The 56127-nt window shown below is 68.6% G+C and carries 55 protein-coding genes and 1 pseudogene (2 of these 56 cut by a window edge); 44 read left to right on the top strand and 12 right to left on the bottom strand.

Annotation, left to right across the window (positions count from 1 at the left end; genetic code table 11):
- Positions 1–637, bottom strand: partial view of a TlpA disulfide reductase family protein gene (locus tag DER72_RS06550; RefSeq protein WP_110069202.1) — the 5' portion only. 185 nt of this gene lie to the left of the window's left edge; only the first 637 of its 822 coding nucleotides appear in the window; it begins with the start codon at positions 635–637; its stop codon lies beyond the left edge, outside the window.
- 202 nt (positions 638–839) lie between these two features.
- Between DER72_RS06550 and DER72_RS06555 the strand changes: the two genes are divergently transcribed.
- From DER72_RS06555 to lon, 10 genes are all read left to right on the top strand, one after another.
- Positions 840–1346 (top strand): copper chaperone PCu(A)C, encoded by a 507-nt coding sequence (locus tag DER72_RS06555; RefSeq protein WP_110069203.1) that lies wholly within the window; start codon positions 840–842, stop codon positions 1344–1346.
- Positions 1347–1422: 76 nt separating this feature from the next.
- The gene (gene nrdR, locus DER72_RS06560; protein WP_110069204.1) at positions 1423–1905 is read left to right on the top strand and encodes a transcriptional regulator NrdR; all 483 of its coding nucleotides are present in this window, start codon (positions 1423–1425) and stop codon (positions 1903–1905) included.
- A 26-nt stretch (positions 1906–1931) separates the two neighbouring features.
- The gene (ribD, locus tag DER72_RS06565; RefSeq protein WP_110069205.1) at positions 1932–3077 is read left to right on the top strand and encodes a bifunctional diaminohydroxyphosphoribosylaminopyrimidine deaminase/5-amino-6-(5-phosphoribosylamino)uracil reductase RibD; all 1146 of its coding nucleotides are present in this window, start codon (positions 1932–1934) and stop codon (positions 3075–3077) included.
- Between the two features lie 113 nt (positions 3078–3190).
- The gene (ribBA, locus tag DER72_RS06570) at positions 3191–4378 is read left to right on the top strand and encodes a bifunctional 3,4-dihydroxy-2-butanone-4-phosphate synthase/GTP cyclohydrolase II (protein WP_110069206.1); all 1188 of its coding nucleotides are present in this window, start codon (positions 3191–3193) and stop codon (positions 4376–4378) included.
- Positions 4379–4450: 72 nt separating this feature from the next.
- The gene (ribE, locus tag DER72_RS06575; RefSeq protein ID WP_110069207.1) at positions 4451–4945 is read left to right on the top strand and encodes a 6,7-dimethyl-8-ribityllumazine synthase; all 495 of its coding nucleotides are present in this window, start codon (positions 4451–4453) and stop codon (positions 4943–4945) included.
- Complete coding sequence (gene nusB / locus DER72_RS06580) at positions 4942–5445, top strand: transcription antitermination factor NusB (RefSeq protein WP_110069208.1); 504 nt, start codon at positions 4942–4944, stop codon at positions 5443–5445. The genes ribE and nusB overlap by 4 nt, the downstream gene beginning before the upstream one ends.
- Before the next feature lie 13 nt (positions 5446–5458).
- Positions 5459–6448 carry a thiamine-phosphate kinase gene (thiL, locus tag DER72_RS06585; RefSeq protein WP_110069209.1) on the top strand — a complete coding sequence of 330 codons (990 nt, stop codon included), beginning with the start codon at positions 5459–5461 and terminating at the stop codon, positions 6446–6448.
- Positions 6445–6918, top strand: a complete 474-nt coding sequence (locus DER72_RS06590; RefSeq protein ID WP_110069210.1) for a phosphatidylglycerophosphatase A — start codon at positions 6445–6447, stop codon at positions 6916–6918. The genes thiL and DER72_RS06590 overlap by 4 nt, the downstream gene beginning before the upstream one ends.
- Before the next feature lie 55 nt (positions 6919–6973).
- The gene (locus DER72_RS06595; protein ID WP_110069211.1) at positions 6974–8209 is read left to right on the top strand and encodes a DUF945 family protein; all 1236 of its coding nucleotides are present in this window, start codon (positions 6974–6976) and stop codon (positions 8207–8209) included.
- Between the two features lie 102 nt (positions 8210–8311).
- On the top strand, positions 8312–10759 hold the full coding sequence (gene lon, locus DER72_RS06600) for an endopeptidase La (protein WP_110069212.1): 2448 nt from the start codon (positions 8312–8314) through the stop codon (positions 10757–10759).
- Between the two features lie 14 nt (positions 10760–10773).
- Here lon and DER72_RS06605 read toward each other — a convergent pair whose 3' ends face one another.
- Positions 10774–11202 (bottom strand): DUF86 domain-containing protein, encoded by a 429-nt coding sequence (locus tag DER72_RS06605; protein WP_110069213.1) that lies wholly within the window; start codon positions 11200–11202, stop codon positions 10774–10776.
- On the bottom strand, positions 11195–11638 hold the full coding sequence (locus DER72_RS06610; RefSeq protein WP_110069214.1) for a nucleotidyltransferase domain-containing protein: 444 nt from the start codon (positions 11636–11638) through the stop codon (positions 11195–11197). Before DER72_RS06610 ends, DER72_RS06605 begins: the two co-directional genes overlap by 8 nt.
- Before the next feature lie 165 nt (positions 11639–11803).
- Between DER72_RS06610 and ilvD the strand changes: the two genes are divergently transcribed.
- Positions 11804–13648 carry a dihydroxy-acid dehydratase gene (gene ilvD, locus DER72_RS06615; protein ID WP_110069215.1) on the top strand — a complete coding sequence of 615 codons (1845 nt, stop codon included), beginning with the start codon at positions 11804–11806 and terminating at the stop codon, positions 13646–13648.
- An 86-nt stretch (positions 13649–13734) separates the two neighbouring features.
- On the opposite strand, the gene nudE is transcribed toward ilvD, so the two are convergent.
- Positions 13735–14364, bottom strand: coding sequence for an ADP compounds hydrolase NudE (gene nudE, locus DER72_RS06620; protein ID WP_110069216.1), 630 nt, complete (start codon positions 14362–14364; stop codon positions 13735–13737).
- A gap of 74 nt (positions 14365–14438) precedes the next feature.
- On the opposite strand from nudE, the gene yrfG reads away from it, so the two are divergent.
- The 8 genes from yrfG (at position 14439) to rsd (ending at position 23705) form a co-directional block, all read left to right on the top strand.
- Positions 14439–15158, top strand: a complete 720-nt coding sequence (gene yrfG / locus DER72_RS06625) for a GMP/IMP nucleotidase (RefSeq protein ID WP_110069217.1) — start codon at positions 14439–14441, stop codon at positions 15156–15158.
- Positions 15155–15541, top strand: coding sequence for a ribosome-associated heat shock protein Hsp15 (hslR, locus tag DER72_RS06630; protein WP_110069218.1), 387 nt, complete (start codon positions 15155–15157; stop codon positions 15539–15541). The genes yrfG and hslR overlap by 4 nt, the downstream gene beginning before the upstream one ends.
- 69 nt (positions 15542–15610) lie before the next feature.
- Entirely contained in the window at positions 15611–16486 is an 876-nt protein-coding gene (gene hslO, locus DER72_RS06635; RefSeq protein WP_110069219.1) for an Hsp33 family molecular chaperone HslO, read from the top strand.
- 252 nt (positions 16487–16738) lie between these two features.
- Positions 16739–18292, top strand: coding sequence for a phosphoenolpyruvate carboxykinase (locus tag DER72_RS06640; protein WP_110069220.1), 1554 nt, complete (start codon positions 16739–16741; stop codon positions 18290–18292).
- Positions 18293–18447: 155 nt separating this feature from the next.
- On the top strand, positions 18448–20811 hold the full coding sequence (locus tag DER72_RS06645; protein ID WP_110069221.1) for a Tex family protein: 2364 nt from the start codon (positions 18448–18450) through the stop codon (positions 20809–20811).
- Between the two features lie 121 nt (positions 20812–20932).
- Positions 20933–22543, top strand: a complete 1611-nt coding sequence (gene gshA, locus DER72_RS06650; protein ID WP_375153265.1) for a glutamate--cysteine ligase — start codon at positions 20933–20935, stop codon at positions 22541–22543.
- Positions 22540–23058, top strand: a complete 519-nt coding sequence (locus tag DER72_RS06655; RefSeq protein ID WP_110069223.1) for a disulfide bond formation protein B — start codon at positions 22540–22542, stop codon at positions 23056–23058. Before gshA ends, DER72_RS06655 begins: the two co-directional genes overlap by 4 nt.
- Positions 23059–23198: 140 nt before the next feature.
- Positions 23199–23705 (top strand): sigma D regulator, encoded by a 507-nt coding sequence (gene rsd / locus DER72_RS06660; protein ID WP_110069224.1) that lies wholly within the window; start codon positions 23199–23201, stop codon positions 23703–23705.
- A gap of 30 nt (positions 23706–23735) precedes the next feature.
- On the opposite strand, the gene DER72_RS06665 is transcribed toward rsd, so the two are convergent.
- A complete protein-coding gene (locus tag DER72_RS06665; protein ID WP_110069225.1) occupies positions 23736–26807 on the bottom strand; it encodes an efflux RND transporter permease subunit in 3072 nt (1023 codons plus the stop codon).
- Position 26808: 1 nt separating this feature from the next.
- The gene (locus DER72_RS06670) at positions 26809–27900 is read right to left on the bottom strand and encodes an efflux RND transporter periplasmic adaptor subunit (RefSeq protein ID WP_110069226.1); all 1092 of its coding nucleotides are present in this window, start codon (positions 27898–27900) and stop codon (positions 26809–26811) included.
- 180 nt (positions 27901–28080) lie between these two features.
- On the opposite strand from DER72_RS06670, the gene DER72_RS06675 reads away from it, so the two are divergent.
- Positions 28081–29058 (top strand): malate dehydrogenase, encoded by a 978-nt coding sequence (locus tag DER72_RS06675; protein WP_110069227.1) that lies wholly within the window; start codon positions 28081–28083, stop codon positions 29056–29058.
- 178 nt (positions 29059–29236) lie between these two features.
- Here DER72_RS06675 and DER72_RS06680 read toward each other — a convergent pair whose 3' ends face one another.
- Positions 29237–29893 (bottom strand): HAD family phosphatase, encoded by a 657-nt coding sequence (locus DER72_RS06680; RefSeq protein ID WP_110069228.1) that lies wholly within the window; start codon positions 29891–29893, stop codon positions 29237–29239.
- 196 nt (positions 29894–30089) lie between these two features.
- Between DER72_RS06680 and DER72_RS06685 the strand changes: the two genes are divergently transcribed.
- Together DER72_RS06685 and ptsP are read left to right on the top strand one after the other, a co-directional pair.
- Complete coding sequence (locus DER72_RS06685) at positions 30090–30581, top strand: RNA pyrophosphohydrolase (protein ID WP_110069295.1); 492 nt, start codon at positions 30090–30092, stop codon at positions 30579–30581.
- 118 nt (positions 30582–30699) lie between these two features.
- Complete coding sequence (ptsP, locus tag DER72_RS06690; RefSeq protein ID WP_110069229.1) at positions 30700–32958, top strand: phosphoenolpyruvate--protein phosphotransferase; 2259 nt, start codon at positions 30700–30702, stop codon at positions 32956–32958.
- Between the two features lie 126 nt (positions 32959–33084).
- Here ptsP and DER72_RS06695 read toward each other — a convergent pair whose 3' ends face one another.
- A complete protein-coding gene (locus DER72_RS06695) occupies positions 33085–33861 on the bottom strand; it encodes an NRDE family protein (RefSeq protein WP_110069230.1) in 777 nt (258 codons plus the stop codon).
- Positions 33862–33988: 127 nt separating this feature from the next.
- On the opposite strand from DER72_RS06695, the gene DER72_RS06700 reads away from it, so the two are divergent.
- The 9 genes from DER72_RS06700 (at position 33989) to DER72_RS06740 (ending at position 43064) form a co-directional block, all read left to right on the top strand.
- Positions 33989–34999 carry a response regulator gene (locus tag DER72_RS06700; protein WP_146209037.1) on the top strand — a complete coding sequence of 337 codons (1011 nt, stop codon included), beginning with the start codon at positions 33989–33991 and terminating at the stop codon, positions 34997–34999.
- 25 nt (positions 35000–35024) lie between these two features.
- The gene (gene lgt, locus DER72_RS06705; RefSeq protein ID WP_110069232.1) at positions 35025–35813 is read left to right on the top strand and encodes a prolipoprotein diacylglyceryl transferase; all 789 of its coding nucleotides are present in this window, start codon (positions 35025–35027) and stop codon (positions 35811–35813) included.
- Between the two features lie 67 nt (positions 35814–35880).
- Entirely contained in the window at positions 35881–36180 is a 300-nt protein-coding gene (locus tag DER72_RS06710) for a nucleotidyltransferase domain-containing protein (RefSeq protein ID WP_110069233.1), read from the top strand.
- Positions 36177–36719 (top strand): hypothetical protein, encoded by a 543-nt coding sequence (locus DER72_RS06715; RefSeq protein WP_110069234.1) that lies wholly within the window; start codon positions 36177–36179, stop codon positions 36717–36719. The genes DER72_RS06710 and DER72_RS06715 overlap by 4 nt, the downstream gene beginning before the upstream one ends.
- 44 nt (positions 36720–36763) lie before the next feature.
- Positions 36764–37585 carry a thymidylate synthase gene (locus tag DER72_RS06720; protein ID WP_110069235.1) on the top strand — a complete coding sequence of 274 codons (822 nt, stop codon included), beginning with the start codon at positions 36764–36766 and terminating at the stop codon, positions 37583–37585.
- A 29-nt stretch (positions 37586–37614) separates the two neighbouring features.
- Positions 37615–38145, top strand: coding sequence for a dihydrofolate reductase (locus tag DER72_RS06725; RefSeq protein WP_110069236.1), 531 nt, complete (start codon positions 37615–37617; stop codon positions 38143–38145).
- 81 nt (positions 38146–38226) lie between these two features.
- On the top strand, positions 38227–39357 hold the full coding sequence (locus DER72_RS06730) for a ProQ/FinO family protein (protein WP_258306227.1): 1131 nt from the start codon (positions 38227–38229) through the stop codon (positions 39355–39357).
- A 357-nt stretch (positions 39358–39714) separates the two neighbouring features.
- Complete coding sequence (locus tag DER72_RS06735) at positions 39715–40815, top strand: porin (RefSeq protein WP_181395613.1); 1101 nt, start codon at positions 39715–39717, stop codon at positions 40813–40815.
- Positions 40816–41090: 275 nt separating this feature from the next.
- Positions 41091–43064, top strand: a complete 1974-nt coding sequence (locus tag DER72_RS06740; protein ID WP_110069238.1) for a diguanylate cyclase domain-containing protein — start codon at positions 41091–41093, stop codon at positions 43062–43064.
- A 17-nt stretch (positions 43065–43081) separates the two neighbouring features.
- Here the strand turns inward: DER72_RS06740 and DER72_RS16245 are convergent, their stop codons facing one another.
- Positions 43082–43252 carry a tripartite tricarboxylate transporter permease gene (locus DER72_RS16245; protein ID WP_258306231.1) on the bottom strand — a complete coding sequence of 57 codons (171 nt, stop codon included), beginning with the start codon at positions 43250–43252 and terminating at the stop codon, positions 43082–43084.
- Positions 43253–43401: 149 nt separating this feature from the next.
- Between DER72_RS16245 and DER72_RS16650 the strand changes: the two are divergent.
- The 3 genes and pseudogenes from DER72_RS16650 to DER72_RS06760 all read left to right on the top strand — a co-directional run.
- Positions 43402–43722, top strand: a pseudogene (locus DER72_RS16650) (HDOD domain-containing protein); the annotation flags it as partial.
- 17 nt (positions 43723–43739) lie between these two features.
- Complete coding sequence (locus DER72_RS06755; RefSeq protein ID WP_110069240.1) at positions 43740–43922, top strand: diguanylate cyclase domain-containing protein; 183 nt, start codon at positions 43740–43742, stop codon at positions 43920–43922.
- Positions 43923–44088: 166 nt separating this feature from the next.
- On the top strand, positions 44089–45789 hold the full coding sequence (locus tag DER72_RS06760) for an EAL domain-containing protein (RefSeq protein WP_181395615.1): 1701 nt from the start codon (positions 44089–44091) through the stop codon (positions 45787–45789).
- Positions 45790–45826: 37 nt separating this feature from the next.
- On the opposite strand, the gene DER72_RS06765 is transcribed toward DER72_RS06760, so the two are convergent.
- The 3 genes from DER72_RS06765 to flgA all read right to left on the bottom strand — a co-directional run bounded on the left by DER72_RS06765 (position 45827) and on the right by flgA (position 47387).
- Positions 45827–46276, bottom strand: a complete 450-nt coding sequence (locus tag DER72_RS06765; RefSeq protein WP_110069242.1) for a flagella synthesis protein FlgN — start codon at positions 46274–46276, stop codon at positions 45827–45829.
- Entirely contained in the window at positions 46273–46563 is a 291-nt protein-coding gene (gene flgM, locus DER72_RS06770; protein ID WP_110069243.1) for a flagellar biosynthesis anti-sigma factor FlgM, read from the bottom strand. The genes DER72_RS06765 and flgM overlap by 4 nt, the downstream gene beginning before the upstream one ends.
- A gap of 137 nt (positions 46564–46700) precedes the next feature.
- A complete protein-coding gene (gene flgA, locus DER72_RS06775) occupies positions 46701–47387 on the bottom strand; it encodes a flagellar basal body P-ring formation chaperone FlgA (RefSeq protein WP_110069244.1) in 687 nt (228 codons plus the stop codon).
- Positions 47388–47554: 167 nt separating this feature from the next.
- Between flgA and flgB the strand changes: the two genes are divergently transcribed.
- The 10 genes from flgB to flgK form a co-directional block, all read left to right on the top strand.
- Positions 47555–47968: a flagellar basal body rod protein FlgB gene (gene flgB / locus DER72_RS06780; protein WP_110069245.1), complete on the top strand. Its 414-nt coding sequence runs from the start codon at positions 47555–47557 to the stop codon at positions 47966–47968.
- A 29-nt stretch (positions 47969–47997) separates the two neighbouring features.
- On the top strand, positions 47998–48405 hold the full coding sequence (gene flgC / locus DER72_RS06785; protein ID WP_110069246.1) for a flagellar basal body rod protein FlgC: 408 nt from the start codon (positions 47998–48000) through the stop codon (positions 48403–48405).
- Between the two features lie 4 nt (positions 48406–48409).
- On the top strand, positions 48410–49102 hold the full coding sequence (locus tag DER72_RS06790) for a flagellar hook assembly protein FlgD (protein WP_110069247.1): 693 nt from the start codon (positions 48410–48412) through the stop codon (positions 49100–49102).
- Positions 49103–49187: 85 nt separating this feature from the next.
- Positions 49188–50762: a flagellar hook protein FlgE gene (locus tag DER72_RS06795; RefSeq protein WP_110069248.1), complete on the top strand. Its 1575-nt coding sequence runs from the start codon at positions 49188–49190 to the stop codon at positions 50760–50762.
- A gap of 20 nt (positions 50763–50782) precedes the next feature.
- Positions 50783–51541: a flagellar basal body rod protein FlgF gene (locus DER72_RS06800; protein WP_110069249.1), complete on the top strand. Its 759-nt coding sequence runs from the start codon at positions 50783–50785 to the stop codon at positions 51539–51541.
- A gap of 59 nt (positions 51542–51600) precedes the next feature.
- A complete protein-coding gene (gene flgG / locus DER72_RS06805; protein ID WP_110069250.1) occupies positions 51601–52383 on the top strand; it encodes a flagellar basal-body rod protein FlgG in 783 nt (260 codons plus the stop codon).
- Between the two features lie 32 nt (positions 52384–52415).
- A complete protein-coding gene (locus DER72_RS06810) occupies positions 52416–53108 on the top strand; it encodes a flagellar basal body L-ring protein FlgH (protein WP_375153266.1) in 693 nt (230 codons plus the stop codon).
- 8 nt (positions 53109–53116) lie between these two features.
- Positions 53117–54262 (top strand): flagellar basal body P-ring protein FlgI, encoded by a 1146-nt coding sequence (locus tag DER72_RS06815; RefSeq protein ID WP_110069252.1) that lies wholly within the window; start codon positions 53117–53119, stop codon positions 54260–54262.
- Entirely contained in the window at positions 54262–55485 is a 1224-nt protein-coding gene (gene flgJ / locus DER72_RS06820) for a flagellar assembly peptidoglycan hydrolase FlgJ (RefSeq protein ID WP_110069253.1), read from the top strand. Before DER72_RS06815 ends, flgJ begins: the two co-directional genes overlap by 1 nt.
- A gap of 86 nt (positions 55486–55571) precedes the next feature.
- Positions 55572–56127, top strand: partial view of a flagellar hook-associated protein FlgK gene (gene flgK, locus DER72_RS06825; protein ID WP_110069254.1) — the beginning only. It continues 1058 nt past the right edge of the window; 556 of the gene's 1614 nt are visible here — the first part of the coding sequence; its start codon is at positions 55572–55574; its stop codon lies beyond the right edge, outside the window.

The raw sequence follows: 56127 nt of genomic DNA on the forward strand, positions 1-56127 counted from the left end.
GGAAACGGTTCACCAGGCTTGCGTCCTCGCCCTGGTTGACGAACACGAAGGTGATGTCGCGCTCCTCCTGCTGGGCCTGCTGGAAGACCGGCATCTCGCGCCGGCACGGCGGGCACCAGGTGGCCCACAGGTTGACCACCATGGGTCGGGCCTCCTGTTCGGCCAGGGCCGGCAGGTCGATGGGGTCTCCCGCCAGGGTGGCCAGCGGGGTGTCCGGCATGGGCCGGCTCTGGCTCTCGAGCAGCAGCAGGGGGCCGGCGGTGAGCCCCCAGGTGAAGGCGCCGGCCAGAAGGGCGCCGGAGAGCGCCGCACGCTGCCGGGGGGCCTTCCACAGCCGCCAGGCGGCGTAGCCCAGGCCCGCCACCAGGCCGCCCAGCGGGTCGAAGCCGCCATCGCGGATATCCAGCATTGCCAGCGGGCCGTCGTAGCTGCCCCAGTAGCGGGCCACGAACAGCAGCCGGGCGCCCACCAGGGCCACCAGCAGCAGGGTAAAGAGGGTGTCGGCGGTGGGCGTGCGGTGGCGTCGCCCGATCAGCGCACCGGCGAGCAGGGCGATGCCGAAGGCCAGCACGATCAGCAGCTGGCCGATGGAGAGCCCCAGCGGGCCGATGGCGATGCTCTGGTTCAGTCCGTGCATGTGAAAGCTCCCTGTGGGTCGGGGGTCGGGGGTCGGGCACTGTACAGCCCGTGGCGAGAGTGGCAGCCGTGGATTAGCAGAGTATTATCCTGGCAGCCGGGGCGGCGGCGTGGGGCGTTATGTCGCAAGGTCGTGTCGCCCGCTCGACAGTAGGATATCGGAATACGCCTGTTCGCCACACTCGCCCAAGGAACCTCTTGCCATGCTCTATCCCGCCCTGCCTTTCCTGCGCACCGCCCTTGCCGGCCTGGCCCTGGCGCTGGCCAGCCAGACCGTCCTGGCCCAGTCCCTGGCGGTCGAGAACGCCCAGGTGCGTGCCGTGCCGCCGGTCTCCACCACCACCGCGGCCTTCATGGTGCTGACTAACCCCGGCGATGGCGACCTGGCGGTGGTCGAGGCCCATTCGCCGGCCGCCGGGACCACCGAGCTGCATAACCATGTGGACGTGGACGGCGTCATGCAGATGCGCCGCGTCGACGAGATCGGCGTGTCCGCCGGGGCCAGCACCGAGCTGGCCCCGGGCGGCCTGCACCTGATGCTGATCGACCTGGTGGCGCCGCTCCACGAGGGGGACGAGGTCGAGATCACCCTGGTGCTCGACAGCGGCGAGAGCCTTGAGCTGACCGCCCCGGTGCGGCGCATCGAGGTGATGGGCGGCGGCATGCACGGGCAGGATGGCGGCCACGGTGGCGGCCACCACGGGCACTGAGAGCCACGCTGGGCGGGGGCGGCCGCAGTCGTTACAATATGACCACGTCCCCGTCTCCCCAGCCCGGAACCCAGCGATGCACTGCCCCTTCTGCGGTACCCATGACACCAAGGTCACCGACTCGCGGCTGGTCGCCGAGGGTGACCAGGTGCGTCGCCGCCGCCAGTGCGTGGCCTGCGGCGAGCGCTTCACCACCTACGAGACCGCCGAGCTGGTGATGCCCCGGGTGATCAAGGGCGACGGCTCCCGCGAATCCTTCGACGAGCAGAAGCTGCGCGCCGGCATGCTGCGGGCCCTCGAGAAGCGGCCGGTCAGCGCCGAGTCCATCGAAGCGGCGGTGCAGCGCATCCGTCAGACCCTGCGCGCCCGCGGCGAGCGGGAGATCCATGCGCGCGATATCGGCGAGCAGGTGATGCTCGCCCTCAAGCGCCTCGACCAGGTTGCCTACATTCGCTTCGCCTCGGTCTACCGGCGCTTCCAGGACATCGACGAATTTCGCGCCGAGATCGATCGCCTGGCCCAGGAGCCCTCCTTCGGCCCCGACGAACCGCGCGGCTGACTGCCTTCCCCGCCCCGAGGAATCCCATGGTCGAACAGCCCCATGAAGCCTGGATGGCCCGGGCCCTGGAACTGGCCCGCTGCGGCCTCTATACCACCGATCCCAACCCCCGGGTGGGCTGCGTGCTGGTCAAGCACGAACGCCGGGTGGGCGAGGGCTTCCATCTGCGTGCCGGCGAGCCCCATGCCGAGGTCAACGCCCTGCGCCAGGCCGGCGCGGCCGCCCGCGGCGCTACCGCCTATGTCACCCTGGAGCCCTGCTCCCACCAGGGGCGCACCGGCCCCTGCGCGGTGGCGCTGGTCGAGGCCGGCGTGGCGCGGGTGGTGGTGGCCATGGCCGACCCCAACCCGGCCGTGGCCGGGCGCGGCATCGCGCGGCTGCGCGAGGCGGGCATCGACGTGGCGGTCGGCGTGCTGGAGGAGCAGGCCCGCGCGCTCAATCCTGGCTTCATCATGCGCATGGACCACGGCCGACCCTTCGTGCGCCTCAAGATGGCGACGAGCCTCGATGGCCGCACCGCCATGCGCTCCGGCGAGTCCCAGTGGATCACCGGCCCCCAGGCCCGCCGCGAGGTGCAGCGCCTGCGCGCGCGCTCGAGCGCCGTGCTGACCGGGGTGGAGTCGGTGATCTTCGACAACTCGCGGCTCACCGTGCGCCCCGAGCAGGCCGAGCTCGACGGCGTGGAGCTGATCGCCGGCCGCCAGCCCCTGCGGGTGGTGGTGGACAGCCGCCTGCGCCTGCCCGAGGCCGCGGCCTGCCTCACTGAGCCCGGCCGTACCCTGGTCGCCACGGTCGAGGGCCACGAGGCGGAGCGGCGTGAACGGCTCGAGGCTGCCGGCGCCGAAGTGGTGGCGCTCCCGGCCGACGCCGCTGGGCGGGTCGACCTCCACGCCCTGCTGCGCTACCTGGCCGATGTGGAGCAGGCCAACGAGGTGCTGCTGGAGACCGGCGCCACTCTGGCCGGCGCCATGCTCGACGCGGGCCTGGTGGACGAGATGCAGCTCTTCGTGGCGCCCACCCTGCTGGGCGGTGAGGCGCGACCGCTCTTCCAGCTCGCCGGCATCGAGACCATGGCCCAGCAGCGCGGGCTCGAGATCCTGGATATTCGCGCCGTGGGCCGCGACTGGCGCATCACCGCCCGGCCCGAGCGCCGCACGAAAGCGGAAAAGTAGCGTGCAGGGGCTTGCCACGGTAACCTGACGCCGTTTCGAGGCGGGGTGCTGCCTGCGGACGACGCCAGCGTCGCCGTCAGCCGACACCGCCAAGCTGAATTTCTGGAGATCTCATGGTGAACTCAACTGCCGGCGGGCTGGCCCCCATCGAGGAGCTGATCGAGGACATCCGCCAGGGCAAGATGGTGATCCTCATGGACGATGAGGATCGCGAGAACGAAGGCGATATCATCATGGCCGCCGAGAAGGTGCAGGCCGAGCATATCAACTTCATGGCCCGCTTCGGCCGTGGGCTGATCTGCCTGCCGATGACCCGCGAGCGCTGCGAGCGCCTCAGGCTGCCGCTGATGGTCACCGACAACGGCTCGGGCTTCGCCACCAAGTTTACCGTCTCCATCGAGGCCGCCGAGGGCGTGACCACCGGCATCTCCGCCGCCGACCGGGCGCGCACCGTGCAGGCCGCGGTGGCCCGTGACGCCCGTGCCGAGGACATCGTCCAGCCGGGGCATATCTTCCCGCTGATGGCCGAGCCCGGCGGCGTGCTGCGCCGCGCCGGCCACACCGAAGCGGCCTGCGATCTCTCCGCCCTGGCCGGCCTCGACCCCAGCGGCGTGATCTGCGAGATCATGAACGACGACGGCAGCATGGCGCGTCGCCCGGAGCTCGAGCGTTTCGCCGCCGAGCATGGCCTGAAGATGGGCACCATCGCCGACCTGATCCACTACCGCATCCACAACGAGCAGACCGTGGAGCACGTGGAGGCCACGCCGGTACAGACCGCCTACGGCGAGCTGACCCTGCACGTCTTCCGCGACAGCATCCAGGGCGCCCACCACCTGGCGCTGGTCAAGGGGCGCCCCAGCCCCGATACCCCGACCACGGTGCGCGTGCACCTGGCCGATGCCATGCGCGACCTGCTCGCCCTGCAGAAGGGCGACAGCGCCCTGTGGAACTCCCAGCGGGCCATCGCCGAGGTGGCGCGCAGCGAGCGAGGGGTCTTCGTGCTGCTCGACGACGGCCGCCCCCGCCAGGACCTGCGCGACTACCTGGACACCTTCCTGGAGCGCCGGCGTGCGCCGCGCAACAGCGCCTCCGACGGTGCTGGCAACTACCTGACCATCGGCACCGGCTCGCAGATCCTGCGCCATCTCAACGTCGGCAAGATGCGCCTGCTCAGCTCCCCCTGGAAGTTCTCGGCGCTCTCCGGCTTCGACCTGGAAGTGGTCGAGCGCCTTAGCCCCGAGGACATCGCCGCGGCAGACGCTGCCGAGGCCGAGCGTGCCGAGAACCGCGGCGACTGACGCCGACCCCGATCCCGACCATCCAGCGGGCGCGGCCCCGGGCCGCGCCCCAGCATCATCAGGAAGACAGACATGCAACCCATTTCTCAAGTGGAAGGCAGCTTCATCGACGTGGACGGCCGCTACGTCATCGTGGTGGGGCGCTTCAACCATCACGTGGTGGACAGCCTGGTGGAAGGCGCCGTGGACAGCCTGGTGCGCCACGGCGTGGCCGGCGAGAACATCGACATCGTCCACGTGCCGGGCGCCTGGGAACTGCCGCTGGCGGTCAAACAGGTGCTCAAGGTGGCCCGCCCCGATGCGGTGATCGCGCTGGGCGCGGTGATTCGCGGCGGCACCCCCCACTTCGAGTACGTGGCCGGCGGCTGCAACTCGGCCCTGAGCAGCCTGCAGCTCGAGTTCGATACCCCCATCGCCAATGGCGTGCTCACCGTCAACTCCATCGAGCAGGCCATCGAGCGCTCCGGCACCAAGGCCGGCAACAAGGGCGCCGAGGCGGCCATGGCGGCCATGGAGATGGTCTCGCTGCTGCGCTGCTTCGGCGACGACGAGGAGGAAGAGGCATGAGTCGCGAGCGCGCTCGCGGTCCCTCCAAGGCGCAGCTCTCTCGGCGTGCCGCGCGGGAGCTGGCCGTTCAGGGCCTCTACCAGTGGCAGATGACCGGCAAGTCGATCTCCGCGGTGGAGGCCGAGTTTCGCAGCCAGCGTGCCGACGACGACCTCGAGGACCACGAGAACTGGCTCAAGGTCATGGAGATCGCCGACCTGGCGCTCTTCCATGAGCTGCTGCACAACGTGGCGCGCTTCAAGGCCGACCTCGACGCGTCCATCGCGCCGCTGCTTGACCGCAAGCTCGAGGAGCTCGACCTCATCGAGCTCTCCATCCTGCGCCTGGGGGCCTATGAGCTCTCCCGGCGCCTCGATGTGCCCTACCGGGTGGTGATCAACGAGGGCGTGGAGCTGGCCAAGTCCTTCGGCGCCACCGATGGCCACAAGTACGTCAACGGCATCCTCGACAAGCTCGCCGGGCGTCTGCGCTCCGCCGAGGTGGCCGCCCGCCGCCGCTGAAGGGGATGTCCCCATGGTCAGTCAAAGTCAGCAAAGTGAATTCGGGTTGATCGCCCGCTACTTCACCCCGTCGCCGCCCGGCCCTGATGCCGGCGTGGCACTGGGGGTGGGGGACGACTGCACGCTGCTGCTTCCCGCGGGGGGGCAGCAGCTGGCGGTGAGCGTCGACACCTCGGTGGCCGGCGTTCACTACCCCGAGGACGCTCCCGCCGAGGCGGTGGGACATCGTGCCCTGGCGGTGAGCCTCAGCGACCTCGCGGCGATGGGTGCCCGTGCCCGCTGGTGCCTGATGGCGCTGACCCTGGAAGAGGCCGACGCCCCCTGGCTCGAGGGCTTCTCGCGCGGCTTTCGCGACCTCGCCGAGGCCAGCGGCACCGCCCTGGTCGGCGGCGACGTGACCCGCGGCGCCACCGCCATCGGCGTGACGGTGATGGGGGAGGTGGCGCCCGGGGCGGCGCTGACCCGCCACGGCGGCCGCCCGGGCGACCTGGTCGCGGTGACCGGCACGCTGGGGGGGGGCGCCGGCGGCCTGGCGCTCTGGCAGCGCGGCGAGCGCGACCCCGCCCATCCGCTGCTGACCCGCTACCTGCGTCCCCAGCCGCGCCTGGCAGCTGGTGAGGCGCTGGTGGGGCTTGCCACCGCGGCCATCGATATCTCGGACGGCCTGCTGGCCGACCTGGGCCACCTCCTCGAGCGCTCCGGCGTCGGCGCCACCCTTGACCCCGAGGCGCTGCCCCTGGCCGAAGGGCTGGTCGCGGCGCTGGGCGAGGAGGGCGCCCGTCAGGCGGCGCTTGCCGGCGGTGACGACTACGAACTGCTGCTGAGTCTGCCCGCCGAGCGGTTTGAGGCGGCCAGCGCCCGCCTCGCCGCCCTGGGACTGCCGCTCACCGTGATCGGCCGCCTCGAGGCCGAGCCCGGCCTGCGCGGCGTGGCCATGCCCGGCCGCAGCGGCTGGCAGCACTTCCAGGCGGAAGGCGACGAGCACGCAGGAGGGGTGACATGAACCGAGCGCCCCCCAGCATCTGGCACCGTCCGACCCACTTCCTCGCCTTTGGCCTCGGCAGCGGGGCCGTGCCCTGGGCCCCGGGCACCTTCGGTACCCTGGCCGCCATTCCCTTCTACTGGCTGCTCTCCGAGCTGCCCCTGGGCTGGTACCTGGCGGTGGTGATGGCGGCCTTCGTGTGGGGGGTGTGGCTCTGCGAGAAGACCTCCCGCGACCTCGGCGTCCACGATCACTCCGGCATCGTCTGGGACGAGTTCGTCGGCTACTGGATCACCATGGCGGCGGTGCCCTTCTCCTGGGAGGCGGCGCTGTGGGGGTTCGTGCTCTTCCGCATCTTCGATGTCATCAAGCCCTGGCCGATCCGCTGGGCGGACCGCCGGGTGGCGGGGGGCTTCGGCATCATGATCGACGACGTGATGGCGGGCATCTACGCCTGGAGCGTCATGCATATCTGGTTCTGGCTACACTGAAGGGTCGAGTCGCGGCTCGTCCGTCCGGGCGTGGCCGAGCAGGGAAGGGGGCGCTATGCGCAAGGAACGACTGATCGTCCCGGTGGTGGTGGCGCTGGCCGTGGTCTGGGCGGTGGCCCAGTACCTCGCCTCGCTGCTCTTCGAGCGGGAGCTGGTTCGCGCCCTGGCGGATCTCGAGGCCCGCGGCGAGCTGGTGACGGAGCGCAGCGAGGTGGAGCGCGGCTGGCTGGGCTCCTCGGGGGTGGTGCACCTCTCCCCCGTGCTGGGCGATGGCTGGCGTCTCGAACTCACCTACTCGGCGCGCCACGGGGTCTTCAGCACCCGCATCGAGGGGGGGTTCCATCCCGCCATCGGCCCGCGCCAGCTGCATCTGTTCGGCGACTGGCTGCCCTCCAGCCCGCCGAGCTGGCATGCCCGCTACCAGACCCTGGGTGGCACCCTGGAGGGCACCATCCAGCTCGCCCCCTTCCTGATCAGCCAGGGGCCCCGCGAGCTCGACTTCCGCGGTGGCCAGCTCAGCTTCGGTGGCCAGCAGGGCGACTGGCGCCTGCGCGCCAGGCTGCAGCCCTGGCGGCTGACCGATGGGGTGGCCACCCTGGAGTCCGGGCTGGTCTCCCTGGAGAGCCGCTACGCCTATACCGCCGGCGCCCATCACTTCACCCAGCGTGACCTGCTGCGCATCGATCAGCTCGCCTGGCAGCAGCCGGGCCTGGCGCTGGAGGCCAGTGAGCTCGTCTACCGCAGCCGCATGCAGCTCGATGACAGCGAGCTGCGCATCGATAGCGAGCTGACCCTGGCCGAGGTGCTGGCGGCGGAGCAGGTGCTGCTGACCGGGCGGGTGGCCATGGAGCTGTCGCGGATCAACGCCGACGCGGTGCGCGAGGCGCTGGCCGGGCTGCGCCGGGAGGCGGCCAAGGCCCGCGAGCTCGCCCCGCGGGAGCTGATTGCCCGCCTGGAGCCGGAGCTGCGGGCGACCCTGGTCGACTCCCCGCGTCTGGACCTCACCGAGGTCGACCTGGAGAGCCCCATGCTGGGGCTCGCCGCCCGCGGCGACGGGTCGCTGTTCTTCGACCCGCGCCGCCTCGACGAGTTGAGCCTGGCGCGGCTCGATGACGAAGAGGAGCGGGCGCGCTGGCTGACCCGTATCGACGGCGATGGCATCTGGCGTGAGGTGCCCCCGGTGGTGGCCCTGTGGCTGGGCCTGCCGCTGGGGACCCGTGACCTGGAACTCGACGTCATCCGCGGCCGGGTTCGGGTCAACGGGCGGCCGATGCCGTCGCTCTGGCGGTGACAAGGGGTGGCAGGCAGGGCCACCCCCCGACTTGAAGTTGTCGCCCGTCGCCCGCATTCCTGAGCCAACGGCACAAGCCTCCATTGGATCAGGACGACCATCATGAGTGACGAGCAGGACCGCCGCCACGACCCGGATGCGCCGGAGTGGCTGCACGATATCCACGACGAGGACGAGGAGTTCGACCTCGACGACCAGCCCGGCGATAGCCGGCACGCCGTGGTGCCGGCCCGCGATTCCCTTCCCGAGCGCATCTACCTGCTGCCGATTCACAACCGGCCCTTCTTCCCGGCCCAGGTGCAGCCGCTGGTGATCAACCGCGAGCGCTGGGACGAGACCATGCAGCGGGTCGCCAAGACGCCCCACCACACCGTGGGCCTGGCCTTCGTCGGCGAGGCCGCCGTGGAGGGGCTTGCCCATGACGACTTCCCGGAGATCGGCACCGCGGTCAAGGTGCACAAGCTGCAGGGCGAAGAGGGACAGCTGCAGTTCATCGCCCAGGGCCTGCAGCGCTTTCGCATCCAGCGCTGGATCTCGCGGGAGCCCCCCTATCTGGTGGAGGTGAGCTACCCCCGGGAGCCGGTGGATGCCGAGGCCGACGAGGCCCGCGCCTATGCCATGGCGCTGATCAACGGCATCAAGGAGCTGCTGCCGATCAACCCGCTCTACGGCGAGGAGCTCAAGCACTACCTCAACCGCTTCAGCCCCCACGAGCCGGGCCCCCTCACCGACTTCGCCGCGGCCATCACCTCGGCCAAGGGGCGCGAGCTGCAGGACGTGCTGGCCACCCTGCCGGTGCTCGCGCGCATGCAGAAGGTGCTGCCGCTGCTGCGCAAGGAGATCGAGGTCGCCCAGCTGCAGAGCGAGATCAGCGACCAGGTCAACGCCCAGATGCAGGAGCGTCAGCGGGAGTTCTTCCTGCGCGAGCAGCTCAAGGTGATCCAGCGGGAGCTGGGCATCTCCAAGGACGACCGCGAGAACGACGTCGACACCTTCCGCGACCGCCTGGAGAGCCTCGTCGTGCCGCCCAAGGTGCTGACCCGCATCGAGGAGGAGCTCGACAAGCTGGCCGTGCTGGAGACCGGCTCGCCGGAGTACGGCACCACCCGCAACTACCTGGACTGGCTGACCAGCATGCCCTGGGGCGTCCACAGCCAGGACCAGCTCGACCTGGCCCACGCTCGGGCCGTGCTCGACCGTGACCACGACGGCCTGGCCGACGTGAAGGAGCGCATCATCGAGTTCCTGGCCGAGGGCACCTTCAAGGGCGACGTGGGCGGCTCCATCCTCTTGCTGGTCGGCCCGCCCGGGGTGGGCAAGACCTCCATCGGCCGCTCCATCGCCGAGGCGCTGGGGCGCGAGTTCTATCGCTTCTCGGTGGGCGGCATGCGCGACGAGGCGGAGATCAAGGGCCACCGGCGCACCTACATCGGCGCCATGCCCGGCAAGCTCGCCCAGGCCCTCAAGGAGGTCGAGGTCGAGAACCCGGTGATCATGCTCGACGAGATCGACAAGATGGGGCAGTCCTTCCAGGGCGACCCCGCCTCGGCGCTGCTCGAGGTGCTCGACCCGGAGCAGAACGTCGACTTCCTCGACCACTACCTGGACGTGCGCCTGGATCTCTCCAAGGTGCTCTTCGTCTGCACCGCCAACACCCTGGACTCGATCCCGCCGGCGCTGCTCGACCGCATGGAGCAGATTCGCCTCTCCGGCTACATCGCCGAGGAGAAGGTGGCCATCGCCAAGCATCATCTGTGGCCTAAGCTGCTCAAGCGCGCCAACATACCCGGGAAGAGCATCAACCTCACCGATGCCGCCCTGCGCCAGGTGATCGAGGGCTACGCCCGCGAGGCGGGGGTGCGCCAGCTCGAGAAGCAACTGCACCGCATCGTGCGCAAGGCGGCGGTCAGGCTGCTGGAGGGCGGCCAGCAGTCGGTGAAGGTCTCGGTAAAGAACCTCGAGGAGTACCTGGGGGCGCCGCTGTTCCGCAAGGAGCAGGTGCTCAAGGGAGAGGGGGTGGTCACGGGGCTGGCCTGGACCGCCATGGGCGGTGCCACCCTGCCCATCGAGGCGGGCAAGGTGCACTCGCTGACCCGCGGCTTCAAGCTCACCGGCAAGCTCGGCGAGGTGATGCAGGAGTCGGCCAACATCGCCTACAGCTACGTGCTGGGCCACCTGGCCGAATATGGCGCCGACGCCGACTTCTTCGACTCCGCCTTCGTGCACCTGCACGTGCCGGAGGGTGCCACGCCCAAGGACGGCCCCTCGGCGGGGGTGACCATGGCCACGGCGCTGCTGTCGCTGGCCAGGCACCAGGCCATCGACCGCCCCCTGGCGATGACCGGCGAGCTCACCCTCACCGGCCAGGTGCTGCCGGTGGGCGGCATCCGCGAGAAGGTGATCGCCGCCCGCCGCAGCGGCATCTTCGAGGTGATCCTGCCCGATGCCAACCGCCGTGACTATGAGGAGCTGCCCGACCACCTCAAGGAGGGCGTCACCGTGCACTTCGCCAAACGCTACCGGGACGTGGCCCGGGTGGTGTTCGGGTAGTGGCGTCGTTGGCCCTAGCCAACCTGGTCCAGGGCGGCCAGGGCCTGATGGCCGAAGTCGATGATGGTGCGGTAGTGCCGGTCGGCGATCACGCTCTTCACGATGTCCGGGTCGACATCCAGGTAGTCGTGAACCAGCACGTTGCGTAGGCCGATGATCTTGCGCCAGGGGATATCACTTTCGATCCTGCCGGCATCCTGGAGTCGCTCGAAACCGGTGATGGCATCTCGGCATGCCATCCCGGTCTCTTCGCGGGCCCAGTGCTTGGCCAGCCCGATGCAGGCCTCGATCAGGAGCTGCAGTGAGCGTTCGGCAGCGTGGCGCTCGATCCGGCTCCAGGGGCGCTGTTCCAGCAGGGTGCCGAGCTCGGCAAGGTCCTGCTCGCACTCTTCGAGATGTTGCCGCTGGGCCTTGAGGTAGGCGCTCTGCTGGCCGTCAGGCATGGATTCCCTCCGGGTGAAGGTAGTCGATCTCCCAGCGCGAGAGGATACGGGACTCCTGGCGTATCCGAGTGTCCCAGTCGAGGTCAACCAGCAGCACTCCCTGGCTGAGAATGCTCCACCCCAGCGGAATCGGGGCAATGGCCAGGTCCACCACGCTCAACTGTTCCTCGCCGAGCCCCAGCTCACGCTGCCACTCCTGTGCCAGCAGCTCGGGGCGAAGGCGCCTTTCCAGCGGATCAGCGATCCAGCCGGTGAAGGCCACGGCCAGATCGAAGTCGCTGTCGGGGTGGTGGTCCCCGCGCGCCCTGGAGCCATACAGCCACACTGCCGCCAGGTCATCGCGACGGCGTGCCAGGGAGATGATGGCCGTCAGCGTTTCGCTCTGGGGGATGCTCGCGTCACCGGGAGCATCCTTGTGGACAACAGTGGATGACATGGCCGCCTTTCCGTCGGGGGGTGTTTCATCTTCCCGCCTGCTGGTTCGAGGTGCAAGACGTACAGCTCCGGGCCTGGCCTGACGGGCGGCCGCATGCCAGAATCGACACCGACCTGGACACTGGAGCCGCCCGGCACAGGGCGGCCGAGAAAAGAAGAGGACACCATGCCCGAGTATCGTTCCCGCACCACCACCGCCGGCCGCAACATGGCCGGCGCCCGCGCCCTGTGGCGCGCCACCGGCATGAAGGACGAGGACTTCCACAAGCCCATCATCGCCGTGGCCAACTCCTTCACCCAGTTCGTGCCCGGCCACGTGCACCTCAAGGACATGGGGCAGCTGGTGGCCCGCGAGATCGAGAAGGCCGGCGGGGTAGCCAAGGAGTTCAACACCATCGCCGTGGACGACGGCATCGCCATGGGCCATGACGGCATGCTCTACTCGCTGCCGAGCCGCGACCTGATCGCCGACAGCGTCGAGTACATGGTCAACGCCCACTGCGCCGACGCCCTGGTGTGCATCTCCAACTGCGACAAGATCACCCCCGGAATGCTGATGGCCGCCATGCGCCTCAATATTCCGGTGATCTTCGTCTCCGGCGGGCCCATGGAAGCGGGCAAGACCAAGCTCCTCGACCACGGCCTCGACCTGGTGGACGCCATGGTGATGGCCGCCGACGACAGCGTCGACGACGAGACCCTGGCCGAGGTGGAGCGCAGCGCCTGCCCCACCTGCGGCAGCTGCTCCGGCATGTTCACCGCCAACTCCATGAACTGCCTGATGGAGGCGCTGGGCCTGGCGCTGCCCGGCAACGGCACCATGCTCGCCACCCACGCCGACCGTCGCCGGCTCTTCGAGGAGGCGGGCAGCCGCATCGTCGAACTGGCCAAGCGCTACTACGAGGGCAACGAGGCGCACCTGCTGCCCCGCGCCATCGGCTCCCGGGCGGCCTTCCACAACGCCATGACCCTGGATATCGCCATGGGCGGTTCCACCAATACCATCCTGCACCTGCTGGCCGCCGCCCAGGAGGCCGAGGTGGACTTCACCATGGCCGACATCGATCGGCTGTCACGCGAGGTCCCCCAGCTCTGCAAGCTGGCGCCCAACACCCAGCAGTACCACATCGAGGACTGCCACCGCGCCGGCGGGATCATGGCGATCCTCGGCGAGCTCGACCGCGCCGGCGTGCTCGACACCCGGGTGCCCACCGTCTACGGCGACTCCTTGAAGGCCGCCCTGGACGAATGGGACATCATGCGCAACCCCAGCCCCGAGGTGGTGGAGTTCTACAAGGCCGGCCCCGGTGGCGTGCCCACCCAGGTGGCCTTCTCCCAGAGTGCCCGCTGGCCGAGCCTCGACGGCGACCGGGCCAACGGCTGTATCCGCGACCTGGAACACGCCTTCTCCCGGGAGGGCGGGCTGGCCGTGCTGTTCGGCAACATCGCCCTGGACGGCTGCGTGGTGAAGACCGCCGGGGTCGACGAGTCGATCCTGGTCTTCGAGGGGCCGGCCCACGTGGTGGAGTCCCAGGACCAGGCGGTAGAGCACGTGCTGGGCGGGCTGGTGAAACCCGGCGAGGTGGTGGTGGTGCGCTACGAGGGACCCCGCGGCGGCCCCGGCATGCAGGAGATGCTCTACCCGACCAGCTATCTCAAGTCCAAGGGGCTCGGCAAGGTGTGTGCGCTGATGACCGACGGGCGCTTCTCCGGCGGCAGCTCCGGGCTCTCCATCGGTCATGTCTCCCCGGAGGCCGCCGCCGGCGGCGCCATCGGCCTGATCGAGAGCGGCGACATCATCCAAATCGACATCCCCAACCGGGCGATCAACGTCAAGCTGACCGATGCCGAGCTGGCCGCCCGCCGCGAGGCCGAGGAGGCCAAGGGCGCTGCCGCCTGGAAGCCCAGCATCCAGCGCGACCGCAAGGTCTCGGCGGCGCTCAAGGCCTACGCCATGCTCGCCACTTCCGCCGACAAGGGCGCGGTGCGCGACCTCTCCAAGCTCGACTGACCCGGCGCGCCCGAGCGACTCTGCTGCCCCGGCCAGGCGCCGGGGCAGTGGTTTTGGCAGAGCAGTGCCTCAGGCAGGGCTGGGTGTTACCAGAGCCTGGGGCCGCCGTCGCGATCGCCGTGTAGGCGGTCGCGGGCGATGAACAGCGCGGCGATGGCGCGTGCCTCATGGAAGTCCTCCCGGGCGAGCAGCGCGGGCAGCGCCTCGAGGGCATGGGTCTCGACGATCAGCGGCTCCGGCTCGTCGCCGGGCAGGCGCTTGGGATAGAGGTCGGTGGCCAGCAGCACCTGCATGCGGTGGCGCATGTAGTTGGGGGCCAGCGACAGCTCCACTAGCGGTTCGATGCTGCGGGCACCGAAGCCGCACTCCTCCATCAGCTCGCGGTTGGCGGCGGTGACGATGTCCTCGCCCGGGTCGACGAGCCCCTTGGGCAGGGTCAGCACGTACTCCTCGAGGCCGGCCGCATACTCGCGGATCAGCAGCACGTGGTCCGGGTCGGGCATGGCGACGATCATCACCGCGCCGCTGTCGCTGCTGGTCAGCCTCTCGAAGGTGCGCTCCTCGCCGTTGGAGAAGCGCAGGTCCAGGGATTCGACGTGAAACAGGCGGCTTGTGGCCACCGACCGGCGGGCCAGCACCTCGGGCTTACGGGGCCACTGGGCCTCGGACCTCGGAGCCCGGGGGTTGGGCGCTTGGGACTCGGGGGCTTCGGACATGGAGGCTCCATTTCTGGGAGGGGAGAGCGCCTGATACAATACCATCCCTTTACCGTTACTACCCGGGAGTCGCGATGATCGACTGGCGTGCCATCGACACCGTCCTGCTCGATATGGACGGCACCCTGCTGGACCTCCATTTCGACAGCCACTTCTGGCTCGAGCACCTGCCCCGGCGCTACGTGGAGCTGCACCAGCTCGATGAGGCCACCCAGGAGGTGGTGCGCTCCAAGGTGCTCCACGAGCAGGGCACCCTCAACTGGTACAGCCTGGCCTACTGGAGCCGCGAGCTCGACCTCGACATCGTCGCCCTCAAGCGCGAGATCCAGCACCTGGTCGGCCTGCGCAGCGACGCCCTGGACTTCCTCAGGTGGCTCAAGGTGGCCCACCCCCGGGTGGTGCTGGCCACCAATGCCGACCGCGAAAGCCTCGAACTCAAGCTGCCGCTCACCGGCCTGGAGGAGTACCTGGACGCCATCGTCTCCTCGGCGGACCTGGGCGTGCCCAAGGAGGAACAGGCCTTCTGGCCCGCCCTCCAGGCGATCGAGCCCTTCGACCCGGCCCGCACCCTGTTCATCGACGACAACCCCAGGGTGCTGGCCAGCGCCCGTGCGTTCGGCATCCGCCACCTGCTCGGCATCAAGCAGCCCGACAGCACGCGACCGGAGAAGGAGCTCGAGGAGTTCGTGGCACTCGACCGCTTCGCGACGATCCTGCCCGGCAACCTGCCGCCCGGAGAGACACCCGGGGCGGCCGGCGTGTCGGGGGAGGGCGCCCATGGAGAGAGATCATGAGTAACGTACGGCTCGACAAGTGGCTGTGGGCAGCGCGCTTCTTCAAGACCCGGGGCCTGGCCAAGAAGGCCATCGAGGGCGGCAAGGTCCACTACAACGGCGCCCGGGCCAAGACCAGCAAGACCGTCGAGGTGGGTGCCCTGGTGCGCGTGCCCCAGGGGTGGGACCTCCTCGAGGTCGAGGTGGTGGCGCTCTCCGACCAGCGCCGCGGCGCCCCCGAGGCCCGCGCCCTCTACCGCGAGACCGAGGAGAGCGCGGTGCGCCGCGAGCGCGAGGCCGAGGCACGCCGCCTCACCAATCAGGCCATGCAGCACCCGCTCAAGCGCCCCGACAAGAAGCAGCGGCGGGATATCCGACGCTTCAAATCAGGCGGCGCAGACTAGACGTCACCGCTCACGCTTACCACTTACGACTCACAAGCGCCTAGCGCGCTTACTCCTCACAGGGACCCTATGAGCGACCAGATCCAGCGTTTCCTCTTCGACAACACCAACGTGCGCGGCGAGCTCGTCACCCTCGAGCGGGCCTACGCCGAGGTCCTCGACCGCCACGACTACCCGCCGGTGGTGAATCGGCTACTCGGCGAACTGCTCGCCGCCGTGGCGCTGCTCACCGACACCGTGAAGCTCGATGGCACCCTGAGCATCGAGGTGCGCGGCAAGGGCGCCCTGGCCCTGCTGATGGCCGAATCGAACCCCGGAGGCGAGCTGCGCGCCATCGCCCGGCTAGCTGAGGACGCCGCGATGCCGGCGGATAACGCGGGCTTCCTGGAGCTGCTCGGCGGGGGGCAGATCATGATCACCCTGGACCCCCGAGAGGGGCACCGCTACCAGGGCATCGTGGCCCTGGACCACGACAGCCTGGCCGGCTGCCTGGCCGCCTACTTCGTTCAGTCGGAGCAGCTCCCCACCCGGCTGTGGCTGGCCGCGGATGGTCACCGGGCCGGCGGCCTGCTGCTGCAGCGCATGCCCGACGAGTCCCAGAACCAGGACCTCGACGCCTGGGATCGCAGCGTGGTCCTGGCCGACACGGTCAAGGACGAGGAGCTGCTGACGCTGGCCCCTGAGGCGCTGCTGCATCGTCTCTATCACGAGGAGACGGTGCGGCTCTTCGACCCCAAGCCGCTGCGCTTCGGCTGCACCTGCTCCCGGGAGCGCATCGCCTCCGCGCTGCTGACCCTGGGCCAGGAAGAGCTGCGCCAGGTGCTGGCCGAGCACGGCAGCATCGACACCCAGTGCCACTTCTGCCACACCCACTACCACTTCGACGAGGCCGACGTCGAGGCGTTGCTGCGCGAGGGTGATGCGCCACCTCCCGTTCTACACTGATTCGCTTGCTGCGCCGCACAACGAGTTCTGTAGTGAACGGGCGAGATGTTGTAGAAAAACTACATGAATTTCGCCCAAAAACGGCGTTCCCCGCGGCGGCGCTTTTTGCCATAATAGCGCCGCTTTTTTTCGGCTCGATCGCTTCGCCACAAGACGGGAAACCCGCAGCGGCGATCGATGGCAGGTATCCGCTGCGTCGCCACCGACGCCCGGCACACGAGAGAGAATCGGCCGCAAGGCCCAGGAACCGACATGACCACACCCCAAGCTCCCAACGTCCACGTCAACCTCAGCAGCGCAGAACTGATCGAGCGTGCAGTGGCCACCGGCGAGGGCCGCCTGGCCTCCAACGGCGCCCTGGTGGTGAATACCGGTGTGCGCACCGGGCGCTCGCCCAAGGACCGCTTCATCGTCGATGAGCCGTCCACCAGCGCGCAGATCGACTGGGGTAGCGTGAACCGTCCCTTCGACGCCGAGAAGTTCGATGCCCTCTGGGCCCGCGTCGAGGACTACCTGCTGGGCCGTGAGCACTATGTGTCGGAGCTCCACGTGGGCAGCGACCCGACCTACTACCTGCCGGTTCGCGTGCAGACCGAGACCGCCTGGCAGAACCTGTTCGGCCGTACCATGTTCGTTCGTCCGGAGGCCTACAACCCCTCCGCCAAGGAGGAGTGGACCATCCTCAACGCCGCCGGCTTCCAGTGCGACCCGGCCCGTGACGGCACCAATTCCGACGGCGTGGTGATCATCAACTTCGCCCAGAAGAAGGTGCTGATCGCCGGCATGCGCTACGCCGGTGAGATGAAGAAGGCCATGTTCTCCGTGCAAAACTTCCTGCTGCCGGCCTTCGACGTGCTGCCGATGCACTGTTCCGCCAACGTGGGCGAGGACGGCGAGACCTGCCTGTTCTTCGGCCTCTCCGGCACCGGCAAGACCACCCTCTCTGCCGACCAGGCCCGCTACCTGATCGGTGACGACGAGCATGCCTGGGGCCCGGGCACCGTCTTCAACCTCGAGGGCGGCTGCTACGCCAAGTGCATCGACCTCTCCGAGAAGAACGAGCCGGTCATCTGGAACGCCATCAAGTTCGGCACCGTGCTGGAGAACGTGGTCCTCGACGATCGCCGCGAGCCGGACTACGCCGACGACAGCCTGACCCAGAACTCCCGCGCCGCCTATCCGCTGGAGCACGTCGAGAAGCGCGTGCCGGAGAACCGCGCCGGCGAGCCTAACGCCATCGTCTTCCTGACCTGCGACATGAGCGGCGTGCTGCCCCCGGTCTCCGTGCTCTCCAAGGAAGCCGCGGCCTACCACTTCCTCTCCGGCTACACCGCCAAGGTGGGCTCCACCGAGATGGGCGCCGCCGAAGGTCTCTCCACCACCTTCTCCACCTGTTTCGGCGCGCCCTTCTTCCCGCGTCCGGCCCGCGAGTATGCGGACCTGCTGATCAAGCGCGTGGCCGAAAAGGACGCCCAGGTCTACCTGGTCAACACCGGCTGGACCGGCGGCTCCTACGGTGAGGGCGGCTCGCGCTTTTCCATCCCCACCACCCGCGCCATCATCAGCGCCATCCAGACCGGCGTGCTGCGCGAGGTCGAGACCAAGCGCCTCGAAGGGCTCAACCTGGACGTGCCGGTGGCCGTGCCGGGCGTCGACTCCCGCCTGCTCGACCCGCGCGAGACCTGGGAAGACAAGGCCGCCTACGACCGCAAGCGCCAGGAACTGGCCGAGCAGTTCGTCGACAACTTCAAGAAGTTCGACGGCGTCAGCGAAGCGATCGTCAAGGCAGGCCCCAGCCTGACTTGATGGTCGGCCGCCGCCGGCGGCATTGGTGACCCTAAGCAGCCCCACGCGCCCCAGGCCGTGGGGCTGCTGCTTTACACGGACGTCAAGCCTGCCGCGGGCGGGGCGCTTGTGATACCTTGTCGCGATCGTTTTTCGAGCATCAGTGAAGGGGTAACATGGACGCCACCAACCGCATCATCGCGCGCCTCGCCGAGGAGCTTTCCGTTCGCCCGCAGCAGGTCCTGGCCACGGTGGAGCTGCTCGACGGCGGGGCGACCGTGCCCTTCATCGCCCGCTATCGCAAGGAAGTGACCGGCGGCCTCGACGACACCCAGCTGCGTACCCTTCACGAACGGCTCGGCTATCTGCGTGAGCTGGAGGAGCGCCGCGCCGCAGTGCTCGCCGCCATCGACGAGCAGGGCAAGCTCACCGCCGAGCTCAAGGGGCTGATCCAGGCCGCCGACACCAAGCAGCGCCTGGAAGACCTCTACCTGCCCTACAAGAAGAAGCGTCGCACCAAGGCCCAGATTGCCCGCGAGGCGGGCCTCGAGCCCCTGGCCGATGCGCTGCTGGCCGACCCGACCCTGGACCCCGAGACCGAGGCGGTGAAGTACCTTCGGGCGGCCGAGGGCGACATCCCCGCCGTGGAGGACGCCAAGGCGGCCCTCGACGGCGCCCGCCAGATCCTGATGGAGCGCTTCGCTGAGGACGCTGAGCTGGTGGGCAGCCTGCGCGAGCGGCTGTGGCAAGAGGGCGAGCTCAGCGCTCGAGTGATTCCGGGCAAGGAGGGCGAGGGCGCCAAGTTCTCCGACTACTTCGAGCACGACGAGAAGCTGGCCAAGACCCCCTCCCACCGGGCGCTGGCCATGTTCCGCGGCCGCAACGAGGGCGTGCTGACGCTGGCCATCAAGCTGCCTGGTGAGGACGAGGCGCCGCTCCACCCTTGCCAGGTCGCCATTGCCCGGCATTTCGAGATTCGTGACGAGGGGCGTGCCGCCGACAGGTGGCTGCGCGACGTGGTGCGCTGGACCTGGCGGGTCAAGCTCTACACCCACCTGGAGACCGAGCTGCTGGGCCGCCTGCGCGAGCGGGCCGAGCAGGAGGCGATCGAGGTCTTCGCCGCCAACCTTAAGGACCTGCTGCTGGCCGCGCCGGCGGGGCAGAAGGCCACGCTCGCCATCGACCCGGGCCTGCGCACCGGCTGCAAGGTGGCGGTGGTGGATGCCACCGGCCAGTTCCTGGCCCACGCCACCCTCTACCCCCATGCGCCCCGCAACGACTGGGACGCCTCGCTCGCCGAGCTGGCCCGGCTGGTCGAGAAGCACGATGTGGCGTTGGTCGCCGTGGGCAACGGCACGGCGAGCCGCGAGACCGACCGCCTGGCCGGCGACCTGGTGAAACTTTTCGCCGGTAAACGCTCGCTTGCCAAGGTGATGGTCAGCGAGGCGGGCGCCTCGGTCTACTCCGCCTCGGAGTACGCCTCCCGGGAGCTGCCGGACCTCGACGTCACCATCCGTGGCGCCGTCTCCATCGCCCGGCGCCTGCAGGACCCGCTGGCCGAGCTGGTCAAGATCGAGCCTAAGTCCATCGGCGTGGGCCAGTACCAGCACGACGTCTCCCAGGTGCAGCTGTCGCGCAGCCTCGAGGCAGTGATCGAGGATTGCGTCAACGCCGTGGGGGTGGACCTCAACACCGCCTCCAGCGCCCTGCTCTCCCGAGTGGCGGGGCTCTCCCCGGCGCTGGCCGAGGCGATCGTCGCCCGGCGCAACGTGCAGGGTGCCTTTGCCAGCCGCAAGGAGCTGCTCGAGGTGAGCCGCCTCGGCCCCAGGACCTTCGAGCAGTGCGCGGGCTTCCTGCGCATCATGAACGGCGACAACCCCCTGGATGCCAGCGCCGTGCACCCCGAGGCCTACCCCCTGGTGGAGCGCATCGCCGCGAAGAGCGGCCGGGATCTCGGCAGCCTGATCGGCGACAGCGCCACCCTGAAGTCGCTCAATCCCGCCGAGTTCGCCGACGAGCGCTTCGGCGTGCCCACCGTGACCGATATCCTCGCCGAGCTGGACAAGCCGGGCCGCGACCCGCGCCCCGAGTTCAAGGCCGCCGAGTTCCGCGAAGGGGTCGAGACCCTCAAGGACCTCGAGCCTGGCATGATCCTCGAGGGCAGCGTCACCAACGTCACCCACTTCGGTGCCTTCGTCGACATCGGCGTCCACCAGGACGGCCTGGTGCATATCTCGGCGCTCTCCCACACCTTCGTCGAGGACCCGCGCTCGGTGGTCAAGGCCGGCGACATCGTCAGGGTCAAGGTGATGAGCGTCGATATCCCCAGGGCCCGCATCGGCCTCTCCATGCGCCTGGACGACCAGCCGGGGGAGGAGGGCGAGAGCCCGCGCCGCGCCGGCGGGGGGCGTCAGGGTCGCGGCGGCAAGCCGCCCCGCAAGGGCGGCGGCCAGGGGGGCGGGCAGCGGGGCGGAAGCACCCAGGAGGCCCCCATGGGCGCCCTCGGCGCGGCCCTGCTCAAGGCGAAGAAGGGAGGCTGAACCTCTTCGACCTTTGAATCAGTGCCCTTCGGCACCATAATCTTCACTTTTACGGGCGCCTCGGGCGCCCCTATCTCCGAGCGAGGCGCCGGCGGCGTCTTCCATCACAAGGGGTGTTACCTTGTCCGACTCACTCGCCACCCTCATCAAGCGCCTGGTCGGCCCCGCCCGCCAGGGGCAGTTCAGCCGCCTGCGCCGCGGCATCGAGAAGGAGGGGCTGCGCGTCGACCCCGCCGGACGCATCGCCCAGACCCCGCACCCGGCGGCGCTGGGTTCCAAGCTGACCCACCCGTACATCACCACCGACTACTCCGAGGCGCTGCTGGAGTACATCACTCCGGTCTACTGCCGTCCCGCCGACGCCATGGCCTTCCTCGGTGACCTGCACCGCTTCACCTATCGCTATCTGGGCGACGAGCTGATCTGGCCGGCCAGCATGCCGTCGCGCCTGGCCGGCAACGACAGCGTGCCCATCGCCGACTACGGCCGCTCCAACGTGGGCACCATGAAGCGGGTCTACCGGCAGGGGCTGGACGTGCGCTACGGGCGCATCATGCAGGCCATCGCCGGGGTGCACTACAACGTCTCCCTGCCCGACGATCTCTGGACGCTGCTGCGCGAGCTGGAGGGGGCGACCGACACCCCCATGGCTGACTATCGCTCCCAGCGCTACTTCGGGCTGATCCGCAACTTCCGCCGCCACAGCTGGCTGCTGCTCTACCTCTTCGGCGCCTCTCCGGCGCTGGATCGCAGCTTCCTGGATGGCCGCGAGATCCCCGACAACCTCGAGGCCCATGGCAGCGAGACGCTGGTGTCGCGCTACGCCACCAGCCTGCGCATGTCGGACCTGGGCTATCAGAACAAAGTGCAGGCCCAACTCAAGATCTGCTTCAACTCGCTCTCCAACTACGTCAATACCCTGCGCAACGCCATCTCCACCCCCTGGCCCGCCTATGCGGCGCTGGGCGTTCAGGAGGGGGGCGAGTGGCGCCAGCTCAACGCCAACATCCTGCAGATCGAGAACGAGTACTACAGCGACATCCGCCCCAAGCGGGTGACCCGCCACGGCGAGACCCCCAGCCAGGCTCTGGAGGCCGGCGGAGTGGAGTACATCGAGGTGCGCTGCCTCGACCTCAACCCGCTGCTGACCCTTGGCCTGGACGAGGCGCAGATCCACTTCATTGACGCCTTCGTGATGTGGTGCCTGCTGGCCGAGAGCCCCTGGATCAGCGACGAGGAGTGCGAGCACCTGGACGACAACCGCCGGCGGGTGGTGGAGCGCGGCCGCGATCCGGCGCTCCAGCTGTGCGACCGGGGGCAGGGCCGCAGCGTGGCGGAGTGGGGCGGTGAGATCCTGGCCGATATCGACCTAGTGGCGGGCCTGCTCGACCAGCTGGAGGCGGGTAGCCCCCACCGGGAGGCCGTGGCCGCCATGGCCCCGCGCCTGGCCGACCCGGCGCTGACGCCCTCGGGCCGGCTGATGGCGCGCCTCGAGGAGAGCGGCGAGGAGTTCAGCGATGTCATGCTGGCCATCGCCCGGGAGCAAGCCGAGCGGCTGCGCGGCGAGCCCATGGACCCGGCCCGGGAGGCGCTGTTCGCCGAGCTGGTGGATACCTCCTGGCGCCAGCAGGAGGAGATCGAGGCCGCCGACCGGGTCGCCTTCGACGACTTCCTGGCCGACTACTTCGAGCGTGCCCGGGAGTCGCGCCTGCTTAGGGAGGAGAGCCCATGAGCACGCACCTGGCTCGCCTCTCGGTGCGCCAGTGGAGCCTCGCCGGGTTGGCCTTCTGCGTGCTGATGATGACCGTGGCTCTCGGGCTCGAGCACCTCGGCGGCCTCGAGCCCTGCCCGCTGTGCATCTTCCAGCGGGTGGCGGTGCTGTCGGCCGCCGCGGTCTTCGCCATCGCCGCCATCCACAACCCCACCGGGCGGGTCGGAGCGGGTATCTATGGCGCCCTGGGCCTCGCCGCGGTGGCCGGTGGCATCGGCGTGGCCTGGCGCCATCTGTGGCTGCAGTCGCTGCCGCCGGATCAGGTGCCCAGCTGCGGCCCCGGCCTCGACTACATGATGGAGCTGCTGCCCTGGCGTGACGTGGTGGCCATGGTACTCTCCGGCTCCGGCGAGTGCGCCGAGATCGATTTCCTGCTGCTCGGCATCTCGCTGCCCGGCTGGACGCTGATCGGCTTTCTGGTGCTGGCTCTGGCGCCGCTGGGCCTTCTGCTCTCGGCGTTTCGGGAGCGCGGCTGAGTCTCCCCGGCGCCCCCGGCCAATGGCCTTCCGCTCGGGGATTGACAGCGCCGGCGGCGCGGGCGAGTCTGGAGGCCCTGCCGGGAACAGGAGGTTCCCGGCGCCACCGAGCTGGCTCCACCAAACGTAGGGAGGCCCCCATGCTGGAAGACTGCAAGAGCGCCCTGGAGCGCTGGGGCGGCGTACACAAGCTGATCGATCGCTGGCTGGACGAGCGCCGCGAGCTGCTGGTTCACTTCGTGGAGCTCAAGGAGGCCTGCGACGCCGAGCTGGAGGCGGTCAGCAAGGCGCAGATCGACCGCTTCAGCGAGCTGTTGATGGACTACATCAGCGCCGGCCACTTCGAGATCTACCCGCAGCTGCGCGTGGAGGCCAAGGCCTTCGACGACGAGGCCGCCCTGACCCTGGCCGACCGTCTGCTGGCGCGGCTGGAGATGTCCACCGAGCTCGTGCTCTCCTTCGATGCCGAATACGAGAGCCCCGGTCGCGTGCGCCAGCATCTCGGCCGGCTGCCCGCCTGGCTCGAGCGCCTGGCCCACGGCCTCACCGAGCGCTTCGCCCTCGAGGATCAACTGATCGGCCGGGTCCATGCCGCCCACGCCCCCGATGCCGCCCGCCAGGAGGTCGCGGCCCAGTCACGGGCCTGATGTCTCACCCGCCTGGCCCGCCATGCCCGGTCAGGCGCCCTTGCCGCGGCGCTCGAAGCGCCCCCCCAGCACCAGCAGGCAGGGGGTGAGCAGTAGCGTCAGGGCGGTGGCGAAGGTGAGCCCGCCGGCGATGGCGCTGGAGAGCTGGGTCCACCACTGGGTCGAGGGTGCGCCCAGCCCCAGACTCGGCGCGAAGAGGTTGACGTTCACCCCCAGCACCATGGGCGCAAGCCCCAGCACGGTGGTGATGGCCGTCAGCAGCACCGGGCGCAGGCGCAGCCCGCCCGCCTCCAGGGCGGCTTCCACGGGGGAGAGCCCCTCGCCGCGCAGCTGATTGTAGGTGTCGATCAGCACGATGTTGTTGTTCACCACGATCCCCGCCAGGGCGATGATCCCCATTCCCACCATGACGATGCCGAAGGGCTGGCCGTTGACCAGCAGCCCCAGCAGCACCCCCGCGGTGGAGAGCACGATGGCCGAGAGCACCAGCCCCGCCTGGTAGAGGCTGTTGAACTGGGTGACCAGGATCAGCGCCATCAATGCGATGGCCACCAGGAAGGCGCTGGTCAGGAAGCGGCTCGCCTCCTGCTGGTCCTGCTGTTCGCCGGCCACGTTGACGATCACCCCCTCCGGCGGCGTGCCGCCCGCCTCGAGCAGGGCGCGCAGCCGCTCGTCGGCCCGGTAGCCCTCGGCCACGTCGGCCGCGAGGGTCACCGCCCGCCGCCCGTCGATGCGGTGCAGGGTACCCACCTTGGGTGCCGGCACCAGCTCCACGAAGTTGGCGATCGGCACCTGGCCCCGGGCCGTGTTGAGCGTCAGCCGGCCCAGCTGGTCCAGGGAGCGGTAGCCCGCCGGCAGGCGCACGCGGATATCCACCTCGTCGCTCACCCCGGGGGGGCGGTAGCTGGCCACCTGCAGGCCGGTAGTGAGCAGCTGCACCGCGCTGCCCACCGCGGCCACGTCGGCGCCGAAGCGCGCCGCCGCCTCGCGGTCCACCATCACCCGCCACTCCACGCCGGGCAGGCTGCGGTCATCCTCGATGTCGCGGAAGCCGCCCAGCTCGCCCATCAGCTCGCGCAGCCGGTCCACCACACGGTCGGTGGCGGCATCGTCATGGCCGCTCACTTCCAGCACGATGGGCTTGCCCTCGCCGGGCCCCATCTCCTGCTCGCGGAACTCCAGCACCATTCCGGGCAGGTCGGCGGTGCGTTCGCTCATCTCCGCGAAGATCGCCGCCACCGGCCGGCGCTGCTGCCAGTCGATCAGCTGGAACTGCAGCGCGCCGATCACGTCGCTGCCGAGCTGCTGGTTGGGCGTGGCGAAGGAGCGGGCGTAGAGCGCCTCCACCTCGCTCATGCCGGCCAGGCGCGCCTCCACCCGGCGCACCACGGCGTCCTTCTCGACGGCGGAGAAGTCGCCCCGGGCGCGCACCAGCACCTGGGCGCTGTCGGGCTCCACGGCGGGGAAGAACTCCACGCCGTGGTTGAAGCGGGCGTAGGCGGTGTAGATCAGCCCCAGCAGCAGCAGGGCGAAGAGCAGGGTCAGCCCCGGCATGGCCAGCAGCCGGGCGAGCAGGGCGCGATAGAAGCGGCCGCCGGCGCTGATGTGGTCCTCGGCGATCTCCCGGCGCGAGGCGCGCACCCCGAAGACGCCGCCCAGGGTGGGCAGGAATACCAGCGCCATGGCCAGGGAGGCCAGCAGGCAGAGGATCACTGTGGCCGGCAGGTACTTCATGAACTCGCCCACCACGCCGGGCCAGAACAGCAGCGGCACGAACACCGCCAGCGTCGTGGCGGTGGAGGCGATCACCGGCCAGCTCATGCGCGCGGCGGCGTTGACCCAGGCCTCCCGGGGCGGCTGGCCCTGGCGCAGGTGGCGGTCGGCCAGCTCCGAGACCACGATGGCGCCGTCCACCAGCATACCGGCGACGAGAATGAGCGAGAAGAGCACGACGATGTTGAGGGTGTAGCCCAGAGTCCAGATCAGCAGGATGCCGGTGAGGAAGGCGCCCGGGATGGTCAGCCCCACCATCAGGGCGCTGCGCAGCCCCATGGCGGCCAGTATCACCACCAGCACCATCACCACCGCGGTGAGCACGTTGTTGAGCAGCTCGTCGAGCATCTCCTCCACCATCTGGGACTGATCCATGATGGTGGTAATCTCGAGCCCGTCCGGGATCAGGCCGGCCGCCTGGTCGAGCAGGCCGTTCACCTGTTCAATGGTGGCGATGATATTGGCCCCGGCGCGTTTGGAGATCTCCAGCACCAGCGCCGGCTGGTCGTCGATGCGGGCGAAGCCGTCGGGGTCCTTGAAGGTGGGGCGGATCCAGGCCACGTCGCCGAAGGTCACCACCCGTTCACCCTCCACCTTCACCGGCATGCCCATCACGTCCTCGAGCCGCTCGATCACCCCGGGCACCTTGAGGGCCAGGCGCCCGGCGCCGGTGTCCAGGCTGCCCGCCGCCACCAGGCGGTTGTTGCGGCTGACCAGGTTGAACAGGGTATCGAAGTCGACGCCGTAGCTGTCCAGCACCAATGGGTCGACGACGATCTCGAGGAGCTCCTCGCGGTCGCCGCCGATGTCCACCTCCAGCACCTCGCCGATCCCCTCGATCTCCTCCTTGAGGCGGCGTGCCACGGCCAGGCGCTGACGCTCCTCGAGCTGGCCGGAGAGGCCGATGGAGAGCACCGGGAAGAGCCCCACGTTGACCTCCATGACCCGCGGTTCGTCGGCCTCGGCGGGCAGCTCGGCGCGGGCGATATCGACCCTCTCGCGCACGTCGGAGAGTGCCTGGTCGGGGTCGAAGCCGGCGTCGAACTCCAGCGTCACCGCGGCGTGCCCTTCGCTGGCCTGGGAGGTCATCTTGCGCACCCCCTCGATGCTGCGCAGCTCCTGCTCCATGGGTCGTACCAGCAGGCGCTCGCCGTCCTCGGGGCTTACCCCTTCCAGCGACAGCGACACATAGATGATGGGGATGGTGACGTCGGGGTTGGCCTCCTTGGGGATCGCCTGCCAGGCGGCCAGGCCCGCCAGCAGCAGCGCGGCCAGCAGCAGCAGGGTGGTGCGCGAGCGGTCCAGCGCCGCCTCGATCAGGGCGCGCATCTCAGGGCGACGCCTGGATGGTATCGGCCGCCACCGGCACGACGCGCTCGCCCGCCGCCACCAGGCCGCCACCCAGGGTGATCAGGCGCACCCGCTCGGGCAGCCCCGCGACCCGGGCCTCGTCGGTGGCGGCGTCGACCAGCTCGACCGCCGTGCGCACCACCCGGTCGTCGTCATCCAGGTGCTTCACCGCCAGGCGGCCGTCGTCATCGAGCTCCAGCAGGGCAGGGGAGAGCCGGTGCACCCGCCGCTCGGGGAGGGTGATCACCAGGGTGGCGCTGGCGCCGGCGAGGCGGCGTCCCTCGGGGTTGGCCACCCGGGCCTCCACGCTGAAGGTGCGCGCCTCCTCCTCGGCGCGTCGTGCCACCAGGCTCACCTCGCCCTCGAGCCGCGAGCCGTCCAGCAGGCGCAGCGTCGCGGGGAGGCCGACCTCGAGGGCGTGGGCGTCGCGCTGGGGCACCCAGGCCCTGGCCACGAGATGGCGGTCATCCACCAGCTGGCCGAAGGCCTCGCCCACCTGGAGCAGCTCGCCGAGCTCCACGTCGAGGCGGTCGAGCACGCCGTCGAAGGGGGCGCTGGGGCGGGTGTCGTCGAGCTGGCGGCGCAGACTCGTCACCTCGGCGGCCGCCCGGGCGACGCCGCTCTGCAGGCGCAGGTAGTCGGTGTTGGCGATCAGCTCGCGGCGGCGCAGGTCATCGGCGCCGGCCAGCTCGGCCCGGGCCAGGGCGAGCTCCGCCTCGGCCTGCTCGAGCCGGGCCGGCAGCTCGTCCCGGGCCAGCTGGATCAGCGCCGTGCCGGCCTCGACCCGCTCGCCCGCCGCCACCGGCAGGGCCTCGACGCGCCCGGCCTGGCGGGCGCGCAGGGTCAGTTCGCGGTCGGCTTCCAGATGCCCCTGCAGCACCAGCTGTGGGGCGTGGGCTTCGGCCTCGCGCTCCACGACCTCGACCCGGACGGCGGGCGGTGCCTCGGTCGGCTCGCTCTCGGGGGCGGTGTCCTGAAAGCGCTGCAGGTCGCCGAAGGCTAGCCAAATCCCCAGGGCGAGGGTGACGGCGATGGCCAGCAGCGGAGAGAGAGGCAGGCGACGGCGAGGCATGCAGGGTGGTCCAGCAACGGGCATGAGGCGCCAGCATAGCACCGGCCCTCGTCCTACGTCGCATTGAGTTTTGTGCGGCGCAGGCATACCATCTTGCCGGTTTGAATTGAGGCCCGACGGCTTGCCCGGCGGGTCCCTCCTCACGGCGACACCCCGTGCGTTGACAACCAAGGAGCCTCCATGAAACAGCCCGTCCGTATTGCCATCACCGGCGCTGCCGGCCAGATCAGCTACTCCCTCGCCTTCCGCATCGCCTCCGGTGACATGCTGGGCAAGGACCAGCCGGTCATCCTGCAGCTGCTCGAGATCACCCCGGCCATGGAAGCCCTCAAGGGTGTGGTGATGGAGCTGAACGACTGCGCCTTCCCGCTGGTTCAGGACATCGTCGCCACCGACGACGCCAACGTCGCCTTCAAGGATGCCGATTTCGCCCTGCTGGTGGGTGCGCGTCCGCGCGGCCCGGGCATGGAGCGCAAGGACCTGCTGGAAGCCAACGCCGCCATCTTCTCGGTGCAGGGCAAGGCCCTGAACGACAACGCCAGCCGCGACGTCAAGGTGCTGGTGGTAGGCAACCCGGCCAACACCAACGCCCTGATCGCCTCCTGCAACGCGCCGGACCTGGACCCCAAGCAGTTCACCGCCATGACCCGCCTGGACCACAACCGCGCCCTGGCCCAGCTGGCCCAGAAGACCGGCAAGCACGTCACCGACGTCGAGGGCATGATCATCTGGGGCAACCACAGCGCCACCCAGTACCCCGACATCGCCCACTGCAAGGTGGCCGGCAAGCCTGCGGCCGAGCTGGTTGAGCGTGACTGGTACGAGAACACCTTCATTCCGGAGGTGCAGCAGCGCGGCGCGGCCATCATCAAGGCCCGCGGTGCCTCCTCCGCGGCCTCCGCGGCCTCTTCCGCCATCGACCACATGCGCGACTGGGCGCTGGGCACCAACGGCCAGATCGTCAGCATGGCGATCCCCTCCGACGGCAGCTATGGCGTCGAGCCGGGCATCATCTATTCCTACCCGGTCACCTGCGAAGGCGGCAAGTACGAGATCGTTCAGGGCCTCGCGCTGGACGACTTCAGCAAGCAGAAGATGAAGGTCACCGAAGACGAGCTGCGTGAAGAGCGCGCCGCCGTCGAGCATCTGCTGGGCTGATCCTAAGCGCCAAGCTGCAAGGTCCAAGCGACAAGAAAACCCCGCAAGCTCAGGCTTGCGGGTTTTTTTACAGAATTCATACTGGTGCTTGCAGCTTGCAGCTTGCAGCTTGCAGCTTGCAGCTTGCAGCTTGCAGCTTGCAGCTTGCAGCTTGCAGCTTGCAGCTTGCAGCTTGCAGCTAGTCCCTCAGGCTGATGATCCGCCAGCCGCGGGCCTCGGCCACCTCGCGCAGGGTGGGGTCGGGGTCCACCGCCACCGGGTGGTCGACCTTCTCCAGCAGCGCCAGATCGTTGTGGGAGTCGCTGTAGAACCAGGCGTCGTCCAGGGTCAGGTCCTTGTCGGCCAGCCACTCCTCCAGACGCACCACCTTGCCCTCGCGGTAGCTGGGGGTGCCCTTCACGCGGCCGGTGTAGCGGCCGTCGACGATCTCGGGCTCCACGGCGATCAGGTCGTCCACACCCAGCCGCTCGGCGATGGGGCCGGTGATGAAGCGGTTGGTGGCGGTGATGATCAGCAGGGTGTCGCCGCGGGAGCGGTGGCGGGCCAGCAGCTCCTCGCCCTTGGGCAGGATATGCGGCTCGATCTTGCTGGCCATGAACTGCTGGTGCCAGGCGGCGAGCTGTTCGGGGCTGTTCTCGGCCAGCGGCTTCAGCGCCACCGCGAGGAAGGCGAGGATATCCAGGGTGCCCGCCTCGTAGGCGGCCATGTGCTGGTCGTTGGCTTCGCGGTAGGCCACCGGGTCCACGGCGCCCTGCTCGAGCAGGAATTCCCCCCAGGCGTGATCGCTGTCGGTCGACAGCAGGGTGTTGTCCAGGTCGAAGATGGCCAGGCTCACGATGACTCCCTTGGGCAGGTGGCAGAGGGTTGACGGTCAGGGTCGAAAGCCCGCGATTATCGCAGAACCCGCTGCCGGCTGCGAGCCGCGCCGGTGCGCTTCGTCCGCAAGGCGTATTGATGCGCTTCGTGGCCCTGTGGAAGAATGGGTGCAATTCTGGTTTCAACTCAATTCTGGTTTCAACAAGGTGAAGTCCGTGATCGACGCTGACGGCTTTCGCCCCAACGTTGGCATCATCATCGCCAACGATCAGGGGCAGCTGCTCTGGGCGCGTCGGGTAGGGCAGAACGCGTGGCAGTTTCCCCAGGGAGGCATCAAGGCGAACGAGACACCGAAAGAGGCACTGTTTCGCGAACTCTACGAGGAGATCGGCCTGAACGCCGACGACGTCGAGATCCTTGCCTGCACCCGGGGTTGGCTCCGCTATCGCCTTCCGCGACGCATGATTCGTACCCATTCGAGGCCGGTCTGCATCGGCCAGAAACAGAAGTGGTTCCTGCTGAGGATCCGCTGTCAGGAGAGCCGGATCTGCATGGATGGCACCGCCTCGCCGGAGTTCGACGGCTGGCGCTGGGTCAGCTACTGGTATCCGCTGGGCCAGGTGGTGCCCTTCAAGCGTGAGGTCTACCGCCGCGCCCTCAGGGAGCTCTCGCCCAGTGTCCAGCGCCTGGCCCTGGGCTTCGGCTGACGAGGTCCCCGGCCGTACAGCGGCCGGATAGAGGAACCCCGCCCCGGTGAGGCAGTCTCAGGGGCGGGAGTCTGCTCCCGCCTCCCTACCCACGACAACAATGGAAGACGGCACGCCCATGCTCGAGGTCCTGCGCCGCATCACACAGGAAGTTACCGGGGCCCGCAGCCTGGAGGCGGCGCTTGCCACCATGGTGCGGCGTATCCGCAAGGCCATGGAGGCCGATGTGTGCTCCTTCTATCTCTTCGACGAGGAGATCGAGCAGCTGGTGCTGATGGAGACCATCGGCCTGCGCACCCAGGCGGTCGGGCATGTGGCCCTACCGGTGGGCGAGGGCCTGGTGGGGCTGGTGGCCAGCCGCGGGGAGCCCCTCAACCTCGAGGACGCCCAGGCTCATCCCCAGTTCCGCTACTTCGAATCCACCGGCGAGGAGCGCTACTCCAGCTTCCTCGGCGTACCCATCATCCACCAGCGCCGCATGCTCGGCGTGCTGGTGGTGCAGCAGGCCGAGAAGCGCCGCTACGGCGAGGAGGACGAGGCCTTCCTGGTCACCATGGCGGCCCAGCTCGCAGGCGTGCTGGCCCATGCCCTGGCTACCGGCAACCTCACCCGGCCAAGCCTGGCGGGGCAGGTGCAGTTCAAGGGGGTGGCCGGCGCCCCGGGCATGAGCATCGGCGAGGCGGTGGTGATCGCCCCACCCGCCGACCTCGACAGCGTGCCGGACCTGATTCCCACCGACGTCGAGTACGAGATCGCCCGTCTCAAGGAGGCGATCGGCCGCGTGCGCGAGGAGCTGCGCGCCGCCGCCGAGCGCCTGGCCAACCGCGTCTCGGCCCAGGAGCTGGCGCTGTTCGAGGTCTACCAGCAGATGCTCAGCGAGGCGGCGCTCTCCCAGGAGGTGGAAAAGCGCATCCGCGAGGGGCAGTGGGCGCCCGGGGCGCTGGCCGACGTGGTCAAGCGCCACGTGCAGTACCTGGAGCGGGTCGGCGACGACTACCTGCGCGAGCGCGCCGCCGACGTGCGTGACCTGGGGCGCCGCGTGCTGGCGCACCTGCAGGAGGAGACCCCCCAGACCCCGGAGGTCTTCCCCGACAGCACCATCCTGGTGGGCGACGAGCTCAGCGTGGCGATGCTCGGCGAGGTGCCCCGCGATAAGCTCGCCGGGCTGGTCTCGGTGCGCGGCTCCAGTACCTCCCACGTGGCGATCATCGCCCGGGCCATGGGCATCCCCACGGTGCTCGGCATGGTCGACCTGCCGCTTCCGCGGCTCTCCGGCGCGCGGGTGATCCTCGATGGCCACCGGGGGCGGCTCTTCGTGCGCCCGGGCGAGGAGCTGCTCACCCACTATCGGGGCCTGATCGCCGAGGAGCAGGCGCTGACCGAGGTGCTCGAGCACGAGCAGGACCTGCCCAGCCGCACCCCGGACGGCCACGACATGCCGCTGATGGTCAACACCGGCCTGGTGGTGGACGCGGTGGCCCAGCTCAAGCGCCGCATCAGCGGGGTGGGGCTCTACCGCACCGAGGTGCCCTTCATGGTCACCGAGCGTTTCCCCGGCGAGCAGGAGCAGACCCGGCTCTACCGCGACCAGCTGGAGAGCTTCGCCCCGCTGCCGGTGGTGATGCGCACCCTGGATATCGGCGGCGACAAGGACCTGCCCTACTTCCCCATCGAGGAGGCCAACCCCTTCCTCGGCTGGCGCGGGATTCGCGTCACCCTCGACCACCCCGAGGTGCTGATGGTGCAGCTGCGTGCCATGCTGCGCGCCTCTCAGGGGCTCGACAACCTCCAGGTGTTGCTGCCCATGGTGACCAACGTCGACGAGGTCGACGATGCCCTCAAGCTGCTCGATCGCGCCATCGTCGAGCTGGGCGAGGAGGGTGTCTCAGTGCCGCGGCCCAAGGTGGGGGTGATGATCGAGGTGCCGGCGACCCTCTACCAGCTCGACGCCCTGGCCCGGCGCGCCGACTTCTTCTCGGTGGGCAGCAACGACCTGACCCAGTACCTGCTGGCGGTGGACCGCAACAACCCGCGGGTCGCCGAGCTCTACGATGCCTGCCACCCGGCGGTGCTCTCCGCCATGGCCGGCCTGGCCCGCGAGGCGAAACGCCTGGATCGGCCGATCTCGGTGTGCGGCGAGCTGGCCGGCGACCCCGCCGGCGCCCTGCTGCTGATGGGCATGGGCTTCGATGCCCTCTCCATGAACGCTCCCAGCCTGCCCCGTGTGCGCGCCGCCATCCGCCGCGTGCCGCTGCAAGGCGCCCGCGACCTGGTGGAGGAGACCCTGCGCCTCGACACCCCCGGCGAGGTGCGCCACCACCTGGCCGAGCGCCTGGGCGGCTGGGAACTTGGCCACCTGCTGCCGCCGCGGGATTGAGGCGTCTGCGCCCCGCAGGCGCCCAATGACCTCTGTGATGACTGGATAATTCCCGAGGCTCGAGGCTACTGGTGGGAGCTGGGCTTTGCCCGGCGAATGGCGGCGAAGCCGCCCCGGCGGTGTTGCCTAGCGGTGTAAACCCACCAGCCGCTCCACGCTCTCCCCTAGCGCCACGCCATGCGGCCCGAAGCGCCGCTCACCGATCTCGATGCGCCCGCTGGCATGCCAGCTCAGCCAGGTCATGGCGCGGGTGCCGTAGCGCTCGCCGACGATGAAGGGGGAGGAGAGCATCCGTTCCATCTCCAGGCCCACGCCGGTCTCCGGCAGCTGATCGTCATCGGCGGGGTGGCGGTCGCCCATGGCCGCCAGGGCATCCTCGGGCCAGCGGCCGTGGCGCAGGCTGGCGCCGAGCCCCTGGCGCACGCTGATCAGCTTGGGCCACGGGGTGTTGAGGCTGGCGTTGGAGAGCCCGTGCAGGCCCGGGGCGATCTCGCCCAGGTGGATGCCGTCCAGGCCGCGGTGCAGGTGCCACAGGCGCTCCCCGTCACCGGCCAGCAGGTTGAAGCCGGCGAAGCGGCTGGCCTCGCCGCCGGCGAGGCGGTCGAGCCAGGCGGGAAGGTCGGCGCAGGTGAGGGCGTCGCGCACCAGGTCGCCGCGGCTGGGCGCGTCGCCTGCCACCTTCAGGCGCGGGTCTCGCACATTGGTCACCGCCGCGAAGCGCCCGCGGCGGTGGACCGCCAGCCAGCTGCCGCCGGCCTCCAGGTCGCGGCCGCCGACGATGGCGGGGGCATCCGCCCAGCGGGCGAGGGGGGCGGCGGGGCGGGCGTGGAACTCGTCGCGGTTGGCGACCAGCCGCAGCGGCCACGCGCTGCCCGGACGGTGGTCGAAGGCAATCAGGCACATCCCACCAGCTTAGCGGCTCCCGCAGGGCGCGGGAAGCGTTGAGCCGGCCACCCGGGTGGGCGCCATGACAGCCGGCCGCCCCCGGCGTACACTCGTCCGTCAATCTCGTGACAAGCCAGGGATGACAATGCGAGTCGACAAGTGTCGCCCATGTCGGCGGCTTCCCCCCTACCTTCGCCTGGTGCTGCTGCTTCAGCTCGGCCTGCTGCTGGCGGGGCTGGCGCTGCTGCTGACAAGCGCACCCGGTGCCTGGCTGGCAGTGCTGCTGCTTGCCTCGACGCTCAACCTCGCCGCGGTGGCGGCCGGGTGCCTGCGCGAGCCTTCCCGCCATGCCGAGCCCGCGGCCGGCGCCCCGGCTCCCCTGACCCCTCCGCAGGCGGCACCTTCGGTGGAGCTTGTTGCCGCCGGCGAGGAGCAGCTTCGCCGCCGCCTGCAGACCCTGGAAGACGACCTGGCGCGTCGCGAGCAGCGCCTGGAGCGCCTGGCGGCGGGGCGCGATCGCGCCCGCGAGGAGTCGCGGCTCAAGTCCGACTACCTGACCCTGCTGGGCCGCGAGCTCCAGCCGCTGAAGGCCCGCCTGGATGCACTGCTGATGCCCCAGGGCGAGCAGCCCCCGGGCGGCCCGCCGCGCCGCGCCCTGGAGGAGCTGCGCGACAGGCTCGGCGATCTCGCGGTGCTGCTCGAGGATATCGCCGGCGAGGAGCCGGCCGCCACCGAAGCCTCGCCCGCCCACCGGGAGAGCCGGGTGCTGATCGTCGACGATGGCCCCGTCAACCTGATGCTGGCGCGCCAGGTGCTGGAGCGGGAGGGGCTCGTGGTGCGCACCGCCACCAGCGGCGCCGAGGCGCTGGCCAGCCTGGAGCAGCTCCCCTTCGACCTGGTGCTGATGGATATCTTCATGCCCGGCATGGACGGCATGGAGACCAGCCGCCGCTGGCGTGACGTCGAGGCCGCCCACTACCCCGATCACCGCAGCGTGCTGGTGGCGCTGACCGCCAACGCCAGCGTCGAGGATCGCCAGCGCTTCGCCGCGGCGGGCCTGGACGACTACCTGGCCAAGCCCTATCGCCCCCAGGAGCTGATCGCGCTGGTCAGGCGCTGGCTGCCGGCCCGCCCCGACGCCCTCGATACCCCCTGATCCCGTTTCCTCTCAAGGAGTCCCGATGCTCGACTACCCCGATATCGATCCCGTGGCCATCTCCCTCGGCCCCTTCCAGGTGCACTGGTATGGCCTGATGTACGTGGTGGGCTTCGTCGCCGCCTGGTGGCTCGGCCGTCGCCGCGCCGCGCGCGTCGGCCTGACCCACGACGACATCGGCGATCTGCTCTTCTATGCCGCCATCGGCGTGGTGGTGGGCGGGCGCCTGGGCTATGCGCTCTTCTACGGCATGGGCCAGTGGTTCAGCGATCCGCTGTGGATCTTCCGGGTCTGGGACGGCGGCATGAGCTTCCACGGCGGCCTGGCCGGCGTGCTGCTCGCCAGCTGGTGGTTCGCCAGGAAGAAGGGCCTGGCCTACTTCACCCTCACCGACTTCGTCGCCCCCCTGGTGCCCATCGGCCTGGGCGCCGGGCGCATCGGCAACTTCATCAATCGCGAGCTGCCGGGCCGCGTCACCGAGCTGCCCTGGGGCATGCCGTTCCCGGGCCTGGGGCCCGAGCCGCGCCACCCCTCGGCGCTCTACGAGGCGGTGCTGGAAGGGGCGGTGCTCTTCGTGGTGCTGTGGTTCGTCTCCGCGAAGCCCCGCGCCCGCGGCCTGATCTCCGGCCTCTTCCTGACCCTCTACGGGGTGTTCCGCTTCGCGGTGGAGTTCGTGCGCCTGCCCGATGCCCATATCGGCTTCATCGCCTTCGGCTGGGTGACCATGGGCATGTTGCTGACCCTGCCGATGATCGTCGCCGGCCTGGCGTTGATCGCCTGGTCGCGGAATCAGCCGGTGGATGCAAAAGTATGAGTGGTGAGTGGTGAGTGGTGAATCGTGAGTGATGCTCAGTAACGACGAGTGAGGCAGGAGGTGGAGTATGCGACTAACACCGGAGCAGGTTGCCATCATCAAGCAGGCCGCCGTTGAGGTCTTCGGTGATAGGGTCAGCGTGAAGCTCTTCGGCTCACGCCTGAATGATGCCGTGCGGGGCGGTGATATCGACCTGCTTGTAGAGAGCCCTGACATCATCGAGAGCAGGATGGACAAGATGCTGACCTTGACGGCGCGCCTGCAGCTTCGCCTCGGCGATCAGCCGATTGATATCTTGGTCGTTGATCCCGCCACGCCCTTGAACCCCGTGCATCGCCATGCCATTCAGACAGGTCGATCGCTATGAATGATGACCAGCAGCCGCTGCTTCCCATCGATCGTTTTCTCTGGACCCTCGATATCGTCCAGCGTGAGGGGAGGCATCTTCGCTACAGCTGGGAAAGCCTGTTCGCAAGCGGCAGTGATCTCGGGGCCGACTGGGTCGCTTCGCTCGAGCAACATCCCGAGGAGGCGATAAGGCTCGAGGCCTTCGTCTCCCGCTTCAGCCGCATGCAGGACACCATTGCCGATAAACTGATCCCTCGCTGGTTGCAGAGTCTTGCCGAGCGCACCGGCAGCCAGATCGAGAACCTAAATAGAGCCGAGCGATTGAGCGTGCTGGAGAGCACGGAAAGCTGGCTGGCGGCCCGCAAGCTTCGTAACCAGCTGGTTCACGAGTACATGCAGGACCCGGAGGCATTTGCCGCTGCGCTGGCCGCAGCCAGGGAGTACTCCCTGATGTTGATGGCAACCTATAACCGCATACGTGGCTTTGCCGAACAGCGCATGGCCCTCGAGTCGGAACTGCCCGAGTTCCTGGTGTTACCCGATCAACAACCGCAGTGAGATCCGGTAGACTCCCGTCCCCATCCAGCAACCAGAAGAACGCCGTGACCGACCAGACGCTACCCGCCCTCGAACAGCCCTACCTCGACCTGATGCGCCAGGTGCTCGACCACGGCGTGGAGCGCGGCGACCGCACCGGGGTGGGCACCCGCTCGATCTTCGGCCACCAGATGCGCTTCGACCTGGCCCGCGGCTTCCCGCTCTTGACCACCAAGAAGCTGCACACCCGCTCGATCTTCCACGAGCTGCTCTGGTTCCTGGCCGGCGACACCAATATCGCCTACCTCAAGGAGAACGGGGTGAGCATCTGGGACGAGTGGGCCGACGAGAAGGGCGATCTCGGCCCCGTCTACGGCTACCAGTGGCGCAGCTGGCCCGACCCCCGCGGCGGCCAGGTCGACCAGATCGCCACCCTGCTCGAGCAGCTGCGCGCAAGCCCCCAGTCCCGGCGGCTGATCGTCTCCGCCTGGAACCCGGCGCTGGTGGACGAGATGGCCCTGCCGCCGTGCCACTGCCTGTTCCAGTTCTACGTGGCCGAGGGGCGCCTCTCCTGCCAGCTCTACCAGCGCAGCGCCGACATCTTCCTGGGTGTGCCCTTCAATATCGCCAGCTACGCGCTGCTGACCCGGATGATCGCCCAGGTGGCGGGTCTCGAGCCGGGGGAGTTCATCCACACCCTGGGCGACGCCCACCTCTACCTGAACCACCTGGAGCAGGCCGAGCTCCAGCTCACCCGCGCCCCGCGCCCCGCGCCCCGCCTGGTGCTCGACCCGAGCGTCACGGACCTGTTCGACTTCCGCTTCGAGCACATTGCCATCGAGGGCTACGATCCTCATCCCCATATCAAGGCCGCCGTGGCGGTGTAGGCGTGACCGTACAAGAAGAGAGAGGCCCAATGAGCGAGACCCTGATTCCCGTGGCGATGATCGCCGCCATGGACCGCAACCGGGTGATCGGCGTGGACAACCAGCTGCCCTGGTACCTGCCCGAGGACCTCAAGTTCTTCAAGCGCATGACCCAGGCCAAGCCGCTGGTGATGGGCCGCAAGACCTTCCAGTCCATCGGCCGGCCGCTGCCCGGGCGGCTCAATATCGTGGTGACCCGCGACCCTGACTTTCACCACGACGGCATCCGCGTCTGCCACGACCTGGCCTCTGCCCTGGCCCTGGCCGACCAGCAGGCCACCATCGACGGCGTGGAGGAGATCATGGTGATGGGGGGCGCCGAGATCTACGCCCAGGCGCTGCCTTACGCCTCGCGCCTCTACCTGACCGAGGTGGCCATCGAGGTGGAGGGCGACGCCCGCTTCCCCGAGCTCGACCCCGCCGAGTGGGAAGCGCTTCAGCGCGTGCCCGGCAGCCCCGCCGAGGGCCAGCCCGCCTATGATTTCGTGGAGTATCGACGCCGCGAGTCTGTCGGTGCCTGACGACATTTGTCATGGGGCGGCATCTGGCACAGACTGGCCGGCACGGCCTCGCTGTCTGGCTCACGCGTGGAGGAGAACGGTTTGATCGAGGAACGCTCAATTCGCCTGCTGGATGCCCTGGAGGGGCGCACCGATACCCTGCTTGGCCTGCTGCAGCGGGAGCGCGACGCGCGCCTGGCCCTGAAACAGCGCCTGGCCGAGCAGGAGGCCGCCCATCAGGCACTCACCGAGAAGGCGCGTGAGCTGGAGGCCAGCTGCCTGGCGCTGGTCGAGGAGCGCCGCGAGCTGGTGGAGGAGTGTCGCGAACTCGACGAGCAGAACCGCGAGCTCGAGGAGCACAACCGCCGCCTCCACGAGCGCCTGAACAGCCAGGGAGAAGGGCAGGGCACCGGCTTCCCCCGGCCCGCCCGCCGCTCCCAGGGCCTCTCCGCGCTGATCGGCCGACCGGCCCCAGCCGCCCCGGAACCCGCTGGCGATGTCGCCACGGGGGCGGCCGATGCCGAGCCCACCGGCGCCCTCCCTGTGGGAGGCCGGCTTTGCCGGGCGAATGGCGGTGACGGCGAGGTGAATTCGGGCGCTTCCCTGGAGGAGCCCGCAGCGACGCCGGCTGCCACCACCACCACCGATGTAGGAGCCCGACTTGTCGGGCGATCGGCGGAGGCCACCGACGCCGCTGCGACCACCGACGCCCCCTCCCCCCAGGCGCTGCTCGCCGAGTGGTACCAGCGCTACCCCGGCGCCTTCTTCAAGGGCCACACCCGCCCGCTCAAGGTAGGGATCCACGAGGCCCTGGCCGAGCAGGAGCCCTGGCCTGAGAAGCTGGTGCGCCGGGCGCTCGCCTGTTACGTCAACCTGCCCCGCTATCTCAAGGCGGTGCGCGAGGGGGCCGAGCGCATCGGTCTGGATGGCAAGCCCGCCGGCCAGGTGGATGCCAAGGCCGCCGAGCACGCCAGGAAGAAGCTGGAGCGCCTGCAGGCCGAAGGCCGCGGCAAGGGTGGCGCGGTGCCGGGCCAGCCCCGGCGCGCCGCCGGCAAGGGCAAGCCCGGCCGTGGCAAGACAGCGGGCCGGGGAGCCGCCGGCAAGGGGCCGGCGAGCAAGGCACCCGCTGCCCAGGCGGTGCCCGGCGCCGAGCCTCCCCAGCCCAGCCGGTCGGCCCCCGCCACCATGGAGGAGAAGCTGGCGGCGCTGGTCGCCAAGCACCGCCAGCGCTGATCCTGCGGGCCCCGCGCCCGCTTGCCCTGGCCCCGCCCGCCCGGCATGATGTGTCGCGTCGCCCCGCGCAGCTGGGCGACCCGCTACGCAGGGGAGAGTTCCACGGGTAGGGTGCGCGACGAAGGAAAACAGTGTTTTTCTTGTTGCGTTACCTCGAATCCCGGTATAGAGTTCCTCTTGCGAGCATTGGACTATAACAAGGCGGTGCCGAGGTCATGCCACACCCGTTGCCATCTCTTCCCGTGAGGGAACACGGCAGCGAAGAAGAGCATGCCCGGCCATGCCGGCTGCAGCGCCCCCACCGGGCAGGCCTGCAGAGACGATCGAAACAGACTGCTAGTCAAAGGAACCTTCAAGATGAAAAAGACACTGTTAGCGACTGCTATCGCAGGTGCCATCGCCGCCTCCGGCATGGCCGCCACCAGCGCCCAGGCCGCCACCGTCTATGACCAGGATGGTAACCGTCTGGACGTTTACGGCCGTATCGTTTATGGCATCACCTCTGGTGGTACCGAGACAGATGATGGGGTGAAGTCAACTGGATCCGAGTTCGAGGACCTTGGTTCACGCTTCGGTTTCCGCGCCTACCATGACGTTACTGATGACATGACTGTCTATGCACGCCTTGAGCTGCGCGGTCGTGCCGATGCCAACAACCGTGACGGTTTCGACAACGTTCGTAACACCTATGTCGGCGTCAAGAGCAACACCTGGGGTGACGTGATGGTCGGTAACTTCGACAGCGTCTACTACCGCTCCGGTGATGTGATCTTCGATGTGCCGGAGAATGAAGGCTGGGCTCACCTGGGCGGCATCTCCCAAGGTAGCCGTGGTGATGCGATCTCCTACTCTACGCCGAACCTGGAAGGCTTCCGTGCCCACGTGCAGGCCAAGCACCTCTCTGGTAACGGGGCTGATGAAGGCGCTGGGGATAACAGTTCCACCTGGACCACCGCTGCTGCCGTTGATTACACCATCGACCGCCTCTATGTCTCTGTTGCCTATAACCAGGCCAAGGACGTTGCTGATCGCGGTGCAAGGTATGACGGTGGTAGCGGTAACCCGGCAGGTGAAGACCTGGTGGGTATCTTCGCCAGCTACCAGTTTACCCCGGCCTTCAGCGGACGTATCAAGTACGAGGAGGTGACTGATACCTTCTCTCAAGCGCGTCTAGAAGCAGATGGTGCGTACGATGCTTTGGAGAGCATCTTCGGTATCGGCGGCACCTTTGACTACGGCGCCGGTGAGATCTACGGTGACTACTACAACATCAGCATGGCTTGGGATGGTGCCTCCAGTCGTGACCAGTGGGTGCTGGGCGCCAACTATCGCTTCAGCAAGCCGATGTATGTCTTCGCCGAAGTCGTTGAGTTTGATGCCGACTACGACTCAGATACCGAGCTGGGCGATCTGGACGATGATCTCCTCGTCACCGTCGGTGTTCGTTACGACTTCTAAGTCGTAACCCAGCCTCGGTCGATCCTGCATCGACAACAGAAGCCGGCCCCTAGGGTCGGCTTTTCTGTGGTGTGCCAGGCATGGCGCGCAGCGCCTGACCGAGACTCCTTTCCTGTTCTCGCTGCCGCTTCCCGGCAGCGGCGGGCCTGCTACCAACGCCGACTCCCCCTTGCCCGGCATCCCGGGGTAAGCTCGCTTGGGTCAACGACCCGTTTGCAAGCCGTCGAGGATGAATGCATGACTCGCTCTGATCCCTTGCCAGCGCCGGAGGCCCCTTGGCCGGCTGGCTGAATCTCTCCCTTCGCCTGCGCCTGCTGCTGGGCGTCGGCCTCGGCTGGCTGGCGCTGGTGGTGGCGCTGCTGGGTTACAGTCGCCTGAGCGGCGAGAACCTGGCTCGTCACGAGAACCGTGTCCATCTGGAGTACGAGGCCCAGCTGGTGGCCGACCAGCTCACCCGTGAGCTGGTCGAGCGCAAGCGGGTGCTGGCGCGGCTGGCTGGCGACATCGATATCGCTGACCCCGGGCTCGAGTCGCTGCTGCGCACCCAGCAGCCGCTGCTGGCGCTCTTCGATCGGCTGATGGTGTTCGACGCCGAGGGCCACCCGGTGGCAGACTGGCCACCCTTCCCCGCGGGCGGGCCCGAGATCGGAGAGCGGCCCTACTTCCAGCACGTGAAGGCCTTTCGCCGCCCCTGGGTCAGCGAACCCTATCGCGGCGGGGAAACGGGCATCGACCAGGTCATGGTGATCCAGCCGCTGCTCGATGACCGCGGTGAGTTCCTGGGCATTCTCGGCGGCAATACCAGCCTGCGCGACGGCCAGGCCTATCTCAACCTGCGCGGTCGCCGCCTGGGCGAGGCGGGGCACGTGCTGCTGGCGACCGCCGAGGGCCAGGTGATCAGCCACCCCGATGAGGCCTGGCTGATGCAGGCGCTGCCCGGTGCCGGGACGCATCCCCTGGTCGACCAGGCCCTGCTGGGCTGGCAGGGCAGCGGGGAGGGGGTGACCCTCGACGGCCGCCCGGCGCTGGTCGCCTTTCGCCAGGTGTGGCCGGCGAACTGGGTAGTCGGTCTCTTTCTGCCGCTGGAGCAGCTTCAGGCGCCGATCCGCCGCTATGCCCGGGAGCTACGCTGGGTCGGCATCGGCAGCGTCGCACTGATGCTGCCGCTGCTGTGGTGGCTGCTGGGGCTGGGGCTGCGCCCGCTGCACCGGCTGGAGCGACAGATCGCTCTGGTGGGGCAGGGCAAGGTCCAGCGCCTGGAGCCGCGCACCGGCATGGTGGAGCTGCGTCAGGTTGCCGATGCCTTCAACCGCCTGGAGGCGAGACGGCGTCAGGCGATCGAGTCCCTGGAGTCCCGGGAGGCCTTCCTGGAGGCGGTGCTGGCCTCGTCGCCGGTCGGCATGTTCCTCACCGACCCCCAGGGGCAGGTCACCTACATCAACCCCGCTCTCACTCGACTCACCGGCATCGGCCTGGTGGAGTACAGCCCGCTGACCTGGCTGCGCCGCGTCCATCCCGAGGACCGCAGCGCCTTCCTGGCGGGTTGGCGCCAGGCGCTGCTGCCGGGCGGTGTCCTGACCCAGCTCTATCGCTTCCGCAGCGGCGAGGGCGAGTGGCGCTGGCTGGAGGTGCACGCCAACCGGGTCAGCGGTGGTGGCCGCGTGCTGGGCTATGTGGGCCTGGTGCAGGACATCACCGACCGCCACGAGCGCGAGCAGCGCCAGCTCTGGGAAGCGGAGCACGACCCCCTCACCGGCTGCCTCAACCGGCGCGGCTTCGCCCGCCGGCTGGCGGCGGCCTGCGCGCTGTCGCGGCGCAAGGCAGACCACGCCCTGGCGCTGGTGATGCTCGACCTGGACCACTTCAAGGAGGTCAACGACAGCGCCGGGCACGCGGTGGGCGACACCCTGCTGCAGCGGGTGGCCGAGGTGCTGCATGATACGGTGCGCGACGTGGATGCCGTGGCGCGCCTGGGTGGCGACGAATTCGCCATCCTGCTCGCCGAGGCCTCACGTGCGGTGGCGGGGGAGGTGGCCGAACGTGTGCGCCAGCGGCTGGCGGAGATCGACTTTCGCCATGGTGGCCGCCGCTTCGGGATCAGCGCCAGCGTGGGAGTGGCCCTGTTCAGTGAGGAGGATGACGACGTGAGCCTGATGGAGCGCGCCGATCAGGCCAGCTACCGGGCCAAGCAGGGCGGGCGCAACCGAGTGGTCATGGCGGATACCTGTCTGCCGCTGGATGATGACTGAGCGCTGGTGCGTCGCCCTCAGAACAGCATCGGGTTCGGGCCGCCGCGCCGCGCCATGGGGTAGCCGTCCATGATGGTGGCCTGGGAGCCCGAAGAGCCGGGAATGCCCATCAGCACCGAGGGAAAGTGTGCCTTGAACTCAGGAAGTTGATCAATATATAGCCAACTTCCAGCTCTGGGCGGCATCATCGCCACCCAACCTGCATCTGGGTGCTGCTGACCAACCCGATGCAACATCCGAGCTGGGCAGGTAAAGGGTGAACTGGGCGGCGTTTCGCGGCAGACTTCAGTGATATCTTATTCTTGCCCCGCACAGTGGTGAGCCAGCATGATCAGTTATGAACGCAGCGCCAGCCCCCCCGCTCGGCCTGCTCCCCTTGCCCGAGACACTTCGCGCCAGGCTTGCCGAGTGCGATAGCCTGCCCTCATTGCCTGCCGCCGCCGCACGCGTCCTGATGCTTGCCCGGCACCCCGATACCAGCCTGGTCGACTATGCCGAGGTGGTCGAGAAGGACCCGGCCCTGACTCTGCGGCTGCTGTCCCTGGCGAACAGCAGTTATTACTCCCGAGGCGGCGTCGAGTCGCACACCTGCCGTGAGGCGGTGTCCCGACTGGGCCTGGATACGACGCTTGCGGCCGTGATGAGTTTTGCGCTGACCCGGGTCAGCAGCTCGCCATGCGGCCCATGGCACATGCCGATGGCGTGCCGCTGCATGTCACGGTCTCCATCGGCATCGCCTGTCTGGACGATGCGGCGTTCTGCAGCGCGCGCGAACTGATCGATGCCGCCGACCAGAGCATGTACCGGGTCAAGCGGGAGGGCCGGGACGGTACGGCGACTTTTTTCGAGACCTCCTGAGCAGCGGCGGACCAGATGCCTCGGTGTCCGTGCCAGGTTCGTGGACAAGACGCGGACTGGTCGTGGGCTCAAGGTCCTCGAGGGCCGGCCGATATGTGCTTCAAGAGGAGTCCGCGATAATCTTAATCAAACTTCGGCACACCCCCGCCTGACTCGAGAGCGCCCTATGGCTATCCACGATAACGGATCTCCCCCCGGAGGGCGCCATGCCGAGCCGGCCCTGGTGCGCCATCCCGCGGCGCTTGCCACCCTTGCCTTCGAGAATGCCGAGGTGGGGCTCGCCATCATCGATGGCGGAGGCAAGCTGCTGGCCGTCAACTCCTTCTTCCGCGACCTGACGGGTATTCCGCCGGACCAGGCCCTGCCTGACGTGGACATTGGCCGGCTGATGCCGATCGGCTCGGCACTCTCTCTCCCACTAATGCCGTCGTCCCCGGGGCAGGGGGAGTGGCACGAGGTCTACCTGTCCGATGCCGAAGGGAACGAGGGGGAGCTTCTGCTCTCGGTGTCGGCCCTGGATGGCGATGGCAGCCGACTGCTGACGCTGGTGCCGCGAGGGCTGCTCACCGGCGGTCTACCCGCTCGGGATGCGCTGACCGGGCTGGGCTCGCCCAGCCTCTTCAAAGACCGGCTGGATCACGCCATAGCCCGCGCCGAGCGTCATGAGCGCCCCCTGGCCGTCCTGCTGGTAGCACTGGATCGCCCGCCTCGTCGCACCAGTCAGGTGCGCTGGCAGCTGCTGGAGCAGGTGGCCCGCCGGCTCAGGCGAGTGCTGCGCGAGGAAGACAGCCTGGCGCGGCTGGGCGATGGGCGCTGGGGGGTGATCATCGAGCACCCCATGACGCCCCAGAGCCTGCATGCCGTGGCGCTGCGCCTGCAAGAGGCCATGGATGCCCCCTTCGACCAGGAAGGTGGCAGCACCCTGTTGACGCTCTCTATCGGGATCGCTCGCTTTCCGGAGGATGCTGAGGACGGTGCGGCGCTGATGGAGGAGGCGGCGCTGGCGCTGGAGCAGTCGCGTCGCCTTGGGCCTGGCACCCACGCCTTTCGAGACCGCGGCCTGCGCAAGCACATCGAGGCGCGAGAGACACTTCTGGAGCAGCTCCAGGCGGCGCTGCTGTCGCCCACAGGCCATTTCCAGCTGGTGTTTCAGCCCCAGTGTGATGCCAGGACCGGTCGCTGGGCGGGGCTCGAGGCCCTGGTGCGTTGGCCGCGGCCGCGGCATGGCATGGCCTATCCCGGCGAGTTGCTGCCCGCGGTAAGGGAGCTGGGCGGGCAGGTGCGCCTGGATCGCTGGGTACTGGGGCAGGTGATCGCACTCAGGGCCGCCTGGCAGGCATCGGGGGTGGGGCTGGCGTCGCTGCCGCTGAGCGTGAACCTGATGGCGGAGACCCTGGAACAGGAGGTGTTCGATGGCTGTCCGCTGGACCACTTCCTCAAGCGCTATCCCCAGCCGCTGACGGGGCTCTGCCTGGAGCTTCCTGCCGCGGCTCTCGATGGGCTCGGCGAGAATCGCCGGCACCTACTGAAGCGGCTGCAGCGAATGGGCGTCACCCTGGTGGCGGATGGTCTGGGGACGGCGCCGGTCTCGCTGGTTGCCCTGCCTGCTCTTGGGGTAAGCGGTGCCAAGCTGGCACCCGCCATGATGGCCGAAATGGACCAGAGCAGGCTGGTTCGCCAGGGGGCGCGTGGGCTGATCGCGGGGCTCCATGAGCTGGGGCTTGCCACGGTGGCGGTGGGCGTCGAGACATCCGAGCAGTTCGAGCGGGTCAAGCGGCTTGGGGTGGCGGGAGTCCAGGGGTGCTACCTCTGTCCGCCGCTCACCGCCGATGAACTGACGGCCAGGTGGGGGCAGGATCAGCCTTGATGCCTGCGCGGGTGGTCATGCGGGCAGCCGGTGGGCGTCAGGCCGATGTGTTCAGCCTTGCCGGCTGGCGGCCGGTGCGGCCGCTGGGCTCGTAGAGCGTCTTGTCGGCGATCTGGTGGATGAAATCCAGCATCTTCTGGTTGTGCGAGGCGCGCATCTGCAAAAGCTCGCCCGCCAGGTCATTCAGGCGAGCCGTACGCTCGGTGGCCGCCAGGCAGGCCTCCCACTCTTCCAAGCAGCCGGCCTCCTCGGCGGCGGTGCGGGCACCCGCCGGCCCTTCGGCGTAGCCCAGGCGCGCCTGGACCTGCCGACGCAGCGTCTCCATGCGTTCCATCTCGGCCAGCAGCTCCTGCTTGCGCCGGGCGAGCTGTGCCAGCGCATCGCCATCGACCTGGCTTGCCGTGAGCTGCTCCAGCTCATGTTCGAGAAGCTGGGTCAGGGTGTTCAAGCGTCCCCGCTGGTCGGAGAGCAGGCGCGCCAGGCTCATGCCTTGTCGTGCCCCAGCAGCTCGCGCACGTTGGCGATCAGGCCATCGGCGATGCGCTCGGCGTGGATCTCGAGCCGGCCTTCCCTAATGGCCTCGCGAATCTCGGCGACGCGGGCGGCGTCGATGTCCTGGCTGGCATTGGCGGCACCATGGCTGAGGTGCGTTCTGGCCGCCGGTTCGGCGTCATGGGCCGCAGGCTGCTGGCTGGCGCCCTTGACCTTCTGAGCCTCGTCACGCCCAGGCGTCTGGCCGGTGCGGATCAGCGGGTTCTGGTTGTCAATTTTCAAGATGGTTGCCTCTTGACCGTATGCCGTTCAGGGAGTGCTTGTCCCTGTTATCGGCAGGTCGTCGAAAGACTTTAGGCATGAAGGAAGTCGCCACGACGGCGGCCCCGGAGATTCCCGAGAGGCTAGCGGAGTGTTCGCTACAAGTCCACGGCAAGCCGGCCCTCGCCGACGACGCGGGCCTGGATGATCTCCCGCTGGCCGAAGCGCACCCGAATGGTCGCTCCCAGGGCGCCGGGCTCCATGGCTTCTCCTTCCCGTATCACTCGGAAGTTGGCGCCGCCGGCTTCGACCGCCACCGTCTGGCCCCGTTCCACCAGGGCTCTTGCCTGGAAGAACTGGGCTTGCAGGGGCGAGCCCGCACGGATGCTGCGACGGGCCTGGTGTCCCAGCAGTGAAGATGCGTCGCGCACGGTCTGTCGAGGCAGCGCGGCCAGGTTGCCGTGGCGCTGCTCGAGGTGGTCCTGGGTCAGCACCGTACCCGGCGCGATATCGACCGCGGCCACCGGGTAGCTGGCGATCACGCCCACCTCCGCCTGCAGGTAGCGCACCTGGCGGCCGTCCTCGCCGCAGCGAACTCCCACCGAGATTCTCCCCGCCACCGGCGCATCGGGCCGGGCCAGAAACGGCTCGGGCGACTCACAGGGCGGCAGGTGTGCCGATGGCGGATTCACCTCGATCATCACCTCGTCGGCCTCGGCCTGCTCATACAGGAACGCCTGCACCCGATGGATCAGCGCATCGTGCGGATCGCTGGCGGCCATGGTGGGGGCCGCCAGCAGCCAGATGCTCAGCAGCAGGAGCGGCATGACACGGGGGTGGGGCATGGTGACTCTCTGAGGCGGGTAGGGGGCTATCGCCATTTTAGGACCCATGCGCTTCGGGCATTCGCGGAAATGGGTATGGAAGAGAGGGCTGTTTGGGGCTTTGGGGTGACGGCAGGCTGGCTATTCTCCATCGTCAACCCATTCCCCCTAGCCGAGGATGCGCCGGGATGATCGACCAGCTCGAGGCCGCCTTTCACTACCACCAGCAGGCGCTGGGCCTGCGCCAGCAGCGCCACAAGGTGCTGGCCAGCAATATCGCCAACGCCGATACGCCCGGCTACAAGGCGCGGGACCTGGACTTTGCCAGCGAGCTGAAGAAGGCCGTCGGCAAGGGCGGGGCCAGCGGCCAGGGGCTCAGCCTTGCGCGCACCTCGGAGCGGCACATTGCCGGCCAGGGGGCGTCGAGCGCCCAGTCCGGACTGCTCTACCGGGTGCCGGACCAGCCGAGCCTGGACGGCAATACCGTGGACATGGATCGCGAGCGCACCGCCTTTGCCGATAACTCGGTGCGCTACCAGGCGGGCCTGACCATCCTCAACCGCCGCATCCAGGGCCTCAAGAACGCGATGCAGCCCGAGTAAGGGCGGCCTGACTAAAAAGGAGCACCTCGATGTCGATGTTTTCCGTGTTCGATATAGCCGGCTCGGCCATGAGCGCCCAGTCCCAGCGCATGAACGTGACGGCCAGCAACCTGGCCAACGCCGACAGCGTCGCGGGCCCGGATGGCGAGGCCTACCGCGCCAAGCAGGTGCTCTTCGAGAGCCGGGCCAGCCAGGCTCATGGCATCGGCGGCGTCGGCGTGCGCCAGGTGGTGGAAGACCCCTCGCCCATGCGCCTGGAGTACCGCCCGGACCACCCGCTGGCCAACGAGGAGGGCTACGTGACCATGCCCAACGTCGAGCCGGTGCATGAGATGGTCAACATGATCTCCGCCTCGCGCTCCTACCAGGCCAACATCGAGGTGATGAACACCAGCAAGCAGATGATGCTCAAGACCCTGACGCTGGGGGAGGGCTGATCCGATGACGAGCCCGATCGGTAGCAATGTGCTGAGCAGCGTCAACGCCGGCGGTGCGCCCGGCATGGACAGCCGCCAGTCCGATGAGCTGCGCAACAACTTCATGACGCTGCTGATTACGCAGCTTCAGAATCAGGACCCGCTCAACCCGCTGGAGAATAACGAGCTGACCTCCCAGCTGGCGCAGATCAACACCGTCAGCGGCATCGAGCAGCTCAACAAGACCATGGAGGGAATCACCTCCCAGATCACCGCGGGGCAGACCATGCAGGCCGCCGCCCTGATCGGCCAGGGGGTGCTGGTGCCGGGGGATCGGGTGCTGCTGGATCGCGATGCCGAGGGCAATGTGCACACCACCCCCTTCGGCTTCGATCTGGCGAGCTCCGCCGAGAGCGTCAAGGTCACCATCGTGGGTGGCGATGGCCAGGTGATCAATCGCTACGACCTGGGGGCGATAGGCGCTGGGGTCGACTCCTTCACCTGGGACGGCAAGACCAGCCAGGGCGAGACCGCCGTGCCGGGTGCCTATCGTGTGCGCATCGAGGCGTCCAGCAACGACAGGCCCGTCGCCGTGGAGGCGCTCAACTATGCGGTAGTGGGGGGCGTTACGCCGCCCGATGACAAGGGCGGGGTGCGCCTCGATCTAGGGGCCGTCTACGGCCAGGTGACCCTGAACCAGGTCCGCCAGATTCTCTGACTCTCGACTGATTTGCGCGGGCCGCTTGGCGGCCAGGCCACGAACGCCACTAGGCCATGAACGTCACTAGGCAAAGGAACACGACATGAGCTTCTCTCAAGCACTCTCCGGCCTCAACGCCCAGCAGCAGAAACTGGGCGTGCTGGGCAACAACATCGCCAACTCCCAGACCGTGGGCTTCAAGAGCTCCGGCGTGCAGTTCGCCGATGTCTTCGCCAACTCCCAAGTTGGGCTTGGTACTCGAGTCTCGGCGGTGCTGCAGAACTTCAGCGAGGGCAACATCGAGTCCACCAACCGCAACCTCGACCTGGCGATCAGCGGCACCGGCTTCTATCGCTTCGAGCAGGGCGGCGAGGTGGTCTACTCCCGCAATGGCCAGCTCTCCCTGACCACCGATGGCTTGCTGCAGAATGCCCAGGGCGCCAACCTGATGGGCTACGGCCTGAATGCCCAGGGTCAGGTGCAGGTCGGCGGCCAGCCCCAGGTGCTGCAGGTGAACGCCGAGGATATGCCGGCCAGCGCTACCACCAACGTGGCCACGACGTTCAACCTGGACTCACGCATGGGGGCGGACGGGGGGCGAAGCATTGCGGAAGTGATCAACAGTACGACCGGTGCTTCCGAAGAGATCGCCTACCACTACTCCAACAATTTCACCGTCTATGACTCTCTCGGTAACCCGGTAAATGCCACCGTCTACTACGAGAAGGTGGGCGCCCCCGGGAACCAGAACGTCTGGCAGGCGAAGGTGGCCGCCGATGGCGAGTACTCCCAGGAGAATGACTTCCTGATGGAGTTCAACGCCAACGGCACCCTGATTGGACTGCGCGATCTGACCGATGAGTATCGTAACGCCATTCCCGCCCTGGAAGCTCGCGAGTCGGAGCTGGCAGCCGCAGAGCGTCAACTCGAGGTAGCCGAGGAAACACTGGTAAGCGCCGAAGCCACCTTCGCTAATGCTGAAGCTGAGCGGCAAGCACTTGAGGATAGTGGACTGGCGGCAGGTGACTCTGAATACGATGATGCAGTGGCCGCACGCGATGCCGCTGCACTGGCCCGTGACAATGCGAAGGCCTTGCGTGATGCTGCTCAGACTGACCGCGATACCGCCATGGGGAATCGTGACGATGCCGAGGCGGTGCTAGTCGCAGCCTATAACGGACTGCCTGCTGGCCAGCAGAAGGCCATGACCTTTGACGTGGACAGTGGCGCGGAGGAGCTGACCTTCAACTTTAACCCCGCTGGCTCCACCCAGTTCGGCAACACCTCCACCACGAACTCGCTGACCCAGAACGGTTTCACGTCCGGCACCCTGGTGGGCATCACCATCGAGGATGATGGCACCATCATGCGCAACTACTCCAACGAACAGTCGCGCCCGTCGGGGCAGATCGCGCTGGCTAACTTCCGCAATCCGGAGGGGCTGAACCCGGTAGGCGACAACGTCTGGGCCGCGACCCAGGCGTCCGGCCAGGAGCTGGTGGGTGCCCCGGGTACCGGCCAGCTGGGGCTGATTGTCTCCGGCGCCATCGAAACCTCCAACGTGGATATGGCCCGCGAGCTTGTCGACATGATCGTCGCCCAGCGCGCCTATCAAGCCAACTCCCAGACCATCAAGACCCAGGACGAGCTCCTGCAGACCGCCATCAACCTGCGCTAAGCGCCGCCGGAGCCTGACCGATGGATCGCATCCTCTACACCGCCATGAGCGGCGCCAAGCAGACCATGGACCGCCAGGCCGTGGTCAGCCACAACCTGGCCAACGTCGATACCGCCGGCTTCCGCAGCCAGCTCCACGCCATGCGGGCGGTGCCGGTGCAGGGGGAGGCCGCTCACGCCACCCGCACCTCGGTGGCCGCCAGCACCCCGGGCAGCGACTTCAGCCCGGGCCCGATGGCCACCACCGGCCGTGAGCTGGACGTGGCGGTGCAGGGGCAGGGCTGGATCGCCGTGCAGGCCCCGGACGGCGGCGAGGCCTACACCCGCCGCGGCGACCTCCAGGTTGATGGCGACGGCGTGCTGATGATCACCGGCAAGCCGGTGATCGGTGAGGGCGGGCCGATCATCGTGCCGCTTGGCTCCCAGCTCTCCGTAGGTGCCGATGGCACCTTGAGTGCCATCGGCGAAGGCCAGGGCCCCGAAGCCCTGGTCGACGTCGGCAGAATCAAGCTCGTCACCCCGGGCGCGACTGGCCTCGTGCGCGGCGAGGATGGGCTCTTCCGCCCCGGCCCCAATGCCGAGGGCGAGATCGCCGCGCTGCCCCAGGATGAGGATGTGCGCGTGGTGAGCGGCGTGCTGGAGGGCAGCAACGTCAGCGCCATCGACGCCATGGTGTCGATGATCAACGTCGCCCGCCACTACGAGATGCAGATGAAGGTTATCAGCACCGCCGACGAGAACGCACAGCGGGCCAATGGCCTGCTTTCTTTACAGGGCTGAGGGCTCTCCTTGCAGGGCTAATGGCTCTCTTCAGGGCTTAAGGCTCAAGGATAACGATCATGATCAAGTCACTCTGGACCGCCAAGACCGGCCTGGAATCCCAGCAGGTCAAGCTGGACGTCATCTCCAACAACCTGGCCAACGTCAGCACCAACGGCTTCAAGCGCAGCCGTGCGGTGTTCGAAGACCTGCTCTACCAGAACCTGCGCCAGCCTGGCGCCCAGAACGACGTGCAGAACCGCCTGCCCTCCGGCATGCAGGTCGGTACCGGCGTACGTCCGGTGGCCACCGAGCGCCTGCACACCCAGGGCGGGCTTGAGAACACCGGCAACTCCCGGGACCTCGCCATTAACGGCAACGGCTTCTTCCAAGTGCTGATGCCCGACGGCACCACCGCCTACACCCGCGACGGCAGCTTCCAGCTCGACGAGAACGGCCAGATGGTTACCGCCAACGGCTATCCGCTGGAGCCGGCCATCATCATCCCCGACAACGCCCTGTCGATCTCCATCGGCGAGGACGGCATCGTCTCGGTGCGCCAGCCCGGGGTGACCCAGTCCCTGGAGGTGGGCCAGATCAGCATCTCCACCTTCGTCAACGCCACGGGCCTTGAGAGCATCGGCGGCAACCTCTACCTGGAGACCACCTCCTCCGGCCCGCGCAACGAGACCATGCCGGGCATGAACGGCGCCGGGCGTCTCTTCCAGGGCTATGTGGAGACCTCCAACGTCAACGTGGTGGAGGAGATGGTGAACATGATCCAGACCCAGCGCGCCTACGAGATCAACAGCAAGGCGGTGCAGACCAGCGACGAGATGCTGGCCCGCCTGAGCCAGCTGTAACCGGTCGTGAACGGGTGAGCGAGATGATGAAGATGGCTTCGAGCGTGCGCCGTGGGGCGATGCTGATGGTGGCATTGGCCCTGCTGACGATGGCGGGCTGTGCCCAGGTGCCGCGGGCCTCGGTGGTGGGGGAGCAGGAGCAGATCAATATCACGCCGCCGCCCCCGCCCATGGCCAACGGCTCCATCTATCAGGCGCATCGTGGCTCCCAGCCGCTGTTCGAGGATCGCCGGCCGCGCATGGTGGGGGACATCCTCACCATCGTGCTGGATGAACAGGTCAGCGCCAGCAAGAACTCCCAGTCGAACATGAGCCGCAACGGCTCGGCGGGGCTCGATCTGTCGGCGCTGCCCGATGTGCTGGAGCGCCTGGCTGAGCAAGGCATCGATCTGTCCGGCACTCTGGGTGGCAACAGCAGCTTCAATGGCGGCGGCGGCTCCCAGGCCAGCAACAGCATGACCGGCACCATCACCGTCTCGGTGCTGGAGGTGATGCACAACGGCAACCTGCGGGTGCGCGGCGAGAAGCAGATCGGCATCAACCAGGGGGTCGAGTTCATCCGCTTCTCCGGGGTCATCAACCCGCACACCATCAGCGGTCAGAATACCGTGCCCTCCACCTCCGTCGCCGATGCGCGCATCGAGTATGTGGGTAACGGCTATATCAGCGAGGCACAGCACATGGGCTGGCTGCAGCGCTTCTTCCTCAATATTTCGCCGTTCTAGGGGGCAGTATGCAGGCTGTCGTTGCCACAACCCCGTCTTCACGCCGACCTTCGCGCTGGTTCGTCAGGCTGCTGCTGGTGTCGCTGGCCTGCCTCGTGGCCCTGCCTGCCCAGGCCGAGCGCATTCGCGAGCTGGCAAGCTTTGCCGGCGTGCGCGACAACGTGCTGGTGGGCTATGGCCTGGTCGTCGGACTGGACGGCACCGGCGATCAGACCATGCAGGCGCCCTTCACCGGCCAGAGCCTGACCAACATGCTCTCGCAGCTCGGCATCACCGTGCCCCCCGGCACCAACATGCAGCTGCGCAACGTGGCAGCGGTGATGATCACCGCCGATCTCCCCCCGTTCGCGAGGCCCGGTCAGCGCATCGACATCAACGTCTCCTCGGTGGGCAACGCGCGCAGCCTGCGCGGGGGCACCCTGCTGATGACGCCGCTCAAGGGCGCCGACGGGGAGACCTACGCCATCGCCCAGGGCAACCTGCTGGTGGCCGGTGCCGGTGCCGAGGGCGGCGGCAGCTCGGTGCAGGTGAACCAGCTGGCCAGCGGCCGCATCGCCGGTGGTGCCATGGTGGAGCGTGAGGTGCCGCTGGATCTCGCCGCCAACGGTGGGCTGCTGGAACTCGAGCTCAAGCAGGCCGACTTCGGCACCGCCCAGCGCGTGGTCAACGCCATCAACCAGGAGTTCGGACGCCCGGTGGCCTCGGCCCGCAACGGCCGGGTGATCGCCCTGGATGGCCCGATGACGGAGAACTCCCGGGTCAACTTCATGGCCCAGGTGGAGAACATCCGCGTGACCCCCACCGAGGCGCCGGCGAAGGTGGTGCTCAACTCGCGCACCGGCTCGGTGGTGATGAACAGCGCCGTGACCCTGCGCCGTGCGGCGGTGGCCCACGGTAACCTCTCGATCGTGATCGACACCCGCTTCGGGGTGAGCCAGCCCGCCCCGTTTGGCCAGGGCGAGACCGTGGTGGTCCCCGATACCGATATCTCGATGTATGAGCAGGATGCCTATCTGCGTGTGGTGGAAGGCGCTGATCTGGTCGATGTGGTCAACGCGCTCAACGCGCTGGGCGCCACGCCCCAGGACCTGATGGCAATCCTCGAAGCGCTGAAGGCCGCAGGCTCCCTGCGCGCCGACCTGGAGATCCTCTGATGAGCGTGCAGGACACCGGCAGCCAGTTCGCCCTGGACATGCAGGGACTGAACCGATTGAAGCACACCGCCCGCCAGGACCCGAGCCATGGGGTGCGCGGCGCCGCCGAGCAGTTCGAGGCGCTCTTCATCCAGATGATGCTCAAGAGCATGCGCGACACCATCCCCCAGAGCGGGCTGATGGAGAGCCAGGCCACCGACCTTTACCAGTCGATGCTCGACCAGCAGTGGTCCCAGGTGATGGCCTCTCGCGGCATCGGCCTGGCCGACAAGCTGGTGGCCCAGCTGGAACGCGGCGGGATGGTGCCCGGGCAGGAGCAGCGCGGCAGCGCAGTGGATGAGCTGATCGCCGGCATTCCCCGCGGGGCGCCGCGGCCGCTTAAGGATGCGCTGCTGGACGAAGAGGCTGACAGCGAGACGCCGCCGGCTGCGGTTCCGGGAACGCCAGGTGAGCCCAGCACGCCCAGCGCCAAGGCCGCCGAGTCGGCCCCCGCCAGCTTTATGGAGGCCCTCGAGGCCTCGCCCGCCGGCTTTATGGGCGAGCTGGCCGCCCAGCCGCTGGCGGCGGCACCGTCCTCTCGTGAGCCGCAGGCCCGCGACGTTCAATCCCGAGTCGCCGATGGCGCAAGGCCGAAGGGCTCACTGCCGGGGGCTCCGGCAGAGAGCCAGGCTCCCTCCCGCAGCGACAGTGGCTCGGTGCCATCCCATGTGCAGGCCTTCGTGGACAAGCTGGAGGGGCCGGCCCGCGCCGCCAGTCGTCAGACCGGCGTGCCGGCGGAGCTGATACTCGCCCAGGCGGCGCTGGAGACCGGCTGGGGGCGCCATGAGATCGCCACCGCCGATGGCCGCAACAGCCATAACCTCTTCGGCATCAAGGCGGGCAGCCGCTGGCAGGGGCCCACCACCGAGGTGGTGACCCACGAGTACCTGAACGGCCAGCGCACCCGGATGACCGATACCTTCCGGGTCTATGGCTCCTTCGAGGAGTCATTCACCGACTATGCGCGCCTGATCAGCGACAACCCCCGCTATGCCGGGGTGCTCAGCGCGGGCAGCGCCGAGCAGGCCGCCCAGGCGCTGCAGGCGGGGGGCTATGCCACCGACCCGGCCTATGCCGACAAGCTGATCGCGGTGATGGGTACCCTGAACGGGGCGGCTGGCACCAGCATGCTGGCCAGCCGCGGTGCGCCCGCATCGGATTCGCTGGTGTTCCTGCGCTACTGAGCGGTCGCCTGGCAAGGGGCGCCGGCTCCTAAAGAAAAATCTGCCGCGGCCGATAGCCAGAGCGACGGCCCAAGGATCTTTTGACCATGAGTATCTTCTCCATCGGCCTGAGCGGTCTCAATGCCGCCCAGAATGCCCTGAACACCACCAGCAACAACATCAGCAACGTCTATACGCCGGGCTACAACCGCGAGGTGACGATCCTGGGGGAGGGGCGTGGCGATGGCGGGGTGCGGGTCAACGATATCCAGCGTCAGTTCAATCAGTACGTGGCTTCGCAGCTCAACGCCTCGACCAGTGCTTCCAGCGCGTTGCGTACCTATGGCAACCAGATCAGCCAGATCGACAACCTGCTGGCCGACCGCGAGGCGGGCCTGGCGCCGCTGATGCAGAATTTCTTTTCGTCGCTGGAGGACCTGGCCGGGGCCCCTTCCGACCCGGCGGCCCGCCAGGGAGTGCTGGGCACCGCCCAGACCCTGACCGCCCAGTTCCGCGCCTTCGACAGCTACCTGCAGGACATGCAGCAGGGCATCAACGGCCAGATCCACGACGAGGTCACCCAGATCAACAACACCACCGAGCAGCTAGCGACGCTCAATCGTGAGATCGCCCTGGCACGGGCACGCAGCGGCGAGGCGCCCA

The sequence above is a fragment of the Halomonas sp. A11-A genome, from assembly GCF_003182195.1.
GTDB lineage: Bacteria > Pseudomonadota > Gammaproteobacteria > Pseudomonadales > Halomonadaceae > Halomonas > Halomonas alkalicola.

Coding starts and splice junctions, on each gene's coding strand:
- DER72_RS06760 (WP_181395615.1), top strand. CDS start 44,089: ATGGCTATCCACGATAACGGATCTCCCCCCGGAGGGCGCCATGCCGAG.
- flgG (WP_110069250.1), top strand. CDS start 51,601: ATGATCAAGTCACTCTGGACCGCCAAGACCGGCCTGGAATCCCAGCAG.
- DER72_RS06665 (WP_110069225.1), bottom strand. CDS start 26,807: ATGCGCGCCCTGATCGAGGCGGCGCTGGACCGCTCGCGCACCACCCTG.
- DER72_RS16245 (WP_258306231.1), bottom strand. CDS start 43,252: ATGATGCCGCCCAGAGCTGGAAGTTGGCTATATATTGATCAACTTCCT.
- flgA (WP_110069244.1), bottom strand. CDS start 47,387: ATGCCCCACCCCCGTGTCATGCCGCTCCTGCTGCTGAGCATCTGGCTG.
- DER72_RS06810 (WP_375153266.1), top strand. CDS start 52,416: ATGGCTTCGAGCGTGCGCCGTGGGGCGATGCTGATGGTGGCATTGGCC.
- ilvD (WP_110069215.1), top strand. CDS start 11,804: ATGCCCGAGTATCGTTCCCGCACCACCACCGCCGGCCGCAACATGGCC.
- DER72_RS06670 (WP_110069226.1), bottom strand. CDS start 27,900: ATGCCTCGCCGTCGCCTGCCTCTCTCTCCGCTGCTGGCCATCGCCGTC.
- DER72_RS06715 (WP_110069234.1), top strand. CDS start 36,177: ATGAATGATGACCAGCAGCCGCTGCTTCCCATCGATCGTTTTCTCTGG.
- DER72_RS06695 (WP_110069230.1), bottom strand. CDS start 33,861: ATGTGCCTGATTGCCTTCGACCACCGTCCGGGCAGCGCGTGGCCGCTG.
- DER72_RS06610 (WP_110069214.1), bottom strand. CDS start 11,638: ATGTCATCCACTGTTGTCCACAAGGATGCTCCCGGTGACGCGAGCATC.
- DER72_RS06765 (WP_110069242.1), bottom strand. CDS start 46,276: ATGAGCCTGGCGCGCCTGCTCTCCGACCAGCGGGGACGCTTGAACACC.
- nusB (WP_110069208.1), top strand. CDS start 4,942: ATGAGTCGCGAGCGCGCTCGCGGTCCCTCCAAGGCGCAGCTCTCTCGG.
- DER72_RS06800 (WP_110069249.1), top strand. CDS start 50,783: ATGGATCGCATCCTCTACACCGCCATGAGCGGCGCCAAGCAGACCATG.
- DER72_RS06590 (WP_110069210.1), top strand. CDS start 6,445: ATGAACCGAGCGCCCCCCAGCATCTGGCACCGTCCGACCCACTTCCTC.
- lon (WP_110069212.1), top strand. CDS start 8,312: ATGAGTGACGAGCAGGACCGCCGCCACGACCCGGATGCGCCGGAGTGG.
- DER72_RS06735 (WP_181395613.1), top strand. CDS start 39,715: ATGAAAAAGACACTGTTAGCGACTGCTATCGCAGGTGCCATCGCCGCC.
- DER72_RS06675 (WP_110069227.1), top strand. CDS start 28,081: ATGAAACAGCCCGTCCGTATTGCCATCACCGGCGCTGCCGGCCAGATC.
- flgB (WP_110069245.1), top strand. CDS start 47,555: ATGATCGACCAGCTCGAGGCCGCCTTTCACTACCACCAGCAGGCGCTG.
- DER72_RS06555 (WP_110069203.1), top strand. CDS start 840: ATGCTCTATCCCGCCCTGCCTTTCCTGCGCACCGCCCTTGCCGGCCTG.
- DER72_RS06725 (WP_110069236.1), top strand. CDS start 37,615: ATGAGCGAGACCCTGATTCCCGTGGCGATGATCGCCGCCATGGACCGC.
- DER72_RS06645 (WP_110069221.1), top strand. CDS start 18,448: ATGGACGCCACCAACCGCATCATCGCGCGCCTCGCCGAGGAGCTTTCC.
- DER72_RS06790 (WP_110069247.1), top strand. CDS start 48,410: ATGACGAGCCCGATCGGTAGCAATGTGCTGAGCAGCGTCAACGCCGGC.
- ribBA (WP_110069206.1), top strand. CDS start 3,191: ATGGTGAACTCAACTGCCGGCGGGCTGGCCCCCATCGAGGAGCTGATC.
- ribD (WP_110069205.1), top strand. CDS start 1,932: ATGGTCGAACAGCCCCATGAAGCCTGGATGGCCCGGGCCCTGGAACTG.
- DER72_RS06710 (WP_110069233.1), top strand. CDS start 35,881: ATGCGACTAACACCGGAGCAGGTTGCCATCATCAAGCAGGCCGCCGTT.
- DER72_RS06755 (WP_110069240.1), top strand. CDS start 43,740: ATGCGGCCCATGGCACATGCCGATGGCGTGCCGCTGCATGTCACGGTC.
- ptsP (WP_110069229.1), top strand. CDS start 30,700: ATGCTCGAGGTCCTGCGCCGCATCACACAGGAAGTTACCGGGGCCCGC.
- thiL (WP_110069209.1), top strand. CDS start 5,459: ATGGTCAGTCAAAGTCAGCAAAGTGAATTCGGGTTGATCGCCCGCTAC.
- ribE (WP_110069207.1), top strand. CDS start 4,451: ATGCAACCCATTTCTCAAGTGGAAGGCAGCTTCATCGACGTGGACGGC.
- nudE (WP_110069216.1), bottom strand. CDS start 14,364: ATGTCCGAAGCCCCCGAGTCCCAAGCGCCCAACCCCCGGGCTCCGAGG.
- hslO (WP_110069219.1), top strand. CDS start 15,611: ATGAGCGACCAGATCCAGCGTTTCCTCTTCGACAACACCAACGTGCGC.
- DER72_RS06700 (WP_146209037.1), top strand. CDS start 33,989: ATGCGAGTCGACAAGTGTCGCCCATGTCGGCGGCTTCCCCCCTACCTT.
- DER72_RS06655 (WP_110069223.1), top strand. CDS start 22,540: ATGAGCACGCACCTGGCTCGCCTCTCGGTGCGCCAGTGGAGCCTCGCC.
- DER72_RS06605 (WP_110069213.1), bottom strand. CDS start 11,202: ATGCCTGACGGCCAGCAGAGCGCCTACCTCAAGGCCCAGCGGCAACAT.
- hslR (WP_110069218.1), top strand. CDS start 15,155: ATGAGTAACGTACGGCTCGACAAGTGGCTGTGGGCAGCGCGCTTCTTC.
- flgC (WP_110069246.1), top strand. CDS start 47,998: ATGTCGATGTTTTCCGTGTTCGATATAGCCGGCTCGGCCATGAGCGCC.
- yrfG (WP_110069217.1), top strand. CDS start 14,439: ATGATCGACTGGCGTGCCATCGACACCGTCCTGCTCGATATGGACGGC.
- DER72_RS06795 (WP_110069248.1), top strand. CDS start 49,188: ATGAGCTTCTCTCAAGCACTCTCCGGCCTCAACGCCCAGCAGCAGAAA.
- DER72_RS06815 (WP_110069252.1), top strand. CDS start 53,117: ATGCAGGCTGTCGTTGCCACAACCCCGTCTTCACGCCGACCTTCGCGC.
- DER72_RS06595 (WP_110069211.1), top strand. CDS start 6,974: ATGCGCAAGGAACGACTGATCGTCCCGGTGGTGGTGGCGCTGGCCGTG.
- lgt (WP_110069232.1), top strand. CDS start 35,025: ATGCTCGACTACCCCGATATCGATCCCGTGGCCATCTCCCTCGGCCCC.
- flgJ (WP_110069253.1), top strand. CDS start 54,262: ATGAGCGTGCAGGACACCGGCAGCCAGTTCGCCCTGGACATGCAGGGA.
- rsd (WP_110069224.1), top strand. CDS start 23,199: ATGCTGGAAGACTGCAAGAGCGCCCTGGAGCGCTGGGGCGGCGTACAC.
- DER72_RS06640 (WP_110069220.1), top strand. CDS start 16,739: ATGACCACACCCCAAGCTCCCAACGTCCACGTCAACCTCAGCAGCGCA.
- nrdR (WP_110069204.1), top strand. CDS start 1,423: ATGCACTGCCCCTTCTGCGGTACCCATGACACCAAGGTCACCGACTCG.